General features: G+C 70.9%; 51 protein-coding genes and 1 pseudogene (1 of these 52 only partly in view). 34 read left to right on the top strand and 18 right to left on the bottom strand.

Annotated features, from left to right (window positions below; genetic code table 11):
- Positions 1-28: 28 nt before the first annotated feature.
- Together EL493_RS24780 and ypfJ are read right to left on the bottom strand one after the other, a co-directional pair.
- Positions 29-529: a hypothetical protein gene (locus EL493_RS24780; RefSeq protein ID WP_019047860.1), complete on the bottom strand. Its 501-nt coding sequence runs from the start codon at positions 527-529 to the stop codon at positions 29-31.
- 46 nt (positions 530-575) lie between these two features.
- Positions 576-1,502 (bottom strand): KPN_02809 family neutral zinc metallopeptidase, encoded by a 927-nt coding sequence (ypfJ, locus tag EL493_RS24775; RefSeq protein WP_019047859.1) that lies wholly within the window; start codon positions 1,500-1,502, stop codon positions 576-578.
- 198 nt (positions 1,503-1,700) lie between these two features.
- On the opposite strand from ypfJ, the gene aspS reads away from it, so the two are divergent.
- Both aspS and EL493_RS24765 read left to right on the top strand, forming a co-directional pair.
- Positions 1,701-3,515, top strand: a complete 1,815-nt coding sequence (aspS, locus tag EL493_RS24770) for an aspartate--tRNA ligase (protein WP_019047858.1) — start codon at positions 1,701-1,703, stop codon at positions 3,513-3,515.
- Between the two features lie 73 nt (positions 3,516-3,588).
- Entirely contained in the window at positions 3,589-4,557 is a 969-nt protein-coding gene (locus EL493_RS24765; RefSeq protein WP_051719575.1) for a DUF389 domain-containing protein, read from the top strand.
- A 7-nt stretch (positions 4,558-4,564) separates the two neighbouring features.
- Here EL493_RS24765 and EL493_RS24760 read toward each other — a convergent pair whose 3' ends face one another.
- Complete coding sequence (locus tag EL493_RS24760; RefSeq protein WP_019047856.1) at positions 4,565-5,584, bottom strand: hypothetical protein; 1,020 nt, start codon at positions 5,582-5,584, stop codon at positions 4,565-4,567.
- A 193-nt stretch (positions 5,585-5,777) separates the two neighbouring features.
- Here EL493_RS24760 and EL493_RS24755 point away from each other — a divergent pair, with 193 nt between their 5' ends.
- Together EL493_RS24755 and EL493_RS24750 are read left to right on the top strand one after the other, a co-directional pair.
- Positions 5,778-6,947 (top strand): phosphotransferase family protein, encoded by a 1,170-nt coding sequence (locus EL493_RS24755; protein WP_022566280.1) that lies wholly within the window; start codon positions 5,778-5,780, stop codon positions 6,945-6,947.
- Positions 6,948-7,021: 74 nt separating this feature from the next.
- Complete coding sequence (locus tag EL493_RS24750; protein ID WP_022566281.1) at positions 7,022-7,840, top strand: siderophore-interacting protein; 819 nt, start codon at positions 7,022-7,024, stop codon at positions 7,838-7,840.
- 5 nt (positions 7,841-7,845) lie between these two features.
- Here EL493_RS24750 and EL493_RS24745 read toward each other — a convergent pair whose 3' ends face one another.
- The 3 genes from EL493_RS24745 to EL493_RS24735 all read right to left on the bottom strand — a co-directional run bounded on the left by EL493_RS24745 (position 7,846) and on the right by EL493_RS24735 (position 11,246).
- Entirely contained in the window at positions 7,846-9,093 is a 1,248-nt protein-coding gene (locus EL493_RS24745; protein ID WP_019047853.1) for an RNA polymerase sigma factor, read from the bottom strand.
- Positions 9,090-9,443, bottom strand: a complete 354-nt coding sequence (locus EL493_RS24740) for a YciI family protein (protein WP_019047852.1) — start codon at positions 9,441-9,443, stop codon at positions 9,090-9,092. Before EL493_RS24740 ends, EL493_RS24745 begins: the two co-directional genes overlap by 4 nt.
- A gap of 123 nt (positions 9,444-9,566) precedes the next feature.
- Positions 9,567-11,246, bottom strand: a complete 1,680-nt coding sequence (locus EL493_RS24735; RefSeq protein WP_019047851.1) for an alkaline phosphatase D family protein — start codon at positions 11,244-11,246, stop codon at positions 9,567-9,569.
- Between the two features lie 75 nt (positions 11,247-11,321).
- Here EL493_RS24735 and EL493_RS24730 point away from each other — a divergent pair, with 75 nt between their 5' ends.
- The 6 genes from EL493_RS24730 (at position 11,322) to EL493_RS24700 (ending at position 19,169) form a co-directional block, all read left to right on the top strand.
- On the top strand, positions 11,322-12,698 hold the full coding sequence (locus EL493_RS24730; RefSeq protein WP_019047850.1) for a replication-associated recombination protein A: 1,377 nt from the start codon (positions 11,322-11,324) through the stop codon (positions 12,696-12,698).
- 70 nt (positions 12,699-12,768) lie between these two features.
- The gene (gene alaS / locus EL493_RS24725) at positions 12,769-15,435 is read left to right on the top strand and encodes an alanine--tRNA ligase (RefSeq protein ID WP_019047849.1); all 2,667 of its coding nucleotides are present in this window, start codon (positions 12,769-12,771) and stop codon (positions 15,433-15,435) included.
- The gene (gene ruvX, locus EL493_RS24720; protein WP_019047848.1) at positions 15,435-15,992 is read left to right on the top strand and encodes a Holliday junction resolvase RuvX; all 558 of its coding nucleotides are present in this window, start codon (positions 15,435-15,437) and stop codon (positions 15,990-15,992) included. The genes alaS and ruvX overlap by 1 nt, the downstream gene beginning before the upstream one ends.
- Positions 15,989-17,536 carry an endolytic transglycosylase MltG gene (mltG, locus tag EL493_RS24715; RefSeq protein ID WP_019047847.1) on the top strand — a complete coding sequence of 516 codons (1,548 nt, stop codon included), beginning with the start codon at positions 15,989-15,991 and terminating at the stop codon, positions 17,534-17,536. Before ruvX ends, mltG begins: the two co-directional genes overlap by 4 nt.
- A complete protein-coding gene (locus tag EL493_RS24710) occupies positions 17,529-18,335 on the top strand; it encodes a shikimate dehydrogenase (protein WP_019047846.1) in 807 nt (268 codons plus the stop codon). Before mltG ends, EL493_RS24710 begins: the two co-directional genes overlap by 8 nt.
- 387 nt (positions 18,336-18,722) lie before the next feature.
- Entirely contained in the window at positions 18,723-19,169 is a 447-nt protein-coding gene (locus EL493_RS24700; protein ID WP_030203515.1) for a B-4DMT family transporter, read from the top strand.
- A gap of 51 nt (positions 19,170-19,220) precedes the next feature.
- Here EL493_RS24700 and aroB read toward each other — a convergent pair whose 3' ends face one another.
- The 4 genes and pseudogenes from aroB to EL493_RS24680 all read right to left on the bottom strand — a co-directional run bounded on the left by aroB (position 19,221) and on the right by EL493_RS24680 (position 23,384).
- On the bottom strand, positions 19,221-20,336 hold the full coding sequence (aroB, locus tag EL493_RS24695) for a 3-dehydroquinate synthase (RefSeq protein WP_019047843.1): 1,116 nt from the start codon (positions 20,334-20,336) through the stop codon (positions 19,221-19,223).
- 599 nt (positions 20,337-20,935) lie between these two features.
- A pseudogene (locus EL493_RS33305) lies at positions 20,936-21,418 on the bottom strand (shikimate kinase); the annotation flags it as partial.
- Between the two features lie 98 nt (positions 21,419-21,516).
- Positions 21,517-22,725 carry a chorismate synthase gene (aroC, locus tag EL493_RS24685; protein WP_022566285.1) on the bottom strand — a complete coding sequence of 403 codons (1,209 nt, stop codon included), beginning with the start codon at positions 22,723-22,725 and terminating at the stop codon, positions 21,517-21,519.
- Positions 22,726-22,913: 188 nt separating this feature from the next.
- Entirely contained in the window at positions 22,914-23,384 is a 471-nt protein-coding gene (locus tag EL493_RS24680; protein ID WP_019047840.1) for a prepilin peptidase, read from the bottom strand.
- A gap of 178 nt (positions 23,385-23,562) precedes the next feature.
- On the opposite strand from EL493_RS24680, the gene EL493_RS24675 reads away from it, so the two are divergent.
- The 5 genes from EL493_RS24675 to EL493_RS24655 all read left to right on the top strand — a co-directional run bounded on the left by EL493_RS24675 (position 23,563) and on the right by EL493_RS24655 (position 27,145).
- A complete protein-coding gene (locus EL493_RS24675) occupies positions 23,563-24,684 on the top strand; it encodes an aminopeptidase P family protein (protein WP_019047839.1) in 1,122 nt (373 codons plus the stop codon).
- Between the two features lie 49 nt (positions 24,685-24,733).
- Positions 24,734-25,297, top strand: coding sequence for an elongation factor P (gene efp / locus EL493_RS24670; protein ID WP_019047838.1), 564 nt, complete (start codon positions 24,734-24,736; stop codon positions 25,295-25,297).
- A gap of 2 nt (positions 25,298-25,299) precedes the next feature.
- Positions 25,300-25,815 carry a transcription antitermination factor NusB gene (gene nusB, locus EL493_RS24665; protein WP_019047837.1) on the top strand — a complete coding sequence of 172 codons (516 nt, stop codon included), beginning with the start codon at positions 25,300-25,302 and terminating at the stop codon, positions 25,813-25,815.
- Positions 25,812-26,078 carry a YciI family protein gene (locus EL493_RS24660; RefSeq protein WP_019047836.1) on the top strand — a complete coding sequence of 89 codons (267 nt, stop codon included), beginning with the start codon at positions 25,812-25,814 and terminating at the stop codon, positions 26,076-26,078. The genes nusB and EL493_RS24660 overlap by 4 nt, the downstream gene beginning before the upstream one ends.
- Before the next feature lie 134 nt (positions 26,079-26,212).
- Positions 26,213-27,145, top strand: a complete 933-nt coding sequence (locus tag EL493_RS24655; RefSeq protein WP_019047835.1) for a hypothetical protein — start codon at positions 26,213-26,215, stop codon at positions 27,143-27,145.
- 158 nt (positions 27,146-27,303) lie between these two features.
- On the opposite strand, the gene EL493_RS33645 is transcribed toward EL493_RS24655, so the two are convergent.
- The 3 genes from EL493_RS33645 to EL493_RS24640 form a co-directional block, all read right to left on the bottom strand.
- The gene (locus EL493_RS33645; protein WP_162178113.1) at positions 27,304-30,342 is read right to left on the bottom strand and encodes an NERD domain-containing protein; all 3,039 of its coding nucleotides are present in this window, start codon (positions 30,340-30,342) and stop codon (positions 27,304-27,306) included.
- Positions 30,343-30,456: 114 nt separating this feature from the next.
- A complete protein-coding gene (locus tag EL493_RS24645; protein WP_019047834.1) occupies positions 30,457-31,626 on the bottom strand; it encodes a serpin family protein in 1,170 nt (389 codons plus the stop codon).
- Between the two features lie 461 nt (positions 31,627-32,087).
- Positions 32,088-33,053: a quinone oxidoreductase family protein gene (locus EL493_RS24640; RefSeq protein WP_022566288.1), complete on the bottom strand. Its 966-nt coding sequence runs from the start codon at positions 33,051-33,053 to the stop codon at positions 32,088-32,090.
- Positions 33,054-33,150: 97 nt separating this feature from the next.
- On the opposite strand from EL493_RS24640, the gene EL493_RS24635 reads away from it, so the two are divergent.
- Positions 33,151-33,726: a TetR/AcrR family transcriptional regulator gene (locus EL493_RS24635; protein ID WP_019047831.1), complete on the top strand. Its 576-nt coding sequence runs from the start codon at positions 33,151-33,153 to the stop codon at positions 33,724-33,726.
- Positions 33,727-33,750: 24 nt separating this feature from the next.
- Here the strand turns inward: EL493_RS24635 and EL493_RS24630 are convergent, their stop codons facing one another.
- Complete coding sequence (locus EL493_RS24630) at positions 33,751-34,374, bottom strand: alpha-ketoglutarate-dependent dioxygenase AlkB (RefSeq protein WP_019047830.1); 624 nt, start codon at positions 34,372-34,374, stop codon at positions 33,751-33,753.
- A gap of 493 nt (positions 34,375-34,867) precedes the next feature.
- On the opposite strand from EL493_RS24630, the gene EL493_RS24625 reads away from it, so the two are divergent.
- The gene (locus tag EL493_RS24625; protein WP_019047829.1) at positions 34,868-36,388 is read left to right on the top strand and encodes an FAD-dependent monooxygenase; all 1,521 of its coding nucleotides are present in this window, start codon (positions 34,868-34,870) and stop codon (positions 36,386-36,388) included.
- A gap of 15 nt (positions 36,389-36,403) precedes the next feature.
- Here the strand turns inward: EL493_RS24625 and EL493_RS24620 are convergent, their stop codons facing one another.
- Positions 36,404-37,294, bottom strand: coding sequence for an RNA polymerase sigma-70 factor (locus tag EL493_RS24620; RefSeq protein ID WP_019047828.1), 891 nt, complete (start codon positions 37,292-37,294; stop codon positions 36,404-36,406).
- 131 nt (positions 37,295-37,425) lie between these two features.
- Between EL493_RS24620 and EL493_RS24615 the strand changes: the two genes are divergently transcribed.
- The gene (locus tag EL493_RS24615) at positions 37,426-38,337 is read left to right on the top strand and encodes an EamA family transporter (protein ID WP_019047827.1); all 912 of its coding nucleotides are present in this window, start codon (positions 37,426-37,428) and stop codon (positions 38,335-38,337) included.
- Here the strand turns inward: EL493_RS24615 and EL493_RS24610 are convergent, their stop codons facing one another.
- Positions 38,338-38,895, bottom strand: coding sequence for a TetR/AcrR family transcriptional regulator (locus EL493_RS24610; protein ID WP_030203525.1), 558 nt, complete (start codon positions 38,893-38,895; stop codon positions 38,338-38,340).
- Positions 38,896-38,994: 99 nt separating this feature from the next.
- On the opposite strand from EL493_RS24610, the gene EL493_RS24605 reads away from it, so the two are divergent.
- A complete protein-coding gene (locus EL493_RS24605) occupies positions 38,995-39,855 on the top strand; it encodes an SAM-dependent methyltransferase (RefSeq protein WP_019047825.1) in 861 nt (286 codons plus the stop codon).
- A gap of 53 nt (positions 39,856-39,908) precedes the next feature.
- On the opposite strand, the gene EL493_RS24600 is transcribed toward EL493_RS24605, so the two are convergent.
- Positions 39,909-40,199 carry a hypothetical protein gene (locus EL493_RS24600; protein WP_019047824.1) on the bottom strand — a complete coding sequence of 97 codons (291 nt, stop codon included), beginning with the start codon at positions 40,197-40,199 and terminating at the stop codon, positions 39,909-39,911.
- A 355-nt stretch (positions 40,200-40,554) separates the two neighbouring features.
- Here EL493_RS24600 and pyrR point away from each other — a divergent pair, with 355 nt between their 5' ends.
- Genes pyrR through pyrF form a run of 7 tightly spaced genes read left to right on the top strand, consistent with a single transcriptional unit; the run spans position 40,555 to position 49,255 of the window.
- Positions 40,555-41,187 carry a bifunctional pyr operon transcriptional regulator/uracil phosphoribosyltransferase PyrR gene (gene pyrR, locus EL493_RS24595; RefSeq protein WP_019047823.1) on the top strand — a complete coding sequence of 211 codons (633 nt, stop codon included), beginning with the start codon at positions 40,555-40,557 and terminating at the stop codon, positions 41,185-41,187.
- Positions 41,184-42,140: an aspartate carbamoyltransferase catalytic subunit gene (locus EL493_RS24590; protein WP_019047822.1), complete on the top strand. Its 957-nt coding sequence runs from the start codon at positions 41,184-41,186 to the stop codon at positions 42,138-42,140. Before pyrR ends, EL493_RS24590 begins: the two co-directional genes overlap by 4 nt.
- Positions 42,137-43,435 carry a dihydroorotase gene (locus EL493_RS24585; protein WP_019047821.1) on the top strand — a complete coding sequence of 433 codons (1,299 nt, stop codon included), beginning with the start codon at positions 42,137-42,139 and terminating at the stop codon, positions 43,433-43,435. Before EL493_RS24590 ends, EL493_RS24585 begins: the two co-directional genes overlap by 4 nt.
- Positions 43,436-43,448: 13 nt before the next feature.
- Complete coding sequence (locus EL493_RS24580) at positions 43,449-43,955, top strand: PH-like domain-containing protein (protein ID WP_019047820.1); 507 nt, start codon at positions 43,449-43,451, stop codon at positions 43,953-43,955.
- Complete coding sequence (gene carA, locus EL493_RS24575; protein ID WP_019047819.1) at positions 43,952-45,067, top strand: glutamine-hydrolyzing carbamoyl-phosphate synthase small subunit; 1,116 nt, start codon at positions 43,952-43,954, stop codon at positions 45,065-45,067. Before EL493_RS24580 ends, carA begins: the two co-directional genes overlap by 4 nt.
- Positions 45,067-48,429, top strand: a complete 3,363-nt coding sequence (carB, locus tag EL493_RS24570; RefSeq protein ID WP_019047818.1) for a carbamoyl-phosphate synthase large subunit — start codon at positions 45,067-45,069, stop codon at positions 48,427-48,429. The genes carA and carB overlap by 1 nt, the downstream gene beginning before the upstream one ends.
- 1 nt (position 48,430) lies before the next feature.
- The gene (pyrF, locus tag EL493_RS24565; RefSeq protein ID WP_022566289.1) at positions 48,431-49,255 is read left to right on the top strand and encodes an orotidine-5'-phosphate decarboxylase; all 825 of its coding nucleotides are present in this window, start codon (positions 48,431-48,433) and stop codon (positions 49,253-49,255) included.
- A gap of 178 nt (positions 49,256-49,433) precedes the next feature.
- Here pyrF and EL493_RS24560 read toward each other — a convergent pair whose 3' ends face one another.
- Complete coding sequence (locus EL493_RS24560; RefSeq protein WP_022566290.1) at positions 49,434-49,787, bottom strand: DUF6463 family protein; 354 nt, start codon at positions 49,785-49,787, stop codon at positions 49,434-49,436.
- 30 nt (positions 49,788-49,817) lie between these two features.
- Here EL493_RS24560 and EL493_RS24555 point away from each other — a divergent pair, with 30 nt between their 5' ends.
- From EL493_RS24555 to EL493_RS24520, 8 genes are all read left to right on the top strand, one after another.
- Positions 49,818-50,408, top strand: a complete 591-nt coding sequence (locus EL493_RS24555) for a TetR/AcrR family transcriptional regulator (RefSeq protein WP_022566291.1) — start codon at positions 49,818-49,820, stop codon at positions 50,406-50,408.
- A gap of 348 nt (positions 50,409-50,756) precedes the next feature.
- A complete protein-coding gene (gene mihF / locus EL493_RS24550; RefSeq protein ID WP_030203531.1) occupies positions 50,757-51,077 on the top strand; it encodes an integration host factor, actinobacterial type in 321 nt (106 codons plus the stop codon).
- 5 nt (positions 51,078-51,082) lie between these two features.
- Positions 51,083-51,667: a guanylate kinase gene (gene gmk / locus EL493_RS24545; protein WP_019047813.1), complete on the top strand. Its 585-nt coding sequence runs from the start codon at positions 51,083-51,085 to the stop codon at positions 51,665-51,667.
- A gap of 28 nt (positions 51,668-51,695) precedes the next feature.
- The gene (gene rpoZ, locus EL493_RS24540) at positions 51,696-51,971 is read left to right on the top strand and encodes a DNA-directed RNA polymerase subunit omega (RefSeq protein WP_019047812.1); all 276 of its coding nucleotides are present in this window, start codon (positions 51,696-51,698) and stop codon (positions 51,969-51,971) included.
- A 28-nt stretch (positions 51,972-51,999) separates the two neighbouring features.
- A complete protein-coding gene (gene coaBC / locus EL493_RS24535; RefSeq protein WP_019047811.1) occupies positions 52,000-53,217 on the top strand; it encodes a bifunctional phosphopantothenoylcysteine decarboxylase/phosphopantothenate--cysteine ligase CoaBC in 1,218 nt (405 codons plus the stop codon).
- A 246-nt stretch (positions 53,218-53,463) separates the two neighbouring features.
- Positions 53,464-54,675, top strand: a complete 1,212-nt coding sequence (gene metK / locus EL493_RS24530; RefSeq protein ID WP_030203533.1) for a methionine adenosyltransferase — start codon at positions 53,464-53,466, stop codon at positions 54,673-54,675.
- Positions 54,676-54,737: 62 nt separating this feature from the next.
- On the top strand, positions 54,738-56,948 hold the full coding sequence (locus EL493_RS33295; protein WP_019047809.1) for a primosomal protein N': 2,211 nt from the start codon (positions 54,738-54,740) through the stop codon (positions 56,946-56,948).
- 163 nt (positions 56,949-57,111) lie between these two features.
- Positions 57,112-57,671, top strand: the 5' portion of a protein-coding gene (locus EL493_RS24520; protein WP_019047808.1) for an acyl-CoA thioesterase domain-containing protein. It continues 256 nt past the right edge of the window; only the first 560 of its 816 coding nucleotides appear in the window; it begins with the start codon at positions 57,112-57,114; its stop codon lies off the right edge, out of view.

The following is a 57,671-nucleotide window of genomic DNA, read 5'->3' as shown; positions in this document are numbered from 1 at the left end:
GCGGTACCGCCCCTTCTTCGCTACCGCGTCAGCGCTTTTCCTTGAACGCGTCCACCAGCTTCTTGTACAGATCGGTGAAACGCTTACGGGCGGCCTGCTGTTCGGGGTTGAGCCCGTCGCTCACCTCGGGGGAGTACACCACCAGGTGCGTCTCGCCCTCGAAATCCTCCGGCATCAGGTCGATGATGGTGGTGCCCTTGCCCTCACCGGCCGGGATGCCGAAATCGACCTCCTGCAGCGCGGTGATCTCCGCGCGCGCGGCCTCGAGCACGTCGTCGGGGACGGTGCCCACGATCTTCTTGGCCGCGGTCTCGGGCTTGCGGTCCTTGCTCACCGCGTCGGGGGAATGCACCGCCGTGCCGTCGGCGAAGACCTGCAGCACGGGTCGCAGATCGGTGCGCTGGCTCCAGCCGTCGGGGATGGAGGTCACGCTGACCAGGGGTAGCGGCGTCGGTTCGGCGTGGGCCACGGCGCTCACGCCGGGCAGTACGAGCGCGCAGACGAGCAGTCCGGTCATGGTCGGGCGCATGGGTTCCCCTCGATCGAAAGACGATGTCGCGGTATCGCGTCGGGGGTCAGCGTAGCCCGGGCGGGTTGTTCAGGTCACCGGCGGAATAGGTGTCGCACGACTGCACCGAGCCGGTCCGGTAGCCGGTGAGGAACCACTTCTGGCGCTGCTCGGACGAACCGTGCGTCCACGACTCGGGATTGACGCCGCGACCGGCCGCGCGCTGGATGCGATCGTCGCCGACCGCGTTGGCCGCCGACAGCGCGTCCCGGATGTCGGTGTCCGACAGCGGTTTCAGGAACGGCTGGCTGCTGCCCGGCGCGGGCTGCTTGTCGGCGTAGTGCGCCCAGATGCCCGCGTAGCAGTCGGCCTGCAGTTCGGTGCGGACCGCGCCCGACTGCGCGCCCTTCGGATCACGCTGCGCCTTGCCGATGTCGCCGAGCTGGTTCTGCAGGTGGTGGCCGACCTCGTGGGCCACCACGTACTCCTGGGCCAGCGGGCCGGCGCTGGCCCCGAAGCGGTCGGTGAGTTCCTGGAAGAAGCTGGTGTCGAAGTAGGCGGTCTGGTCGGCGGGGCAGTAGAACGGGCCCACGTCGCTGGTGGCGTTGCCGCAGCCGGTCGCCACGGCGCCGGAGAACAGCACGAGCTTCGGTTCGACGTAGCGCTTGCCGGTCTGCTTCGGCAGTTCCTGCGACCACACCCCGTCCAGGCTCTGCGCGGTCGCCACGACCCGGCAGTCGACGTACTTGTTCGCGTCGGCGCCGGTCTTGCAGTGCGCGGGCGTCCCCGCCGTGCCGGGCTGGCTCTGCTGCGGGTTCTGCGCGCCGGTGAAGTTGCCGAGGACCGACCCGGGGTCACCGCCCAGGAGCAGGGTGATCACCAGCAGGATCAGGCCACCGGCGCCGCCGCCGAGGGCGAGTTTGCCGCCCATGCCGGGTCCACCACCGGAGGAGGCCCGGTCGGGATCGATCTGCATACCTTCGTTGAAGGTCATCGCGGCACTCGCCTTCGCTCGGTTGTCCAGCTGTCCTGCAGCACGATTCGCCGCCCCGGACGCGGCGGAGGGCGGGCATGCGTCACAAGCTTGACACGGCGAGGCAGATATCGGTTTTCACTCGGGGATCGTGTCTCACTACGATGGCAGTGCACCCGGTCGTCTCCACCGGGGCGCCGAGTCGTCGAAAGGAATACCGTGCTGCGCACCCATTTGGCCGGTTCGCTGCGAAGCGAGCATGCCGGTCAGACCGTCACCCTCACCGGCTGGGTGGCCCGGCGTCGTGACCACGGTGGCGTGATCTTCATCGATCTGCGGGACGCCTCCGGTGTCGCCCAGGTGGTCTTCCGCGAGGGCGAGGCGGCCGAACAGGCCCACAAGCTGCGCGCGGAATACTGTGTGCAGGTCACCGGTGTGGTGGAGCAGCGTCCCGACGGCAACGAGAACCCGGACCTGCCCACCGGCCAGATCGAGGTCGACGCCAAGGACCTGGTCGTCCTCAACGAGAGCGCGCCGCTGCCGTTCCAGCTCGACGAGACCCCCGGCGACGAGGCCCGCCTCAAGTACCGCTACCTCGACCTGCGCCGCGAGGGCCCCGGCCACGCCATCCGGCTGCGCTCCAAGGTCAACGCCGCCGCGCGCGAGGTGCTGGCCCGCCACGAGTTCATCGAGGTGGAGACCCCCACGCTGACCCGCTCGACCCCCGAGGGCGCCCGCGACTTCCTGGTGCCCGCGCGCCTGCAGCCGGGCAGCTTCTACGCCCTGCCGCAGAGCCCGCAGCTGTTCAAGCAGCTGCTGATGGTCGGCGGCATCGAGCGCTACTTCCAGATCGCGCGCTGCTACCGCGACGAGGACTTCCGCGCCGACCGGCAGCCCGAGTTCACCCAGCTCGACATCGAGATGAGCTTCGTGCGCCAGGAGGACGTGATCCTGCTGGCCGAGGACATCCTGGTCGCGCTGTGGAAGCTGGTCGGCCACGACATCACCACCCCGATCGCGCACATGACCTACGCCGAGGCCATGCGCCGCTTCGGTTCGGACAAGCCGGACCTGCGCTTCGGCGTGGAGATCACCGAGCTCACCGACTACTTCGCCAACACCCCGTTCCGGGTGTTCCAGTCCGAGTACGTGGGCGCGGTCGTGATGCCCGGCGGCGCGAGCCAGCCGCGGCGTCAGCTCGACGCCTGGCAGGACTGGGCCAAGCAGCGCGGCGCCAAGGGCCTGGCCTACATCCTGATCAACGAGGACGGCACCCTGGGCGGCCCGGTCGCCAAGAACCTGTCCGACGCCGAGCGCGAGGGCCTGGCCAAGCAGGTCGGCGCCGAGCCGGGCGACTGCGTGTTCTTCGCCGCGGGCACGACCAAGTCGAGCCGGGCGCTGCTGGGCGCCGCGCGCGGCGAGATCGCCCGCAAGTGCGACCTCATCGACCCGAACGCCTGGGCCTTCGTCTGGATCGTCGACGCCCCGATGTTCGAGCCCACCGCCGACGCCACCGCCAGCGGCGACGTGGCCCTGGGCTACTCGGCCTGGACCGCGGTGCACCACGCGTTCACCTCGCCCAAGCCGGAGTCGATCGACACCTTCGACACCGACCCGGGTTCGGCGCTGGCCTACGCCTACGACATCGTCTGCAACGGCAACGAGATCGGCGGCGGTTCCATCCGTATCCACCGCCGTGACGTGCAGGAACGCGTGTTCAAGGTGATGGGTATCGGCCACGACGAGGCGCAGGAGAAGTTCGGCTTCCTGCTCGACGCCTTCGCCTACGGCGCCCCGCCGCACGGCGGCATCGCCTTCGGCTGGGACCGCATCACCGCGCTGCTGGCGGGCGAGGACTCGATCCGTGAGGTCATCGCGTTCCCGAAGACCGGCGGCGGCGTCGACCCGCTCACCGACGCGCCCGCGCCGATCACCGCGCAGCAGCGCAAGGAGGCGGGCATCGACGCCAAGCCCGAGGTGAAGGGCGACGGCAAGGCCGCCGACGCGCCGAAAGCCGTTGCCGCCGACAAATAGCGGTCATCGAGGGTAGCCCGGTACCTTCTGGTCAGTTCCGCCGCCTCGGCGGCACCGATCAGAAGGGCCACCGGTGCTACATCTGCGAGTGATCAGCCCGCCCCAGCAGACCGACGCACTGGTGCGGGCGCTGGAAGCCGACGCGGGCGTCACCCATCTCACGGTCGCGCGGGGGATCGCCCTGCAGCCGCAGGGCGATCTCGTGCAGGCCGATGTGGCCCGCGAGGCCGCGAACAAGGTCCTCGCCGATGTCAAGGCGCTCGGCATCGAGCAGACCGGCGGGATCACCCTCGGCCCGGTCGACTCGGTGCTGTCCGACGCCGCCGACCGGGCGGTGCGGGCCGCGCCCGGCGATCCGAGCGACGCCGTGGTCTGGGAGCAGCTGCTCCGGGAGACGCATGAGGAGTCCTCGCTCAACGTCACGTTCGTGGCGTTCCTGACCATCGCCTGCCTGCTGGCCTCGATCGGCGTGGCCACGAACTCGCCGGTGACCATCGTCGGCGCGATGGTGGTGGGTCCGGAGTTCGGTCCGCTGGCGGCGCTGTCGGTGGCGCTGGTGCGGCGCAACTGGCGGCTGGCCCGGCGCTCGGTGATCGCGCTCGCGGTGGCCTTCCCGGTGGCGATGGTGATCACCCTGTTCGCCACCCTGCTCTGGGGACAACTCGGCTGGATCACCACCGCGGGCGTCATCGACGCGCACAATGTGGACTTCATCTACGAAGTCGGACCGTTCTCCCTGGTCGTGGCCTTGCTGGCGGGCGCGGCGGGCATGCTGTCGCTGGTGACGTCGAAATCGGCCGCGCTGATCGGGGTGTTCATCTCGGTCACCACGGTGCCCGCCGCCGGGTACGCGGTGGTTGCGGCGACCATCGGGCAGTGGCATCGCGCGTTCGAGTCGGTCGGTCAGCTGGCGGTCAACCTGCTCGGCATCGTCGTCGCCGGGGTGATCGTGCTGCAGCTGCGCCCGCGCGCAGGCGACGAGGCGGGCCCGGTCGGCCGGTTCAAGCGCGCGATCGGGATGAGCACGCCGCTGCGGCACTGAGCCCGGATCAGATCCGGGCGACCGGTCCCGCGGTGAGCATCCGGTAGGAGTAGGTGACCGCGATCGCGCACACCGGACCGGCCACGAACAGGCCGAGCCCGCACAGTGCCGCGCCGACCAGGGTGACCAGCGTGACCGTCAGCGCCAGCAGCAGCGCCGCCCACAGGTTGGCCAGCACCAGCATCGCGCTGGCCTTGATCGCCTCCAGCGGACCGTAGTCCTGATCGATCACGAAGTGCAGCGAGAACATGCACAGGAAGCCGACGATCAGGCCGGGCAGCAGGCACAGCGAGGCCGCGAGCAGGGTGGCCGCGAAGGCGAGCAGCGCCGTCAGCAAGACATTGCCCGCGTTCACGAATCGGAAGAACGAGCCGAAAGCCGGTGGATATCCGTCGGTTTCGTAGAGCGCGCCGCGGATCATCACCGCCTGCAGCAGCCACAGCCCGACCATGACGATCAGGAACAGGAACAGCACCGTGAACAGCGAGGTGGGGTCGAAGATCTGGACCACCGCGAGGAACGTCAGGTAGATGAGCACGCCCACGCCGGTGACGCCGAGCCACGGACCCGGGTTGGTGCGGAACCGTTCCCAGCCGTAGCTCAGCGAGCGGCCGATGTCGAGGGCTTGTGCTCCCGAATGGTAGTAACCCGGCGTCTGCCCGCCGCCGGTGCCCGACACGCCGGGTGCGGGGGTGGCGGCATACCCGGGATTGTCCGGTTTGGCTTGCGGCGCGGCGTAACCGGGGCCGGTGCCCGCGGGCCCGTAGTGCGGCCCGACAGGCGGCGGGCCGGCAACCGGGGGCGCCGGCTCCAGCGGCTCCTCGCCGTACTGCGCGGCGCCGGGACCCTCGAATTGCGGATAGCCTGCGCCACCGGCCATTCCATGGCGGCTCGGGCCGCTGCCCGCGGCCGGGGGCGTGCCCGGGCCCTCGTGCCTGCCGGTGCCGCCGGCGAACTGTCCGCCACCGCCCGGAACCGGTGGTCCACCCGGCGAATCGCTCGATGCGGCGTACGGTGTGTCGGTCACTGTGGTAGACCTTTCGACTCAACCGGTTTGCGGTGTGGCGCACAGCAGTTGACGATGAGAAAACCCGACGAGCGTCGGGTGTGTCAAGCGAACAGTCACACTCGCGCAACCACGGTGCCAACACGCCGAGCGACGCGGAAAGGTTGTGTAACCGCTCGCTAGAAGTGACCAGGTACGAGTAGCTTGAGAGGCGATGACCGCACTATTGGCCGAACGCGCCGCCGACGTCGTGTCCGCAGCACAACAGTTGCTCACAAAGCGAATGGGTGCTCCGGTGAAGCTGAGCGATCCGATGGAGCTCAGTGGCAGTGGTAGGACGACAGTCCTACGCGTGCGTGTTGCGGAGAACGCATTTTCGTTGCCGCGCACGCTGATCGTGAAGCAGGTGCGCGGTGCCGCGCAGGACCGCGTCACCGGCGGCATGGCGCCCGGTGTCGCGAGCATCGATGCCGCCTTCCTGCGGGAGGCCGTGTCCTACCAGTTCACCACCGCGCTCAGCCGCGAGCAGCGTCCCGGCGCGTACCTCATCGCGCACAGCGTGCCCGACCGGTTGCTGGTGCTGTCGGACCTCGGCGACAACGCGCTGCTCACCTCGGTGCTGCAGGCCCGCGTCGAACCCGGCACCCGCAACGCGCTGATGGCCTTCGCGCAGGCGCTGGGCCGGATGCACGCCGCCACCGTGGGCCGCGAGCCCGACTTCGTCGCCCTGATGCGCCGGGTCGACTCGGTGCACCGGGTGGACGGGATCGCCCAGCAGGCCCAGGCCGCGATCGCCGATGTCCCCGGGCTGCTGCAGGCCGAACTCGGCATCGAGGTCCCCGGCGAGATCGCCGAGCGGATCGTGCACGGCAACCGCCTGTTCACCGGTGGCCGCTACCGCGCGTTCAGCCCGTCGGACCTGTGCCCGGACAACGTCATCCTGAACGACGAGGGCGCCCGTTTCCTCGACTACGAGTGGGGCGGCTTCCGCGACGCCACCCTCGACATCGCCTACGCCCTGGTCTCGTTCCCGGGCTGCCTGTGCGATTTCGAACTGTCGCGCAGCCGGGCCAGGGAGATGGTCGAGGCCTGGCGTTCGGCCGTGGTCGGGGTGTGGCCGTCGCTGGCCGACGACACCCTGCTGGCCGAGCGGATCCTCGAGGCCCGGCTCATCTGGGTGTGGCTGTCGACCTACTGGTTCCTGCCCGCCGACCACACCCGCATCGCCACCGCGCGCGAGCACGGGCTGTCGGTGCCGCGCTCCGAGGCGCTGATCAACCGCTGGTCGGCACTGGCCGAGGACGCGCGCGTCACCGGCGACGACGCGGTCGGCGACTTCGCCGAGCAGGTCTCGGCCATGCTCGAGGAGCGCTGGGCGGAGTAGCCCGCGGCGCAGCTCCCCACTTCGCGGCCCGAGCGGAGTACCGTCGGCGAGGGTCCGAGGAGTTGGGAGCAGTCGTGCCGAAACCGGTTTCCGTCACTGTCGTTCGCAAACACTGGTTGACTCCGCACCTGGTGCGGGTCGTCGGGGTCGCGGACGGATTCACACCGAACACCTTCACCGACGCCTACGTGAAGCTGATCTTCCCCCCGCCCGGGGTCGAGTATCCCGAGCCGTTCGATCTCGACACCGTGCGCGCGACGCTGGGGCCGGAGAGCCAGCCGGTGCTGCGCACCTACACCGTGCGGTCCTTCGATTCCGCGAGCCGCGAGATCGCCCTGGATTTCGTCGTGCACGGTGACGAGGGCGTCGCGGGCCCGTGGGCGCGCGACGTCGAGCCGGGCGCGCGGTTCCACCTGAACGGGCCCGGTGGCGCGTTCGCGCCGGACCCGGCGGCCCAGTGGTATCTGTTCGCCGGCGACGAGTCGGCGCTGCCCGCCATCGCGGCGGCACTGGAAGCCCTGCCCGCCGGCGCACCGGCGCAGGTCTTCGTCGAAGTGGGGGGCGCCGAGGACGAGATTCCGCTCACCTCGCCCGGCGACCTGCGGGTGCACTGGGTGCATCGCGGGGTGTCCTCGGATCTGATCCCCGACGAGCTCGCGGGCGAGCACGCGCCGCTGGTGGCGGCTGTGCGCGCGGCCGAGTGGCTGCCCGGTCAGGTGCAGGCGTTCGTGCACGGTGAGGCCGAGGCGGTGATGCGGCAGCTGCGTCCCTACCTGCGCAGGGAACGCGACGTGGCGCCGAAGTGGCTGTCGATCTCCGGGTACTGGCGGCGCGGCCGTACCGAGGAGGGCTTCCGCGAGTGGAAGCGCGCCTTGGCCGCCGAAGGCGCCTGAACCGCTCAGTGATCGAGCGCGGCCAGCTTGCCGCGCAGATGCGCGCGTTCCACCGCGTTGTCGGTGAGCAGCAGCGCCGCCTGGTAGGCGGCGACGGCCTCCGCGACGCGGCCCAGCTCGGCCAGGAAGGCCGCGCGGGCCGCGTCCAGGTAGCCGTAGGTCGCCAGCGCGGGTTCCGCGCCGAGCGGGCCCAATAGGTCCAGTGCCCGCGCGGGATCGCCGCCCAGACCCACCGCGATCGCGTGGTTGAGCCGGGCGACCGGTGACGGCCACACCCGCAGCAGCAGCTGGTAGAGGCCGATGATCTCGGTCCAGTCGGTCTCGGCCCACCTGGGCGCCTCGTCGTGGACGGCGGCGATCGCGGCCTGCAGGGTGTAGCGATCGGTGTGCGGCAGTGCCTGTTTCACCAGGGCGACGCCTTCGGCGACGGCCGCGTGGTCCCAGCGGGAGCGATCCTGGTGTTCGAGGGTGCACAGCTCGCCCGCGGCGTCCACCCGGGCGGCCCGGCGCGCGTCGGTGAGCACGACCAGGGCCAGCAGGCCGGTCACCGACGGATCGTCGGGCACCAGCGCGTGCATCATGCGCGCGAGCTGCAGGGCGCGCTCGACCAGGTCCGTTCGGACGAGATGGTCGCCCGCGGGAGCGGTGTGGCCGGTGGTGAAGAGCAGGTGGATCACCGCGCAGATCGCGTCGAGGCGCTGCGGCAGCTCCCGGACCGACGGGACGCGGTACGGGATGCCCGCGACGGCGATCTTCTTCTTCGCCCGGGTGATCCGGGCGGCCATGGTCGGCTCGGCGACCAGGAACGCGCGCGCCACCTCGGCGGTGGTGACACCGCAGACCAGCCGCAGCGTCAACGCGACCTGTGCCTGCGGGTCCAGGGCGGGATGGCAGCAGGTGCTGATCAGCCGGAGCCGGTCGTCGGGGATCGCCGGGTCGTCCAGTCCGTCCAGCGCCAGTTCGGCGGTGTCGGGGACCGGCTCGTCGACGACCAGGCGCGGCAGTGTGCGCCGGAAGGTGCCCTCGCGGCGCAGCAGGTCCAGGCCGCGGCGGCGGGCCACCGTCGTCAGCCAGGCGCCGGGCCGGGCGGGCACCCCGTCGGCCGCCCAGGACGTCAGCGCGGTCGCGTAGGCCTCCTGGACGCATTCCTCGGCCAGGTCGAAATCGCGGACCAGCCGCACCGTCGCGGCGAGCACGAAGGCCCACTCGCGACGATGCGCCCGGTCGACGGCCGCGGCCGCCGTGGTGGTCACGGCTGCGGGAAGACCTGCAGCGGCCGCACCTCGACGCCGCCGGTGGGCGCGGGAACCTGCGCGGCGAGCGCGATCGCGGCGTCGAGATCGGGCGCCTCGATCAGGTAGTAGCCGCCGAGGGCTTCCTTGGCCTCGGCGAACGGACCGTCGGTGACGACGACCTCGCCCGTGGCGTCGTGCCGGATCGCGGTGGCGGTGCCGGTGGGCTGCAGCGCGTTGCCGCCGAGATTGGCCGCGCCCGCGAGCTGCTGGAAGGCGCGGTGCGCGGCGAGCATGTCACCGCGCTCGGCGGGAGACATGGCGGCGTAGGTGGCTTCGTCGCCGTAGATCAGGACCAGGTACTGGCTCATCAGGGAGCTCCTTCGGATCTGGGCTGCCCGTTCGTCGGGTGGCCGTACTCACCCGACGAACGAGCGCTGCCGTGATCGACAGCCGGTCCGAAGAATTCTGCGCCGATTGTCGCGGCGCCGCGATCAGTGCACCGGAGCCGGTCGCGGTTCGAGGCGGCCACCGGCCGGGACCGCGAACGACGTGGCGTGCCGGACCTCACTCGCCGGGTCGATCACGTCGGCCACGTAGAACCAGTCCATCTGGGTCTGCGCCGGGGTCACCTCGAGCACCCCGAAACCGTGCGAGTCCAGTTCGACATAGCGCAGGTGATGGTTGGCCGCCTTGATGGCCTCCTCGGCGGGCACCGACGTGGTCCGCGGCGGCGTCTTCAGCAGGTCGCCGACGCTCGAGGAGGTGACCGACGGGACGACGAACTCCGCGCCGACAGTCGGGCCGCCCGGGTAGTTCGCGGCGTCCAGCGGCAGGTCGGCGGCCCAGGAGGTGTGGATGTCGCCGGTCAGGAACACGACGTCACCCACCTCGTTGTCGGCGATGGCCCGGAACAGGGTGCGCCGGTCGGCGGTGTAGCCGTCCCACTGGTCGCCGTTCACGGTGAGACCGCCCTGCGGGATCCCGATGGCCTCGGTAATGGCCTGGGTGGTCGCCGGTTCCAGCGGCGGGAACACCAGCGGCGCCACCATCACCGAGTTGCCGATCAGCTTCCACCGCGCGGGTGAGGAGGTGAGACCGGCGGTGAGCCAGTCCATCTGGGCGCGCCCGGTGATGGTGCGGGCCGGGTCGTCGGCCTGTCGCCAGCCGGCACCGGGGCCCGCCTCGTGGTCGCGGTAGCTGCGCAGGTCGAGCATGGACAGCTCGGCGAGGGTGCCGAAGCGGAGCCTGCGGTAGATCTGGACCTCGTCGCCGGTGCGGGTCGCCCGGACCGGCATCCATTCGAGGTAGGCCTGCGCGGAGGCGGCACGCCGGGCGCTCCACGGACCGTGCACGGCGGGGTCGTGATTCTCCGAGCCCTCGCGCCAGGAGTTGTCGGCCGACTCGTGGTCGTCCCAGGTGCAGATGAACGGCAGCGTGGCGTGCAGGGCCGTCAGGTCGGGATCGGTCTTGTACTGGCCGTGCCGGGTGCGGTAGTCGGCCAGGGTGACGATCTCGTGCGCGGGATCGTGGCCGCGCACCGCGCCGGTACGGCCGGTGTACTCGCCGCGGGCGTATTCGTAGAGGTAGTCGCCCAGGTGCACGATCGCGTCGAGGTCGGTGCGCGCGGCCAGATGCCGGTACGAGCCGAACCAGCCCGCCTCCCAGTTGGAGCAGGAGACCAGGCCGAGGCGCAGGCGGTCCAGGTCGGTGTCGGCGGCGGGCGCGGTGCGGGTGCGGCCGACCGGCGAGGTCGCGCCGAGCGCGGTGAAGCGGTACCAGTAGTCGGTCGCGGGAGCGAGTCCGGTCGCGTCGACCTTGACGGTGTGGTCGGCGCCCACGTCGGCGGTGACGGTGCCCGAGGCGGCGATGCCGGCGAAGGACTCGTCCGCCGAGATCTCCCAGCGCACCGGGGTCGCGGCGCCGATCCCGGAGCCGGGCGTCGCGTCGTCGGCCACGGTCACCCTGGTCCACAGGATCACCGCGCCGGGCAGTGGGTCACCGGAGGCGACACCGTGCCGGAAGACGGTCCCGGCCGCGTGCGCGGTCGCGGTGCTCAGCACCACGACCGCGGCCGCCGCCGTGCCGCCTTTGAACAGGGTGCGCCGGGCGAACTGCCCGGTGGGCGCAGAGGCGTTGCCGCCGTTGATTTCGACCACGATCAGCGATCTCATCCCAGGTACCGGGTGGGGCGCAAGTCCGGCGCACAAAATTGGTCAATCGTTCAACTGTGTGCCGGTCAGGCAAGCATGTCCGAGGGCGTCGGTACCCTGCTCGACGTGAGTGACAGCCTGTTCGACGTGCCCGGCGACGACCCCGCACCCGCGCAGGGCCTCGACGCGGTGGTCCGGCGCGATGCCGGTGCGCCGCTGGCGGTCCGGATGCGGCCGCAGTCGCTCGACGAGGTGATCGGCCAGCAGCATCTGCTCGGGACCGGTTCGCCGCTGCGGCGTCTGGTCGAGGGGTCCGGCGCGGCCTCGGTGCTGCTCTACGGTCCGCCCGGGACCGGCAAGACGACGCTGGCCTCACTGCTGTCGCAGGCCACCGGGCGCCGGTTCGAGGCGCTGTCGGCGCTGTCGGCCGGGGTCAAGGAGGTCCGCGCGGTCATCGACGTGGCCCGGCGCAGGCTCACGGCGGGGGAGCAGACCGTCCTGTTCATCGACGAGGTGCACCGCTTCTCCAAGACCCAGCAGGACGCGCTGCTGGCCGCGGTCGAGAACCGGATCGTGCTGCTCGTCGGCGCGACCACCGAGAACCCGTCGTTCTCGGTGGTGTCCCCGCTGCTGTCGCGCTCGTTGGTGCTGCAGCTGCAGTCGCTCACCCCCGACGACATCCGCCAGGTGCTCACCCGGGCCGTCGCCGATCCCCGCGGGCTGGCGGGGGAGTACACCGTCTCCGACGAGGCGCTCGACCACATCGTGCGGATCGCCGGCGGCGACGCGCGACGCGCGCTGACCGCGCTGGAGGCCTCGGCCGAGTCCTCGCTCGACGGTGTGGTCGACGTGGAGCTGGTGGAGGCCAGCGTCGACAAGGCCGCCGTCCGCTACGACCGCGCCGGTGATCAGCACTACGACGTGATCAGCGCGTTCATCAAGTCCATCCGCGGCTCCGACGTCGACGCCGCCCTGCACTACCTGGCCCGCATGCTCACCGCGGGCGAGGACCCCCGCTTCATCGCCCGCCGCCTGATGATCCACGCCAGCGAGGACATCGGCATGGCCGACCCGATGGCCCTGCAGACCGCCACCGCCGCCGCCCAGGTGGTGCAGTTGGTGGGTCTGCCCGAAGCCAAGCTCGCGCTGGCCCAGGCCACCATCCACCTGGCCACCGCGCCCAAGTCCGGCGCGGTCACCTCGGCGCTGGGCGCGGCCATGGCCGACATCGCCGCGGGCAAGGCCGGCGCGGTGCCCCCACATCTGCGCGACGGCCACTACGCGGGCGCCGCCGCGCTCGGCAACGCCAAGGGCTACAAGTTCCCGCACAACGCGCGCGAAGGCGTGCTCGCCCAGCAGTACCCGCCCGACGAACTGGTCGGTACCGACTACTACGAACCCACCGATCACGGGTTCGAGCGCGAAGTCGGCGGCCGGCTCGGCAAGCTGCGCCGGATCATCCGCGGGAAGTAGTAGCCGGTGTCGCCCAGACCACCCGGTCCGGCGGAAAACCGGTGGATTGCAGGCGGTAGGCTGGACTGCTGTGCAGACCCACGAGATTAGACGGCGTTTCCTGGACCATTTCGTCCGTGCCGGACACACCGAGGTGCCCAGTGCCTCGCTGATCCTGGCCGACCCCAACCTGCTGTTCGTCAACGCAGGTATGGTCCAGTTCAAGCCGTATTTCCTGGGGCAGGAGGCGCCGCCGTACTCGCGCGCGACGAGCGTGCAGAAGTGCGTGCGCACCGGTGACATCGACGAGGTCGGCGTCACGACCCGGCACAACACGTTCTTCCAGATGGCGGGCAACTTCTCCTTCGGCGACTACTTCAAGGAGGGTGCCATCACCCTCGCCTGGGAGCTGATCTCCAAGTCCCAGGAGGAAGGCGGCTTCGGGTTCGATCCCGAACGCATCTGGGTGACCGCCTACGAGTCGGACCCGGAGGCCGCCGAGATCTGGCACCGCGTCGCCGGCATCCCGAAGGAGCGGATCCAGTTCCGCGACGGCAAGGACAACTACTGGGACATGGGCGTGCCCGGTCCCGGTGGCCCCTGCTCGGAGATCTACTACGACCGCGGCCCCGCCTACGGCAAGGAAGGCGGCCCGGTCGCCGACGAGGACCGCTACCTCGAGATCTGGAATCTCGTGTTCATGCAGGACATCCGCGGTGAGCTGAGCCCCAAGCAGGGCCACCCGCCGGTCGGCTCGCTGCCTCGCAAGAACATCGACACCGGTATGGGCGTCGAGCGCGTCGCCATGCTCCTGCAGGGCGTGGAGAACGTCTACGAGACCGACCTGCTGCGCCCGATCATCGACAAGGCCGAGCAGCTCACCGGCCGCTCCTACGGTGTCGAACACGCCGACGACGTGCGCTTCCGCGTGATCGCCGACCACGTCCGCAGCTCCGCGATGCTCATCGCCGACGGCGTGAACCCCGGCAACGACGGCCGCGGCTACGTGCTGCGCCGCCTGCTGCGCCGCATCGTGCGCTCGGCTCGCCTGCTGGGCGCCGAGAAGCCGGTGATGGCCGAGCTGATGAAGGTCGTGTCCGATCTGATGTCGCCGTCCTACCCCGAACTGGCCACCGACTTCTCGCGCATCGAGACTGTCGCGGTCGGTGAGGAGACCGCCTTCCTCAAGACCCTGAACACCGGTGAGACCCTCTTCGACAACGCCGCCACCGCGGTGAAGTCCAAGGGCGGCAAGCAGATCGCCGGTTCGGACGCCTTCGCGCTGCACGACACCTACGGCTTCCCGATCGACCTCACCCTCGAGATGGCCGCCGAGGCGGGCCTGTCGGTGGACGAGGACGGCTTCCGCTCGCTCATGGCCGAGCAGCGCAAGCGCGCCAAGGACGACGCCCAGGCCCGCAAGCACGCGCACGCCGACCTCACCGTCTACAAGGAGCTGGTCGACCGCGGCGCCACCGAGTTCACCGGTTTCGACGAACTCACCTCCGAGGCGCACGTGCTGGCCCTGATCGCCGACGGCGTGCGGGTGCCCGCCGCCCAGGCCGGGTCCGACGTCGAGGTCATCCTCGACCGCAGCCCGCTCTACGCGGAGTCCGGCGGCCAGATCGCCGACCGTGGCACCATCACCGCCTCGGGCCTGAAGCTGCGCATCAACGACGTGCAGAAGATCGCCAAGAAGCTGTGGGTGCACAAGGCCACCGTCGAGCAGGGTCAGATCACCGAGGGCGATGTCGTGCTCGCGCAGGCCGATCCCGCCTGGCGTCGCGGTGCCACCCAGGGCCACTCCGGCACGCACATGGTGCACGCCGCGCTGCGCCAGGTGCTCGGCCCCAACGCGGTGCAGGCCGGCTCGCTGAACAAGCCCGGCTACCTGCGCTTCGACTTCAACTGGCAGGGCGCGCTGAGCGAGCAGCAGAAGGCCGACATCGAGGCCGTCTCCAACGATGCCGTCGGTGCCGACTTCCCGGTGAACACCTTCGTCACCGACTTGCCCAAGGCCAAGGAGATGGGCGCGATGGCCCTCTTCGGCGAGAACTACGGCGACGAGGTGCGCGTCGTGGAGATCGGCGGCCCGTTCTCGATGGAGCTGTGCGGTGGCACCCACGTCGAGCACTCCTCGCAGATCGGCCCGATCACCGTGCTCGGCGAGTCCTCGGTCGGCTCGGGTGTGCGCCGCGTCGAGGCGTTCGTCGGCCTGGACTCCTACAAGTACCTGGCCAAGGAGCGCGCGCTGCTGGCCGGTGTGGCGTCCTCGCTGAAGGTGCCCTCGGAGGAGGTGCCCGGGCGCGTCGAGCAGCTCGTGGAGCGCCTCAAGGTGGCCGAGAAGGAACTCGAGCGCACCAAGATCGCCGCGGTGCTGTCCTCGGCGGGCACGTTCGTGGACCAGGCCGAGCGTGTCGGCTCGCTGCTGCTGGTCGCGGCCGCCGCGCCCGAGGGCGTCGCCGCCGGTGATCTGCGCACCCTGGCCACCGACATCCGTGGCCGCTTCGGCACCGACCCCGCCGTGGTCGTGCTGCTCGGCAACGCCGACGGCAAGGCGCCGTTCGTGGTGTCGGTGAACAAGGCCGCCCAGGATCTCGGAATCAAGGCGGGTGACCTGGTCGCCAGCTTCGGCCCCAGCATCGCCGGCCGCGGCGGTGGCAAGCCGGAGATGGCGCAGGGGTCGGGTTCGGATCCGGCGGGCATCCCGGCCGGTCTGGCCGCGGTCCGCGCCCGGGTGGCCGAACTCGCCGGTTGATGACCGCCACCGCAGGTTCAGCCGACCAGGAACCGGCAGACCGACCGGATCCGGCGACCGACCCCGGTCGGGGCCGCCGGATCGCGATCGATGTCGGCAGTGTCCGGATCGGGGTCGCCTCGAGCGACCCCGACGGAATCCTCGCTACGCCCGTGGAGACGGTGCCGCGCGCCAAACCGGCGAAAGCCGGTGGGCGCGCGGCCGGTCCGCCGGCCGACATCGGCAGAATTGCCGACATTGTGCGGGAATACGAAGCGGTCGAGGTGATCATCGGACTGCCGCGCACATTGCGCGGCGAAAACGGCACCGCGGCGACCATCGCGCGCAGGTTTGCCCGGGAGTTGCGCCGAGTGATCGACCCGATTCCGATACGCCTTTCCGACGAACGTTTGACTACGGTGTCTGCTGCACGTGCGCTGCGCGACAGCGGGGTTCGCGCACGTGGCCAGCGGCAGGTGATCGATCAGGCGGCAGCCGTGTCGATTCTGCAAGGATGGTTGGACGAGCGGAGTTCGGTGTTGAAGGACGCAGCAGGCACGGTCGGAGACGATGCATGACCGACCGATGGGCCAGGGCCGAGGAACGCTACCGGGCGCGGGAAGCTGATCGGCGCTACCCCCGGCGCGACGACTGGGGTCTCGATCCCCGCACCGCGCGCGAGGAGCCGCAGCAGCAGCCCGGCTGGGACGACGATGACGACACCAACGTCATCCCGCGCTACGAGGACGAGCTCTACGACGACGAGCCCGAGCCCGAGCCGGAACCGGTCGAGCCGCCGCGCCGGGTGGGTCAGCGGGCCGCTCCCGCCGGCCGCAGCGCGGGCGCGCGGACCGCGGCCGAGCGTGGGCGTGGCAAGCGGCCCGCCGAGCGCGACCGGCCGCAGCCGGGGCGTGGCAAGGCGGGCGCGGGCCGCAAGCGATCGCGCATCGCCTCGCGCAAGGCGGCCGAGCGTAAACGGCGCAGGCGCAATCTGTGGGTGGTCGGCGCGCTGCTGGCCGTCCTGATCGTCTCGGCGGCCGGGTTCGCCGGCTACAAGCTGATGGATCGGTTCGCCCCGGCCGAGGACTTCGCGGGACCGGCGGGCGCGCCCGTGGTCGTCCAGGTGCATTCCGGCGACACCGCCTCGCAGATCGCCGAGGCCATGCGCGAGAAGGGCATCGTCGCCAGTTCCGAGGCGTTCTACGAAGCGGCAGTGCGGAACTCGGGGATGAACAGTGTGCAGCCCGGGTTCTATGCCATCGGCGTGAACAGCCCCGCCGCCGAGGCCGTCGCGACCCTGGTCGGCGGCAAGTCGCGGGTCGGCAAACTGACCGTCTCCGAGGGCCGGTTGCTGCACGACAAGCACGACGCCAACACCGGTGGCCGCTACGACGGCATCTATCGCAAGATCGCCGATGCCAGCTGCTACGGCATCGAGAAGAAGTGCGTGACCTACGAACAGCTCGACGCCGCGGGCGCGAGCCCGGATCTGGCCGGTCTCGGCGTGCCCGACTGGGCGATGCAGGGCGTGCGGGAATCACCCGACCGCGCCCGGCAGCTCGAAGGTCTGATCGCCGCGGGCACCTGGGATTTCGATCCGAGCGGCACGCCGCAGCAGATCCTGCGGCAACTGGTGACCACCAGCGTGCAGCGCTACGAGTCGACCGGACTGCTCCAGTCCGGCGCCACCACCAACCTGACGCCGTACCAGACCCTGGTCGCGGCCTCGCTCGTCGAGCGGGAGGCGAAGCCGCAGGACATGAGCAAGGTGGCCCGGGTGATCGTGAACCGGCTCAAGGTCGACCAGATGCTGCAGTTCGACTCGACGGTCAACTACACCCTCGACACCACCGAGGTGGCGACCACCGACGCCGACCGCGCCCGCGAAACCGCGTGGAACACCTACGCGATGCGCGGCCTGCCGGTGACCCCGATCTCGGCGCCGTCGCTGGAAGCGTTGCAGGCCATGGAGAATCCGGCCCCGGGCGCGTGGCTGTACTTCGTGACCGTTGACAAGGAGGGCACCACCCTGTTCACCGACAGCTACTCCGAGCACCTGCGCCTGGTCACCCAGGCACAGCGCAGCGGCATCCTCGACAGCTCCAAGCCCTACGGTGGCTGAGGCGCGCAAGGCCGCGGTGCTCGGCAAGCCGATCGCGCACTCGCGCTCGCCGCAACTGCATCTGGCCGCCTACCGCGCGCTCGGGCTCGACTGGAGCTATGAGCGCGTCGAATGCTCGGCCGAGGAACTGCCCGGCTTCGTCGACGGACTCGGACCCGAGTGGGTCGGGCTCTCGGTGACCATGCCGGGCAAGGAAGCCGCCCTGGCGCACGCCGACACGCGCACCGATCGTGCCGTGCTGGTCGGCTCGGCCAACACCCTGGTGCGCACCGAGACGGGCTGGCTGGCCGACTGCACCGACGTGGACGGCGTGCTCGGCGCACTGCGCGGCGGCGGCGTCGACGGGCTGACCGAGGCGGTGGTGCTGGGCGCGGGCGGCACCGCCCGCCCCGCGCTGCTCGCGCTGTCCGAACTGGGCGCGCGGTCGGTCACCGTGGTCGCCCGCGACGCGGGCCGCGCCCGCAGCGCCCTGGAGCTCGCCGAGCGACTCGGCATGGCGGTCTCGACCATCGGCTTCGACGACGACTCCCTCGTGCCCGTGTGCGCACGGGCCGGCGCCGTGGTGAGCACGATCCCCGCCACGGCCGGCGCGGCCGTGGCAGCGCAGGTGGCCGGTGCCCCGGTGGTGCTCGACGCGATCTACAACCCGTGGCCGACCCCGCTGGCCGAGGCGGTCGCCGCGGCCGGGCACACGGTGGTGAGCGGTCTGCAGATGCTGCTGAACCAGGCCTACGGGCAGGTCGAGCTCTTCACCGGCCGGCCCGCCCCGCGCGCGGCGATGGCGGCCGCGCTCGACTGACTCTTTCCCGGGCCCGATCGCCCGATTACCATGGTGCCCAACGCAATCTACGGGGAGGTCGACTGTGTTGGTTCGAATCGGGGTAGTCGTGTTGTCGGTCGCCGCATCGGCGATCGTGGTCGGAGGGCCCGCCGCGGCGCGGGCGGGTGGGTGTTCGTCGGCGCAGCCCAAATGGGGGTTCACCTGCGTGTCCACGGCGTCGAATGTGACGCTGGCCAGCTGTCTGAAGGATGCTCCGCTGTGGAGCGACCGCGCCGAATGCGTCCCGCGGAACGACGGCAGCGGCCGGTACGACCTCTGGGTGCCGTAACGCCGGTCGCGGCGGCGGGAACATCCGATCGGCGGAATTGATACCTGTTCTAGTTTTGGCGGGTTAAGGTAGTGCTCATGACCGCTTGGGTGTTACGAGCCGCCGTGCTGGGTGGGCTGGTCGTCGGGCTTCGGCTGCTGCTCGGCTTCGCGATGGCGTCCTGGCCGACCTACGGCGTGATCTGGCGGGTGGCCTGCCTCATCGTGATCGTCGGCGTCGCCGTGGCCTGGGGCATGCGGGACGGCCGGTCGGGTGCGGGCGCCGATCTCACCGTGCGCTGGCTGGCCGCGGGTGCGGTGGCCGGGATCGGCAGCGGCGCGCTGTGCTGGGCCCTCGATCACGTCCCCGGCATCGAACTCGGTGATTCCGGGGCACTGTTCGAGCTCACCTCGTCGGCGTCGTTCATCCTGCTGCTGATCTTCCTGCCCGCGCTGGCCGGGGTCGCGCTCGGCCGTCGGCAGGCCCGGCGTACGCCCGCCGCGCCCGCGCCCGCCACGGCCTCGGAGTTCGCTCCGGCCGTCTGAGCCGCACCGATCCTGTGCCCGGCGAGTCCGCTCGCCGGGCACAGTCGCGTGTCAGAGCAGGATCGGACCGCCGGTGGAACCCTCGCGGGCGATCGCGGAGTAGGCCGCGGCCAGCAGCGACGGGTCGGGACCTTCGAGCCGGCCGGGCTTGGCCAGGCCGTCGAGCACCACGAACCGCAGCACACCCGAGCGGGTCTTCTTGTCGGTCTGCATGGCGTCCATCAGCTGCGGCAGCGCGTCACTGTCGTAGCTCACCGGCAGGCCGACGCTCTCCAGGATGGTGCGGTGCCGGTCGGCGGTCGCGTCGTCGAGGCGACCGGCCAGCCTGCCCAGCTCGGCGGCGAACACCAGGCCGACGGACACCGCCGCGCCGTGGCGCCAGCGGTAGCGCTCGCGGCGTTCCACGGCGTGGCCCAGGGTGTGGCCGTAGTTGAGGATCTCGCGCAGGCTCGATTCCTTGAGGTCGGCGGCCACGACATCGGCCTTGACCTGGATGGCGCGCCGGATCAGCTCGGGCAGCACCTCGCCGGTGGGGTCGAGCGCGACCTCCGGATCGGCCTCGATCAGGTCGAGGATCACCGGGTCTGCGATGAAGCCGGCCTTGATGATCTCGGCCATGCCCGCCACGATCTCGTTGCGGGGGACCGTCTCCAGGGTGGCCAGGTCCACCAGTACGGCGCTGGGCTCGTGGAAGCTGCCGACGAGGTTCTTGCCCGCCTCGGTGTTGATGCCGGTCTTGCCGCCGACCGCCGCGTCGACCATCGCCAGCAGCGTGGTGGGCACGTGCACGATGCGCACCCCGCGCATCCAGGTGGCGGCGACGAAGCCGGCCAGGTCGGTGGCCGCACCGCCGCCGAGGCTCACCACGGCGTCGTTGCGGGTCAGCCCGATGCGGCCGAGCACCTCCCAGCAGAACCCGGCCACGGCCAGGTCCTTGCCGTCCTCGGCGTCGGGGATCTCGATGCGGTGTGCGTCGATCCCGGTGTCGGCCAGCGCTTTCCGGACCGCCTCGGCGGTCTCGGCCAGCGGCGGCTGATGGAAGATCGCCACGGTCCGCACGGCATTGCCCGCGGAGACCGCTTCGACGAGATCGCCGAGCAGCCCGCGGCCGATGATCACCGGGTACGGGTCGGCGGTGCGGACCTGGATGGTGGTCGGCTCTGTCACGTGCGCTGCTCCGATTCTTTCTGGTCGTTGTTCTTGCGTCGGCCGCCGCGTCGCCGCGGCCTGTTGCGCCGCGCGCGTTCGCCCGGTGCGGCGGCGCGGTCCGCGTCGCCGGATTGCCCCGGTCCGCCTCGCCTGCCCGCCGGGTCCGGGGTGCCCGCGCGGCCGGTTGCCGGCGTGCTCTCACCGGGCGTGGCGCGTTCGGTGCCGGCTGCGCGGAAGGTGCCGTCGGCCGCGCGGTTCGCGGTGGCCGCCGAGCGGATCCGGGCACCGCCACGGCGTGATCTGGACCGCCGGGAGCGGCGCGTTCCGGTGGTGCGGGCCCCGGCCGTTTCGCCCTGGCCGGTGCCTGTCCGCGTGCCCCCGGCCCCGCCGGTCTGGGGCGCGGAGTCGGCGGAACGCGCTGTCGCCGAACCGGTTCGGTCCAGTGTGCTCTGCTCGGCATTCGCCCGGCGAGCGGCGGCCGCGCGCGCTCTGGCGCGGCGCCGGGCCCGGGAACGATTGCTGCCGATGCCCGGCCTGCTGGTGACCGAACCCGATGCGGCGGAACCGGTTCCGGCGCCGCGCTGCGTGTCCAGGTCGGTGCGCACGGACTCCAGGCCCAGTTTGGTCAGGATCATCCGCACCACGCGCCCGGGGCTGCGCCCGTCGGTGCGGACCCGGACCGTGGCCACCTCACGGTAGAGCGGTCGCCGGGTGCGCATCAGCTCCCGGTACTTGGCCCCGGGATCGGCGCCGTTGAGCAGCGGCCTGGCATTGCTCGACCCGGTCCGCCGCAGTCCTTCGGCCACACTGATCTCCAGGTAGACCACGGTCGCGCCACGCAACACCGCCCTGGTCTTGGCCGACAGCACCGAACCGCCACCGAGCGAGACGACACCGTCGTGCTCGAGCACCGCCCGGCGCACCACCTCTTCCTCGATCCGGCGGAACTCCGGTTCCCCATCGGTCGCGAAGATGTCGGGAATGCTGCGCCCGGTATCGGACTCGATCCCGGCGTCGGTGTCGTACAGCTCGACTCCGAGCTCCCTGGCCAGCTTTCGCCCGATCGTCGACTTGCCCGAGCCCGGCGGCCCGACCAGCACAACTCGTGCCCGCGCGACGAACTCGTCGCTGTCGGCGCCGACACTCGGTGGGGGGCCCGCGTCGTTGTCCTCCGCGGCCCCCTCCTGCCCCGGCCCGGTCACGACGTGCGGCTGTCCGCGGGCACGTGCGGGCGGTTGCCGATCCGGTCGAGGTACCTGGTGATGTTGTCGAGCGTCTCGGTGAGCGAGTCACCACCGAACTTGTCCAGCGCGGCCTGGGCCACGACCAGCGCCACCATCGACTCGGCGACCACGCCGGCCGCGGGCACGGCGCACACGTCCGAGCGCTGGTGGATCGCGACGGCTTCCTCGCCGGTGGACATGTCGACGGTCGACAGCGCGCGCGGCACGGTCGAGATCGGCTTCATCGCGGCGCGCACCCGCAGCGCCTCGCCATTGGTCATGCCGCCCTCGAGACCACCGGCACGGTTGGTCGAGCGCAGAACGCCGTCGGGGCCGGGACGCATCTCGTCGTGAGCCTGGCTGCCGCGCCGGCGCGCGGTCTCGAAACCGTCACCCACCTCGACACCCTTGATCGCCTGGATGCCCATGAGGGCCGCGGCCAGCCGCGAATCCAGGCGCTGCTCACCGCTGATGAACGAGCCGAGCCCGATCGGCAGACCGTCGACGATCACCTCGACGACACCGCCCAGGGTGTCGCCGTCCTTCTTGGCGGCCTCGATCTCGGCGATCATCGCCGCCTCGGCCTCGGCGTCGAAGGCGCGCACCGGGCTGGCGTCGATCGCCTCGAGATCACCCGCACCCGGGATGACACCGGTGGTGTTGGCGGCGGTGCCGATCGACACCACATGCGAGATCACCTCGACGCCGAAGGCCTGGCGCAGGAAGTTACGGGCGACCGTACCCGCCGCGACGCGGGCCGCGGTCTCCCGGGCACTGGCCCGCTCGAGCACCGGACGCGCGTCGTCGAAGTTGTACTTGAGCATGCCGGAGAAGTCGGCGTGACCGGGGCGCGGGCGGGTCAGCGGCGCGTTGCGCGCCATCCCGGCGAGGGCTTCCTCGTCGACCGGGTCGGCCGACATCACCTCGGTCCACTTGGGCCACTCGGAGTTGGCGACCTCGATCGCGACCGGACCACCCATGGTCCGGCCATGGCGAACGCCGCCGACCAGGGTGACCTTGTCGGCCTCGAACTTCATCCGGGCGCCGCGCCCGTACCCGAGCCGTCGGCGCGCGAGCTGTGCGGAGACGTCGTCCGATGTCACCTCGACTCCGGCGACCATCCCTTCCAGGAGGGCGACGAGAGCGGGACCATGGGATTCTCCGGCAGTTATCCAGCGCAACACGCCGACCATCTTCCCATGTCGGCGCGCGTGGTCGGGCACGTGGTCCGACGTGACGAGCAGCACGTCGGCGGTGTGCCGGGGCGCGCGGTGGCGGCCGCCGCCCCGATCTTGCTGCGTCGACCCCGTCCGGCGGACTTCCGGGACACGCCAACCAGGTCCGGGAACCGTCCGGCGCGTCGTGGTGGCGGTCATGCCAGTGCCATCGCGGTGACGGTGGCCAGGCACATGGCGGGCCCGTGCGGCACGGTCCGGCGGTCGGGGATCCTGGCACCGCGCGCGGTGCGGCCCAGTGCCGCGCGGATCCGGTCACCGCCGAGCACCGCGACGGCCACCGCGGCGGTGAGGACGGGCGCGGCGAGGGCCGCCCACACCCAGGCCGGTGGTCCGGCGAGTGCGGCGGCCGCGCCCAGCGCCACGGCCAGTTTGACATCGCCGGCGCCCAGCGCGGCCGGAGAGATCAGATGCGTGACCAGATACGGCATGGTCAGCAGGGCGGCGCCGGCGAGTGCGGTGGGCAGCTGTCCGGCGCAGTAGGCGTAGCCGAACACCGCCGCCGCCCCGGTGCCGGTGAGGGCGTTGGGCAGGCGGCGCGCATGGATGTCGATGACGCCCAGCAGCAGGCACCAGGCGATGAGCAGGCAGAACGCGGCAGTGGTCATGCCATCGATCGTGCGGCGCGCCGAGCGCCCGATCGAGGCCGCGAATGCGAATGTGGACAACTCCGGGTCATGTGGACAACGCGGTGTCCAGTTGCCGCCGGGACGCCGCGCCGCGGCCCGGACACGGACCGCCGCGTTCGGTGCCGACGTGTCGGACGTCGAGCGGTAGCGTTGACCCATGTGTGCTGACTACACGGGTCCCGATCACGCGGCACGGCGTGGCGCCCTGCGGAGCCTGCTGGTGGAGAACGGGGTCGACGCGCTGCTGGTGACCGACCTGGTCAACATCCGCTATCTGACCGGCTTCACCGGATCCAACGCGGTCCTGCTGGTGCACTCCTGGGATATGCGCGGTGCCGAGGACCGCACCGTCATCGGCACCGACGGCCGCTACTCCGCGCAGGTCGGCGAGCAGGTGCCGGATCTGCAGGCCGAGATCTCCCGGGCCACCGCGCGCCGCATCATCGAGCTGGCGGGGGAGTGGCAGCTGGGCCGGATCGGGTTCGAGAGCCACGTGGTGACCGTCGCGGAGCACACCGCCTTCCAAGCGCTGCGGACCGGACTGCAGCTGGTGCCGACCAACGGGCTGGTCGAGCAGCTGCGCATGGTGAAGGACGACTACGAGATCGCGCAGCTGCGCGCGGCCTGCGCGGCCGCCGACGCCGCCCTGGCGGGCCTGCTCGAGCGCGGCCTGATCCGGCCGGGCCGGACCGAACGCCAGGTGGCCCGCGATCTCGAGTGGGCGATGTTCGAGCACGGCGCCGACGCGGTGTCGTTCGAGACCATCGTCGCCGCCGGGCCGAATTCGGCCGTACCGCACCACCGGCCCACCGGCGCCGTGCTCGGCGCGGGCGACTTCGTCAAACTCGATTTCGGCGCGGTCGTCGACGGCTACCACTCCGACATGACCCGCACCCTGGTGCTCGGCGCCCCCGCGGACTGGCAGCGCGAGATCTACGAACTGGTCGCCCGCTCCCAGCAGGCGGGCCGGGAGGCGCTGAAGCCGGGCGCCGGGACCGCCGAGGTCGACGCGGCGGCGCGGGTGGTGATCGAGGAGGCGGGGTACGGCGCGCAGTTCGTGCACGGTCTCGGACACGGGGTCGGACTGCAGATCCACGAAGCGCCGGGAGTGGCGAAAACGAGTACCGGTACACTTCTTGCTGGCGTGGCGGTGACCGTCGAACCAGGTGTGTACCTTCCCGGCCGCGGCGGGGTCCGGATCGAGGACACGCTCGTGGTGCGCGAAGGGGGCCCGGACCTGCTCACCCTCACCAGCAAGGACCTGACCGTCGTCGAATGACGCCGGTCCCCCAGAGACCGCAGTAAACGAACGAGGAGATCCGAGGACAGTGGCGGACACCAGCGACTTCAAGAACGGCCTTGTGCTGAAGATCGACGGTCAGCTCCAGCAGATCGTCGAATTCCAGCACGTGAAGCCGGGTAAGGGCCCCGCCTTCGTGCGGACCAAGCTGAAGAACGTCGTGTCCGGCAAGGTCGTCGACAAGACCTTCAACGCGGGCGTCAAGGTCGAGACCGCGACCGTCGACCGTCGCGACATGACCTACCTGTACCACGACGGCACCGACTACATCTTCATGGACGGCGACACCTACGACCAGATCTCCATCCCGGAGGCCACCATCGGTCAGGGCGCGCGCTTCCTGCTGGAGAACATGGGCGTGCAGGTCGCGGTGCACGAGGACGCGCCGCTGTTCGTCGAGCTCCCCGTCACGATCGAGCTCCTCGTCCAGCACACCGACATCGGCCTGCAGGGCGACCGCTCGACCGGCGGCACCAAGCCCGCCACCCTGGAAACCGGCGCCGAGGTGCAGGTCCCGCTGTTCATCAACACCGGTGACAAGCTGAAGATCGACTCGCGCGACGGCAGCTACCTCGGCCGCGTCAACGCCTGATCGTGACGGACTCTCCGGCCGACAAGAAGGGCTCGTTCAAGAAGCTGGGCGCGCGCCACAAGGCGCGCCGCCGGGCGGTGGACCTGCTGTTCGAAGCCGAGGCGCGCGATGTCGACGTCTCGGACCTGCTCGCCGAACGCGCCGAACTGGCCACCAGTGACCAGAGCGTGGCGCCCGTGCACGCCTACACCTCGGTACTGGTGGAAGGCGTCGCCGACGACCTCGACCGGGTCGACGGCACCATCGAGGGCTACCTGCAGGACTGGACCCTGTCCCGGCTGCCCGCCGTGGACCGGGCGATCCTGCGGATCGCGGTGTGGGAGCTGTTCCACGCCACCGACGTACCGCCGGTGGTCGCGGTGGACGAGGCCGTCGAACTGGCCAAGGAACTGTCCACCGACGACTCCCCGTCGTTCGTGAACGGGGTGCTCGGCCAGGTCGTGCAGGTGGCGCCGCAGGTGCGTGCCGCGGCCGCGGCCACCCGCGCCGCACGTCCCGCGCCGGAGGACCGGTCGTGACGAACAAGTACCTCGTGATGGTCATGCGCACACCGCGTTTCGACCCGTCCGTGGTGGAGCCGCACCGCGAGTTCCTGCGGGAGCTGCTCGCGAAGGGTCAGCTGCAGGAGAGCGGCCGCTTCACCGACGGCAGCGGTGGCGCCTACGTGATCCTGGCCGACAGCCTCGAGGCCGCGACGGCCATCGCGCACGCCGACCCGGTCCACACGAGCGGCGTCTCGGAGCTGACGATCTACGAATGGGAGATCGCCGTCTCGGCGTGAAAACCGTTCCACCACAGCCGCACATCCGCGCAGGATGTGCGGCTGTCGTCGTTCCGGGGTCCCGGCGTTCCGCTGCGCGTGGTCGTGAGGTGCAGGAGAATGCAACCAGTATCGAACGCCGTGGGGGGAAGACCGTGAACGCGCAACCATCGCTGAGCAGCTGGCACATGACCCGGGCGCAATACCTGTGGGCCGCACTGGGTATGGCCGTGGTCTTCGCCATCCTCATCATGGCGCGCGGCAGTGTGCGCGAGATCTTCAAGGTGCAGCCGGATTTCGTGCTCGGCCTGTCGCTGTCGATCAGCACGATCTTCTTCACCAAGGCGTTCTCCCGCTCGGCCGTCGCCTCGGCCGTGCACCACATCCACGAGCCGCACGAGCCGAATGTCGTTGCGGCCCTGGACGCCGCGGTCGCCCGGCGGTTGCACGAGATGGGGTTGCACGAGAACGTCGCCCTGCTCGGCCGGGATGTGGCGGTGGCGAGCAAACGGATCAACGAGTTCTACGACCTGCAGGCGATGGAGCCGCGCTTCCACACGACCGCGCCGCTGCTGCGGGTGGCGCTGACCGACCTCGACGACGCGCTGGCCATTCTGAGCCGGGTGGCCGAACGGATCGGCACCACCGAAACCGTTCCGGTGTACCGCATTCCGGACGCGATCAAGTCCCATCTCAACGACGCGCTGCGCGATGTCGTCGAGGCCTCGGCCCGGCGCAACGAAACCTACGAGGCGCTGCGATCCCAGGTGGCGGGGGACCCGGTCGACGATCTGTGGGGCCTGTTCGCGGTGCTCACCTCGGACACGCTCAAGGCGCAGCGTGACCTGGAGTCTCTGGTGTGCAAGACGATCCAGTCGGTGCCCGCCGACCGTATCGCCGTCCTCCAGGGGTATCTCGCGGCATCGCTGAGCAGGCTGGACACCGTGGGTGAGCTGATCCGGGCGCGGGGGCTGGCCGCACCGCCCGCCATGCAGATCATCGCCGAGGACCTGCTCCGAGCACAGGCCAAGCTGACGCGTGCCCAGGAGGCCGGCGAGCAGCCCGGCGTGCCCGCCACCGCGGCCTGAACGGCCCTGCGCCGACGGGGAATCCCGACGGCCTCCGCCGGTGGGTGTACGGGAAACCGGCGGAGGCGCGACCAGCCCTGGGTGGCGCGGGCTGTCGGGGGTGTGCGCGAGGCACGTGGCGATCCTGCTACCTCGAGTGCGCTCGAGGTCAAGCGGTGTCAGCGATCGGCGTGCACCAGCGGGGCGAGGAACCCGGTGACCTGCGCGGTCGACGGCTGACCCAGGCGGCGGCCGAGCACGTCCGGGGCGTCCGCGGCGGCGCGGCACCGGTCGGGGTCGGTGTTCGCCGGATCGGCCGAATAGCGTTCGCCGATCATGATGGCCCGGCCCGCTTCCCGTCCGGTACGCAGCTCGTACACGGTGATCTCGTAGGTCGCCCGGAACAGGTTGACGGTGCGGCCGATGGGGGAGCCGGGCGCGGCCGGGTACTGACAGGTCTGGACCAGCTCGCCCAGGCTCTCCTGCCGCAGACAGGCGATGAGCTGCACCGTCGAGGTGTCGCTCGGCCTCCAGGCCGGCGAACCGCTGGTGGCGACCATCTGTGCGAGATCACCCGAGAGATACGTCGGCCGCGCGCCGTCACGCTGGAATTCCGCGGCGTTCGGGAAAGGCTTGCGGTCGGTGCACATCCGGTCGTAGTCGGCCATCTCGAACCGGCTCGCCTGCACCGCGGTGATGGCGAAGAATCCCGCGCCGAACAGCGCGATGAACAGCAGCAGGCCGATACCGGGCCCGATCCGCGGCAGCCGCCGTTTCCGCTCGGGCCGCTCGCGCACGGGGGTATTGCGCCACCGCTCCAGCAGCGATGACGGGCTGCGCGAGCCACGCTGTTCCCGGTTCGCCGACGGCGCCCGGACGGGGGTGGTGTCGCGGTCCACCCACTCGGACCAGTGTTCGGCACTGTCGAACTGTTCCGCGTCGTCGTGGTGCGGCGCGGGCCCGGCCGGCTGCCGCGACGACCATGCCGCCGCACCGGCGATGCCCGCGGCCCCGGTGGTGGCTCCGGCGGCGTACGCGGCATCGGACGGGTGGTAGTCCGCGTAGTCGTCGTCATCCCAGTCGTCGTCCGAATCATCGTCGTAGTCCGACGATTCGTAGGTGGTGGGCGGCGAGGCGCCGATCGGGGCACCGCTCGCATCGCCTGCGGCACTAGCCGAGTCGCCGGTGGGACCGCTTGCGTCGCCTGTGTCGCTACTCGTGCCGCCGGTGGGACCGCTGGCGTCGCCCGCGGGACCGCTCGTGTCGCCCGCGGGACCGCTCGCGTCGCCTGCGGGACCGCTGGCGTCGCCCGTAGCACCTACCGCGTCGCCCGTAGCGCCACTGGCAGCGACTGCGGCACCACTGGCAGCGACTGCGGCACCGCTCGCGGCGGTCCCAGGGCTGCTAGTGGACGCCGCAGAAGAGTTCGCCGACGGCTCCGGCGAACCCACGGAAGGTGACTTGGTCAGGGAGACAACGCCCGCCTCGGCACCACCGGTCTGCGGAATGGGTGGGCTCTCGTCGCCGACGAGGTCGCGGTCGCCGCCCCGGGCTCCACCGTAGGCGGATGCGGGAAGATCAGCGGATCCCTGCGTGACAGATCCGCCGTCGCCGACCGACCCCGATTCCGACGGTGTCTGCGCATTCTCGGCACGGGCCAGGTCCGTCGCCGCCGAATCCGTTTGTCCGGAAACGGTGGTAGGCCCGAGCGCCGGTGAGCTCGCGGGGCGGGGCGATGTGGGATCAGCCGCGACGATATCGCCAGGCTCCACGTTGTTTCCGCGGGAGTCGTCGGGTGTCGGGCGCGACGACTCGTTCGAGTCGGACCCCGGCACAACGGTGTCGATGGCATCCGGCGCATGGCCACGGCCGTCCGAGTCGACCGGCGCCGCACCGCGGGTGTCGGGGCCCACCGGGTTCGCGCGGGTACCTTCGGAAGCACCGACTGTCGAGCCGGCAGTGTCGTTGCCGGCAGCATCGCGGGCGTTGCCCGGGACCGCGGCGACGTCGGAGCTGAGTGGAGTGGTGTCGGCGCTATCCGAGACGGGCGGCGCCGAGGCGAAGGTGGCTGAGTTGCCAAGTGTTGTCGCGGCCGCACCAGTGCCAGCCGGCGTCCCGGTGGGCGAGGTGGCCGTGTCGGTGTTGTCCTGTGCGGCATCAGGACTGATGGAGGCCGAGTCGGCGGCGGTGAGGCTGTCGGCGCCGGGTTCTCGGGTGGGTTCCTGTGTGGGTGCCGTGTCCATCTCAGCCTCCACGTGTGTATCCGAGTTCGATTCCGCCGGGGGCTCGGTGCTGTCCTGCGCGGGTTCGCGTCCCGGCATCAGCGGGGATCCCGCCGACAACGCACTCGCACCGGAGGATTCGCCCTCCGGTAAGGAACCGGTGGTGTCCGCGGCCTCGCGGGTTCCCGTGGATTCCGGTGCGACGGCGTGCTGGCGGTGGGCCAGACGGTCGATCGCGGCGAGGAATCCGGGAGTGCTGGTCTGCGCGACCCGTGTGCCGGTGCGGGTGGCGCCGCGTGCCCGGGACGGGGCGGCTTCGGCGTCGGCGGTGGCCGGCGTGGTGGTCTTGCCGCCGGTCGGCGGGTCGAGGCGGGCGGGGAAACCCTGGTCGGCCAGGTCGACTCGGCTGGGCAGCAGGTGGGTGAGGTTCAGGGCCGCGAATACCCGGCGGACGTCGTTGACACTGAGCCGGACCGTGCGCCCGGTCTCGGCGTGGAAGTAGTCGCGCAGTGCGGTGGCGTCGTCCCGGTCGACGAGGACGGCGCGGTAGCCGTCGGCGATCCGGGATTCCTCCAGGGTGATCTGGGAACCCGGCTGGGGAACCAGCACCACCACCGCGTTCACCCACCCGAAGATGCCGGACTGCTGCAGCAGGTTCTTCGCCGCGAACACCTGCCTGCGGACCTGGACGAACGGATTCGGCACCCGCACGGCGTGGTAGAGCGCGGCCTCGGCGCCGTCGACCGTCCACGGCCCGTTGGGCGGGGTGGCGAGGACGCCGTCCTGGCGGGCGGTGAAGCCCTTCACCTCGAGCACGGTGGCGCCCTGCGGAGTGCATACCAGCGCGTCGACCTCGACCGATCCGCCCCGGCTCTCCGGTACGTGACAGCGGAACACGGCGACGCCGCCCGCCTCCGACGCCCAGTCCCGGATCGCCGCGGCGACGATCTGTTCCGCGCCTTCGAGTTCGGTCTCGTCCGCGACAACGACGATCACCACGACCCCCTGGGCACCCGACTGCGGACTCGTATCAGGATACGACCTCCGCCGGTCACTTCACTACCGAATCTTGTTGCCGAGCAAGGTAATCGGCAATGCCGATTACCGCTCTCACCGCGGTCTGCCGGGGAACCGCCCCGGCGCCGGATCGGCACCGGCGGACCGGACCCATCCGGTCGCGGGCCTGGTCACCTGTCCCGCCACCAGGACCAGGCCCGACCGACGATGCACCGCGAGGAATCCGAAGGGCCGCTCCACGGTCACCGAGGTGATCGTCGACCATTGTTCCACCGGAGCGCTCCCGGCGCGCAGGGAGATGGCGGTGACGGCGGCGGCCTCGAAGCCGGCCGCGTCGAACCGGGCCAGCACTCGCTGCCGCGCGTCGCTCACCGCCAGCGGCTGGTCCGACAGGCCCGGAAAGTGCCCGCTCGACGAACCCAGGGCCGTGACCAGACCGAACAGGGACGCGTGTTGGGTGAGGTCATGGTCGTCGTTCACCTCGAACGGCGGCAGCTGCACCTCGATGCTGTCGCCGACGCCGCGGGTCTTGCGCCGGGTGACGGTCAGCCCGGGGGCCGTGGTGTCGACGGGGAGGTCCGTTCGCACGGGGATCGCGTCGTCGAGGGCGGCCAGGCCGGCGGCGAGGGCCGAGTTGGGGTCGGCGCCGATCAGCAGATGGACGTCGAGATCGTCGGTGCCCGTGACGATCACCCGCGTCACCGCATCCCCGAGGACGGCGACGCTACCGTCGGGGTGGGTGCGCCGGCACAGGCCGGGGCCCTGATGTCCTTGCCACGGACCGGTTTCCGGAGCATAGGTGACCTCGGTGAACGGGGTCACCCAGCGCGTCCGCGCGACCAGCGCCGACGCCAGCGCGAACAGTGTGGACGGGCCGACAGGCACCGGGAACTTCTCGATCAGGCCGCCGGTGTGCTCGCGCGCCCAGTCGTCGAGGGCCGTCTGATCCGTCAGCGTTCCTGTCGAACCGGGCGGCATGGTGCGCACCCAGCCGTCACGGAACGTCATGCCGGGCCTGATCCAGGCGCCGATCGCCGCGGCGACGGCGGGTGAGGAGTCGAACACCCGCAGCAGCTCGAGTCCGGCCGCGTGCGCGGTGCCGGCCGAAACCCCCACGGCGGCGGCCAGTTCCTCGCGCGCCGGGCCGTGCGCCGCACCGGCAAGGATCGCCAGCAACGGCCACAGTCCCGCCCCGGAGACCACGGCATCGTCATCGGCGAAGGTCGTAGTCCATCGTGCGGTCAGCGCATTCGACGAACGCACGGGCAACGCCAATCGACTCCCCATGCCCCGAATCCTACGACCCGGTCGGCGGCACCGGCCCGCGGCCGTACCTCCGTCGCCCGCCCCGGGGGCCGATTCGGCGGGCGAGTCCGTCGCCGACGATGCTCAGCGACACGTCATCCCTGCCCTGCGGCCGTCCGCGGTGGTCGGGAGTCTCGGCGGCGGCACGAAGACCAGTCCGACCGTCTCGCGGACCAATTCGTTGCGGTACGGGCCGATCACGATCCCGGTGAACAACTGCTCGGCCTGTGCCCGCAACCTGCGGATCTGTGCTTCGCCGGCAGTTCGTCGACGATATCGAAACCAGTGCCCCGCCGGGCCCGAGCAAGATCCCGTCGCAGCGGCCCGCCGCTGCGGGCAGGTGCGATGCGGCAGCCTTTGACCATGGGCGAATCGACAAGCGGCAGGCGGTGTTCCGACCAGCAGTCGCCGAGGTCGCGTCAGGGGCGCAACAGGATGGCGCCGAGCGCTGATCGCTGCTCGAGCGCGTGATGGGCGGTGGCGGCATCGGACAGTGGCAGGACGGCATCGATGGCGACGTTCAATCTGCCCTGCGCGGCGGCCGCCAGCGCCGCGCCCTGATGCCGGGCGACTTCGGTCAGCCAGGCCGGGCCCGCGCAGCCGGTGAGCGTGAGGCCGCGCAGGATCAGGTCGACGGCTGTGAGCTGGGCGGGTGCACCTGAAAGCCAGCCGTAGCTGAGGATGCGGCCGGTGCGCGGGGTGATCAGGTCGAGCAGCGGGGTCACCGAGTCGCCGCCGATCGAATCGAAGACCACGTCGGCCGTCGTTCCGGCCAGGACCGTGCGGAGCTGATCGGCCCAGCCGGGCGCGGTGTGGTCGACGACCTCGGCGGCACCGTGCTCGCGCGCCAGCGCGGCCTTCGCCGGACCGCCCGCCGTCGCGATCACCCGCGCGCCCGCCGCGGCGCACAGCTGGGTGAGGCAGCTGCCGACGCCGGTCGCGGCCGCTTCGACCAGCACCGTCGCGTCGGGGCTCAGGTGTGCGGTGGCGAACAGGGCCTGCGCGACCGAGCCCGGCATCTGGGTCGCCGCGGCGAAATCGGTGGCCAGCCCGTCGGGGATCACCGTCACCGATTCGGCTGTGGTGGCCACGAATTCGGCATAGGCGCCGAAGCCGGCGGTGGTGGCGACCACCCGCGCGCCCAGCAGCGCGGGTTCCGCGCCCGCGCCGAGTTCCACGATCGTGCCCGCGGCCTGGAAACCGAACACCGCGGGCAGTGGCGCCGGGAAGGGGAAGGCCCCCGAGCGGATCAGGGTCTCGGGATAGAGCACCGGGATCGCCTCGGTGCGTACCAGTACCTGCCCGTCGCCGGGGCGCGGCGCGGGGACGTCGCGGGGCACCAGCACCTCGGGGGCGCCGGTCTCGGTCATTACGATTGCCTGCATCAGAACTCCATAAGTTGACTGCCGGTCCAGATGTTCGAACGATATGGACCGTCGGTCAACTTGTCAACGGATCGGCGCGAGCCGAGGAAGCGATGCGATGACCGACCGACGCCCCGCCGAACGCGCCGACGCCGCGCGCAACCGTCGAGCGATCCTCGAGGCCACCGCCGCGCTGCTGGCCGAGCACGGCGCGGCGGGGGTCACGATGGACCGGGTCGCGGCGGCCGCGGGAGTGGGCAAGGGGACGATCTTCCACCGTTTCGGCAGCCGCGCCGGGCTGCTCTACGAGCTGGTGGCGGAGGGGGCGATCGCGCTGATGGCCGCGATCGAGTCCGGGCCGCCGCCGCTGGGGCCCGGCGCGCCGGCGACCGATCGGCTACTGGCCTTCTTCGACGCCATGACGAGCATGGTCACCCATGATGTCGAATTGATCGCCGCCTATCAGGCCATGCCGCCCCATCCGCGCAGCGCCGAATTCCATGCCTTCTGGGCCGATCATGTGACCGCGCTGCTGCGCGAGGTGCGACCGGACATCGATGCGGAGACGGTGGGCGCGCTGCTGCTGTCGACCCTCGGCGGTGAGCTCGCGCAGCGGCTGGCCAGGGCGGGTGAGGTCGACCGGCTGCGCGCGGGGGTGCGGGAGCTGGTGCACTCCGTCCTGAGCGCGAAGTAGCCGAGCGCGGACCTCGGGGATCGGTCAGCGCACGTTGCGCGGCCGGAACTGGATGCTGATGCGGGGGCCCACGGGCCGTGCCGTCTTGGGTACCGCGTGCTCCCAGGTGCGCTGACACGCACCGCCCATCACGAGCAGATCGCCGTGGCCCGCGGTGAAGCGGATGCTGGCGCCGCCGCCGCGTGGTCGCAGCAGGAGGGCGCGGGGTGCGCCGACCGAGACGATCGCGACCATGGTGTCGTGGGTGGCGCCGCGGCCGATGGTGTCGCCGTGCCAGGCGACGCTGTCGCGGCCGTCGCGGTAGAAACACAGGCCGGCGGTGCGGAACGGCTCGCCGAGTTCGGTGGCGTAGTGGCCGGTGAGGGCGTCGCGCGCCTCGACGAGGATGCGGTCGGGGAGTGGGTCGTGCTCGCCGAAGAACGAGACGAGCCGGGGGACGTCGACCACCCGGTCGTACATGGGCCTGCGTTCGGCGTGCCAGGGCACGCGTTCGGCCAGCCGGTCGAACAGGACGCTCGCGCCGTCGAGCCAGCCGGGGCGGATGTCCACCCAGGCGGTGGCGTCGAGCTGGACGCGCCGGATCGTCTCGATCGAACCCAGCGCAACCGCCTCACCGTCGAACAGTGAACCTTGCAGGGGCAGCGACATGGGCGCCAGTCTACCGCGAGTTCGAACATATGTTCGCACAGCGTGGCCGAGCGGCAATCTTGCTCACGGCATGTCGGCCCACCGCCCGTGAACCGCCTGGTGACCACGCCGGCTCTGCACACCGCCACCGCTGACCCCGGAACTCGTGACCAGCAGGTGAATTCGGACCGAGCGAAACTGGCCGATCTGCTGGTGGTGGGGCGGCGTGGCGGGAAATTCCGGGATTTCGATCCGGATCTGATGGCAGAGTGCATGCTCTCGCTCCGCAACGGCGTGAGCGGGCGCGCGACCGCCGAGCCGGCTTTCGACCTGGCCACCTGCACTCGTGAATTGCGCACCGCGGTCGAACTCGCGACCGGCTTCCCCCGGGCTGACGTTGTCTGCCCTTTACAAGGTATAGCCGACCCGGGGGCTTGCGGCAAGACCCCGGTGATGCCGCACAATCGCTCCTCGACGTTCCGACCGGCGACTTGTGGGAGACAGTGTGCGAGAAATGAACACCGACGTGATCGTGGTCGGCGCCGGTCCGGCCGGGCTGATGCTCGCCGGTGAACTGGCGCTGACCGGTGTCCGGCCGGTGGTGCTGGAACGGCGCGTGGAACCGGGAACGGCGCACAAGGCCAGCGGCCTGGGCGGCCGGATTCTGGATGTGCTGCGCTACCGGGGCCTGCTCGACCGTTTCGCCGCGGCGGGCAGCCCGATCGCGGCGCCGATCTTCCCGTTCGGCGGCCTGCACGTCGACTTCACCCCGCTCGGCGACGTGCCGATGGACGCGATGGGGATCCCCCAGGCCGAGGTCGAGCGGTTGCTGGCCGAGCGCGCCGTGGAACTCGGCGCACAGATCCGGCGCGGTCACGAGGTGCTGACTGTCGACCAGGACGACACCGGGGTCACCGCCGAGGTGCACGGCCCGGACGGGCCGTACCGGGTGACCGCCCGGTACCTGGCCGGTTGCGACGGCGGCCGCAGCCGGATCCGGGAACTGGCCGGAATCGCCTTCCCCGGCAACACCTTTCCCGAGGTCAACCGTCTCGGCTTGGTCACCGTGCCCGAGCAGGTCACGGTCCTCGACGACGGCGGTCTGGAGATTCCCGGCCACGGACCGGTTCGTCCCGGCTTCACCCGCACCGATCGTGGCGTCTTCGCGATGGGCCCGGTCGACCCGGCCGTGCGGACGATGTTCTTCCAGGTCACCGAGGAAGACCTCACCGAATACGACAACGACGAACCCCTGACCCTGGCCGAACTCGGCGACAGCGCGCGCCGGGTGCTCGGCGCCGACCTGCCGCTGGGCGACCCGATCCGGTTGTCGCGCTACCAGTTCCAGGCCCGTCGCGCCGACCGCTACCGCGACGGCCGGATCCTGCTCGCCGGCGACGCCGCGCACCTGCTGCCCGCCACCGGCACCGCGCTCAATGTCGGCATGCTCGACGCGGTCAACCTGGCGTGGAAGCTCGCGGCCACCCTCGGCGGTGGGGCGCCGGACGGGCTGCTCGACAGCTATCACGAGGAACGGCACGCCGCGGCGGGCCGGGCGCTGCAGCAGACCCGCGCGCAGGCGGCCCTGCGGCGCGGCCAGGACGAGGCGGCCGACGCTCTGCGCGCGGTGTTCCAGGAACTGTTCGCCGACGAACCGGCCCTGCGCCGCCTCGCCGGCATGATCTCGGCCGGCGACGTCCGCTACCCGATGCCGGGCGACCACCCGCTGACCGGCACGTTCGCCCCCGACCTCGCCCTGCTCACCGACGGCGGCGAGACCAGCGTCGCCGAACTCCTGCACGCCGCCCGGCCGGTCTTCCTCGACCTGGCCGACCGCGCGGACCTGCGCGAGCTCGCCGTGGCGCGGGAGCCGCGGCTGGTGATCGTCACCGCCAAGACCGCCGACCGGCCCGCCGACGCGCTGCTGCTGCGGCCCGACGCGTTCGTCGGCTGGGCCGCCACCGTCGACGAACCCGCCGACACCGCGGGGCCCGCGCTGACAGCGGCGCTCGATCGCTGGGTCGGACAACCCTGACGCGGCCGTCGCGGATCAGCGGGCGACCACGGTGGTCCGCTCGATCCGCGACAGCTTGGCGGGATTGCGCACCACGTACAGGCCGGTGATCGCCCCGTCGTCGAGCCGGATCGCGAGCACGCTGTCGAGCCTGCCGTCGATCCGGAACAGCAGCGCGGGCGCGCCGTTGATCTGGACCGGATCGGTCGACACCGTCCCCCCGGCCCGTGGCAGTCCGGCCGACATGAGCCGGGCGACCTTGTCGGCGCCGACGATCGGCCGGACCACCGCCTTGACCACCCCGCCGCCGTCGGCCAGCAGCACCACCTCCGGCGCCAGCAGGTCGAGCAGCCCTTGCAGATCACCGGTTTCCACCGCCCGGCCGAATGCCGCGATCGCCTCCCTGCTCTGCGCGGTGGTCACCGCGCCGCGCGGTTTGCGGGCGGCGACATGGGCCCGGGCGCGGTGGGCGATCTGGCGCACCGCGGCCGGGGACTTGTCCACCGCCGCGGCGATCTCGTCGTAGGACAGATCGAACACCTCACGCAGCACGAACACCGCGCGCTCGACCGGCGCCAGCGTCTCCAGGACCAGCAACATCGCCATCGACACGCTGTCGGCCAGCTCCACGTCCTCGGCGACATCGGGCACGGTGAGCAGCGGCTCGGGCAGCCACGGGCCGACGTAGGTCTCCCGGCGGCGGCCCAGCGTGCGCAGCCGGGTCAGTGACTGACGGGTGGTGATGCGGACCAGGTAGGCGCGCTGATCGCGGACCTCGGACAGGTCGACGTCGACCCAGCGCAACCAGGTCTCCTGCAGGACGTCCTCGGCGTCGGCCGCCGAGCCCAGCATCTCGTAGGCCACGGTGAACAGCAGGTTGCGGTGCGTCACGAACGCCTCGGTGGCGGGATCCGTGTCGTCGCTCATGATGGGTGGTCCTCCAGGGTCGCGGGCGGCTCACCCATGAGACGCCGGAGGCCGTCGCCGTGTGACAGTGGGTTCGGTCACGCTGGCTGGGCGCGCTGAAATCGGCGGGCCGCTGTGGATTACTCCCGGGGGTGGATGCGATCTCGACGACCGGGCGGCCGCGCCGCGCCACCCTGCCCGGCTGGTCGGTGCCGCTGGTGTTCGTCGTCGGGGCGACCTCACAGTATCTGGGTGCGGCACTGGGCGTGTTCCTGTTCGACACCACCGAACCGGCGACCGTGGCCTGGCTGCGTGCCGCCGCGGCCGGGGTGGCGCTGCTGGCCTGGCGGCGACCGTGGCGCACGCGGTGGACCCGGCGCGGCCTGGCCGTGGCGGCCTGCTTCGGCATCGTCACCGTCGCGATGAACATCGTGTTCTACGAGGCGATCGCGCGGATCCCGCTCGGAACCGCGGTCGCCATCGAATTCCTCGGGCCGGTCGCGGTGGCCACTCTCGGCTCGCGGCGTGCCAGGGACGTGGTCGCGGTGGTACTGGTCGCGGCCGGGGTCGTGCTGCTGGCGGGGGTGCGGTTCGACGTCGAGCCGGTGGGAGTGGGATTCGCGATCGCGTCGGCGGTGCTGTGGGCCGGGTACATCCTGGTCGGCAAGCGGGTCGCCGACGCGGGCGAGGGCCAGGACTCGCTCGCCGTCGGCATGGCCGCCGCCGCGCTGCTGCTCGCGCCGTTCGTGCTGATCCCGCAGCTGGCGATCGACGCCGCCGTCTTCGTCGACCCCCGCACCTGGCTGTTCGGCCTCGGCGTCGGCGTGCTGTCGAGCGCGCTGCCGTACGCCCTGGACCAGGTGGTGCTCACCGCCGTCGGCCGCGCCCGCTTCGCCCTCCTCCTCGCACTGCTCCCCGCCACCGCCGCCGTAGTCGGCGCGCTGGCGCTGAACCAGCGCCTCACCCCATCCGAACTCACCGGCATCGCCCTGGTCATGCTCGCCCTGACCCTCACCGCCCTGCCCACCCGGCCCTCGGCCCCGGAACCCCCTGCCCCGCTGTAACTAGGGAATGCGCGCGAGGATGTCGAGCGCGACGGCGGTGGCCGCGGCCTGCATCCGGTCGTCGGTGAGGTCGAGATCGCCCATCATCGACACGCTCCAGCTGATCGCCAGCAGTGCCTGCCGGGCGTGATAGACCGCCAGCGGGTCCCGGTCGGGTGCGGTCATCAGGTCGGCCAGCACCCGGAATTGGTAGCGCAGCCCGGCCCCGAAACCGAGATCGCGGAACGCGGGCTGGTTCTCGTGCCAGAAGCGCACCATGTCGCGGCCGAGACTGTGCAGCAGCGTGCTGTAGCGCAGCAGGATCTGCTCGGCACGCGCTCTGCCGGGCGGTGCCTGCTCGGCCCATTCGACGATGTCGTCGATCCCGCGCCGGAGGTCGTCGGACAGGCTGACGACGATGTCCTCTTTGGTCCGGAAGTGGTAGTACAAGGCCGCTTTCGTGACCCCGAGCCGTTCCGCGATCTCCCGCAGCGACGTCTTCTCGTAGCCGCGTTCGGAGAACAATTCCATCGCGACCGTCCGAATGCGCTCTCGGGTGTCGCTACGACGTCCGTCCACGGGGGTTTCCTTTGCTTGACGACCGGCTAGGGGAAGCCTACCGTCGAACCCGTGACCGAGATCACTAGCCGGTCGGCAAGTTAGTTTTTGGAGGGGTAGATGACGAAGATCCAGGCACCCACGGAAGGCGTCGCACTGACCGCCCTGGGCGTGGCGCTGATCCGGGAGCGGGAGACGCGCAGGCCGGACCGGCTGTACGAGGACCCCCTGGCTTCCGCCTTCGTCGACGCCGCGCGCCGGGATTTCGGCCGCACCGCCGCCGGCGCGGCCCGCTGGGCGCGCGTCGAGGCGCTGGCCGAGCGGTTCTTCGAAGGCCGTTCGGTGGGGGTGCGGCTGGTCGACGACCAGGTGGCGGCGGCGGTGGCGGCCGGCTGCCGCCAGGTCGTGTTCCTCGGCGCAGGCCTCGACACCCGCGCCTATCGGTTGGCGCTGCCCGCCGACAGCGCCGTGTTCGAGATCGACCTTCCGGAACTGTTCGCGTTCAAGGAACCTGTGCTGCGCGCGGCGGGCGCCCGGCCGGCCACGCGGCGGCACGTCCTGCCGATCGACCTGCGTACCGACTGGGCGACGCCGTTGCGCGCCTGCGGTTTCCGTGCCGACCTGCCGACACACTGGATCGACGAGGGCGCGCTCCCGTACCTGCCCGCCGCCGATCATGCCCGTGTCCTGCGAACGCTCACCGCGCTGTCGGCCCCCGGCAGCCGATTCGGGCTCAGCAGGTTCGCCGTCGACCACGACTCGCCGGACTACGCCGAACTGCGCCGGCTGGTGGCGGGCGACGGGCCGGTCGCGGCGGTACCCGGCGACGCGGAACGGCCAGGGGAGCGGTGGCTGACCGACCACGGATGGCACGCCGAGTTCCGCGCGTGGGACGACCTGATCGCGCCGCTCGGACGCGCGGTCGCGGTCGGTGATCCCCGGGTCGGCGTCGTGCTCGCCGAGCGTTCGACCCGCACGTGACGTGCCCGCGCCCGCGTGCCGATCCGGAGACCGCCACCTGGGTTCGACCCGGGTCAGCCGCCCTGGCTCAGATGGTTGTAGGCCTCGTGGACGGTCACCTCGGGCTGGCTGGTCATGCCGACCTCGGCGCTGAGTGGGGCGAGGGTGGTGCGCGCGAATTCCTGGAACTGGTCGGCTGATTCCCAGACGTCGGTGACGTGGAATCCCTCGTCGGTGCGCCGGGCCACGTGGAACAGCAGGCCCGGCCCGCCGGTGCCGCCATGGGTGTAGCCCATCTTCTGCAGCACCTGGTCGTACTGGTCGAGAGTCGCGTCGCGGAAATCGAGTTCGACGACAACGGTCATGAGGCCATCTCCTCGCGGAGTGGGGAATGGAGTGACTTGCCGAGATCGCCGTGACCCGGCGCTCCGATCGGGCCACGCGTGCGCTGAGCGGCGGCCCCGCCCGCCGGATGTGGTGCGCATCACAGTCTATGTGGCGGCCCGGAGTGCGACAAGATCGCCGACCGGAAACCGCCGCGATCACACGACTTTCGGCGCGGCTGTGATCACCACCGCAACACGCCGCCGCGACGGCGCTCCGTGGCCGCGCTCACAGGCGGGCTCAGCTGGTCAGAGGCCGGTCGAGACGCTGATAGGGTAGGGCGGAAGTGAGACATCCTTTAACGGACCGTCCGGTGAGGCGGGGAAGGAGGTCGGCATGGCTGTGCCCGAACGGGCGGCCAGAACCGGCGCGGGTGAAACGTCGCAGCGGCACACTCCGGAGTGGGTGGCGGCCGGCCGCGAACTGTTGTCGCCGTCGGACGTGCAACGCACCGTCGCGCGCATCGCGCATCAGATCATCGAGAAGACCGCCCTGGATTCCGGCGACGCCGACGCTCCGCGGGTGGTTCTCATGGGCATCCCGACCCGCGGCACTACGCTGGCGAACCGGCTGGCCGCCAAGATCGAGGAATTCTCCGGCGTGCGCCCCGCGCTGGGCTCGCTCGACATCACCCTCTACCGCGACGACCTGCGCAGCCGTCCGCACCGCCCGCTCGAGCGCACCTCGGTGCCCGACGGCGGCATCGAGAACGCGCTGGTCGTCCTCGTCGACGATGTGCTGTTCTCCGGCCGCACCGTCCGCTCGGCCCTCGACGGCCTGCGCGACCTCGGCCGCCCGCGCGCCGTCCAGCTGGCCGTCCTGATCGACCGCGGTCACCGCGAACTGCCGATCCGCGCCGACTACGTGGGCAAGAACGTCCCGACCTCGCGCGCCGAGGACATCTCGGTCCTGCTGACCGAACACGACGGACACGACGGTGTGTACCTGCACCAGGAGGCGCAGCAGTGAAGCACTTGTTGACGGTCGCCGATCTGGATCGCGGCACCGCCACCGAACTCCTCGACGAGGCCGAGCGCTTCGAACAGGCCCTGCTCGGCCGCGAGGTGAAGAAGCTGCCGACGCTGCGCGGCCGCACCGTGATGACGGTGTTCTACGAGAACTCCACCCGCACCCGGGTCTCGTTCGAGGTCGCGGGCAAGTGGATGAGCGCCGACGTGATCAACGTGAGCGCCTCCAGTTCCTCGGTCTCCAAGGGCGAATCGCTGCGCGACACCGCGCTCACCCTGCACGCGGCGGGCGCCGACGCGCTGATCGTGCGACACCCGGCCTCCGGCGCCGCGCACCAGATCGCGCGCTGGATGGAACAGTGGGCGCGCGAGGAGAACCGCGCCGCGCCCTCGATCATCAACGCGGGCGACGGCACCCACCAGCACCCCACCCAGGCGCTGCTCGACGCGCTGACCCTGCGTCAGCGCCTCGGCGACATCGAGGGCAAGCGGATCGTGCTGGTCGGCGACATCCTGCACAGCCGGGTCGCCCGCTCCAACGTGCTGCTGCTGAACACCCTCGGCGCCGAGGTGGTGCTGGTGGCGCCGCGCACCCTGCTGCCGGTGGGCGTGGACAGCTGGCCCTGCCGGGTCGCGACCTCGCTGGACGCGGAACTGCCCGGCGCCGACGCGGTGATGATGCTGCGCGTGCAGGCCGAGCGGATGAACGGCGGCTTCTTCCCGTCGGCCCGCGAGTACTCGATCAACTACGGACTGTCCGAGCGGCGGATGGGTCTGCTCGACGACGACGCGGTGGTGCTGCACCCCGGTCCGATGCTGCGCGGCATGGAGATCGCGTCGGCGGTCGCCGATTCCCCGAAAGCGGCAGTCCTGCAACAGGTGACGAACGGAGTGCACATGCGGATGGCCGTGTTGTTCCGGCTGCTCGTCGGTACTCAGGAGGTAGTGGCGTGAGTGAGCTGCTGATCAAGAATGTGCGGCCCTATGGTGAGGGCGAGCCGGTCGACGTGCTGGTGCGCGACACCGTCATCGCCGAGATCGGTACCGGCATCGAGGCTCCGGCCGGCGCCGAGGTGATCGAGGGCGACGGCCAGATCCTGCTGCCCGGCTTCGTCGACCTGCACACCCACCTGCGCGAGCCCGGCCGCGAGGACACCGAGACCATCGAAACCGGTTCGGCCGCGGCCGCACTGGGTGGTTACACCGCGGTGTTCGCGATGGCCAACACCAGCCCGGTCGCCGACTCGCACGTCATCACCGATCACGTGTGGCGGCGCGGCCAGGAGGTCGGCCTGGTCGACGTGTTCCCGGTCGGCGCGGTCACCGTCGGGCTCGAGGGCAAGCAGCTCGCCGAGATGGGCACCATGGCGGCGGGCGTCGGCCAGGTGCGGATGTTCTCCGACGACGGCCACTGCGTCTACGACCCGCTGATCATGCGCCGCGCTCTCGAATACGCGAACTCCCTGGGCGTGCTCATCGCCCAGCACGCCGAAGAGCCGCGTCTGACCAAGGGCGCCGTCGCGCACGAGGGCCCCAACGCCGCCCGCCTGGGCCTGGCCGGCTGGCCGCGCGCCGCCGAGGAGTCGATCGTCGCCCGCGACGCGCTGCTGGCCCGCGACGCCGGCGCCCGCGTGCACATCTGCCACGCGTCGACCGCAGGCACCGTCGAGCTGGTGAAATGGGCCAAGTCCCAGGGCATCTCGATCACCGCCGAGGTCACCCCGCACCATCTGCTGCTCGACGACTCGCGCCTGGAGACCTACGACGCGGTCAACAAGGTGAACCCGCCGCTGCGCGAGTCCGCCGACGTCGCCGCCCTGCGCCAGGCGCTGGCCGAGGGTGTCATCGACTGCGTCGCCACCGACCACGCCCCGCACGCCGAACAGGACAAGTGCTGCGAGTTCGCCGCCGCCCGTCCGGGCATGCTGGGGCTGGAGACCGCGCTGTCGATCATCGTGCAGACGATGGTCGCGCCCGGCCTGCTGGACTGGCGCGGCGTCGCGCGGGTGATGAGCGAGAAGCCCGCCGCGATCGTCGGCCTCGACGACCACGGCCGCCCGATCGCGGTCGGCGAACCGGCCAACCTGACCCTGATCGACCCCGACGCCGAGTGGACGGTGCGCGGCGCCGAACTGGCGAGCATCTCGAACAACACCCCGTTCGAGGACATGACGTTCCCGGCGCAGGTGTCAGCCACCGTGCTGCGCGGCCGGGTCACTGCCCGCGAGGGCAAGGCGGTCGGGATCTAGGGAGGCCAGGAACGTGGAGAGAATTCTGTGGGTGCTGGGGTGTCTGGTCTTCTTCCTGGTGTGCCTGTGGCTGATGTACCGGGCCTGGCAGAAGAAGGCCGCGCGCCAGGCGGGGCGGATCGGCGAACTGCCGACGGTGCCCGCCGAACTGGGCGCTCAACTGCTGGAACCGACCACCGGCCTCTACCTGGGCAGCACCCTCGCGCCCAGCTGGCAGGACCGGATCGCGGTCGGTGACCTGGGGTTCCGGGCGACCGCGGAATTGACGCGGTTCGAACGCGGAATCCTGCTCGAACGCGACGGGACGACGCCGATCTGGATTCCGCAGGAATCCGTGTCGGCCGTGCGTACCGAACGCGGACACGCGGGCAAAGTGATGACAGAGAATGGTGTGCTGGTCATTCGCTGGACGCTGCCGACCGGAACCGAGATCGACACCGGATTCCGGGGCGACGACAAGACGGTGTACCCGGCGTGGACAGCGGACGCGACCAGGGCGACGACGGGAGACGACGAATGAGCAAAGTGAAGGCAGCCCTGGTGCTGGAGGACGGCCGCGTGTTCCGCGGTACCGCCTTCGGCGCCGAGGGCCAGACCCTGGGCGAGGCGGTGTTCTGCACCGCGATGACCGGGTACCAGGAGACCCTCACCGACCCCAGCTACGCCCGTCAGATCGTGGTGGCCACCGCCCCGCAGATCGGCAACACGGGCTGGAACGACGAGGACGACGAGTCCGGCAAGATCTGGGTCTCCGGCTACGCCGTGCGCGACCCCTCGCCGATCTCCTCCAACTGGCGCGCCACCGGCACGCTGCAGGATCAGCTGGACAAGCAGGACGTGGTCGGGATCGCCGGCATCGACACCCGCGCGGTGGTGCGTCACCTGCGCACCCGGGGGTCGATGAAGGCCGGCATCTTCTCCGGCGCCGCGCTCGCCGGTGACGACGAGCTGCTGGCCCGGGTCAACGGCCAGCCCTCCATGCTCGGCGCGGATCTGGCCGAAGAGGTCAGCACCGACGGCATGTACACCATCGAGCCGGTCGGCGACCACCGCTTCACCGTCGTCGCGGTCGACCTCGGCATCAAGACCAACACCCCGCGCATGTTCGCCGAGCGCGGCGTGCGCACCCACGTGGTGCCGTCGAACACCTCCCTCGACGACATCCTGGCGCTGAACCCGAACGGCGTGTTCCTCTCGAACGGCCCCGGCGACCCGGCCACCCAGACCGGCGCGATCGCGCTGACCCAGGGTGTGCTCGAGCGCGGAATCCCGCTGTTCGGCATCTGCTTCGGCAACCAGATCCTGGGCCGGGCGCTGGGCCGCGACACCTACAAGATGAAGTTCGGCCACCGCGGCATCAACATCCCGGTGGTCGAAGCGGGCACCGGCCGCATCTCCATCACCGCGCAGAACCACGGCTTCGCCCTCGAGGGTGAGAAGGGCGAGTTGTTCGACACCCCCTTCGGCAAGGCCGAGGTCTCCCACATCTGCGCCAACGACGGCACCGTCGAGGGCGTGCGGCTGATCGACGGCCGCGCCTTCTCGGTGCAGTACCACCCCGAGGCCGCCGCAGGCCCGCACGACGCCGCATACCTGTTCGACCGTTTCGCCGGTCTCATGGAAGGAGCCTGATGCCTCGCCGCGAGGATCTGAAGCACATCCTGGTGATCGGTTCCGGACCGATCGTCATCGGCCAGGCGTGCGAGTTCGACTATTCCGGTACCCAGGCGTGCCGGGTGCTGCGGTCCGAGGGACTGCGCGTGTCGCTGGTGAACTCCAACCCGGCGACCATCATGACCGACCCCGAGTTCGCCGACTCCACCTACGTGGAGCCGATCACCCCGGAGTTCGTCGAGAAGGTCATCGAGAAGGAGCGTCCCGACGCCATTCTCGCGACCCTCGGCGGGCAGACCGCGCTGAACACCGCGGTCGCGCTGCACGAGCGCGGGGTGCTGGAGAAGTACAACGTCGAGCTGATCGGCGCCGACTTCGACGCCATCCAGCGCGGTGAGGACCGGCAGAAGTTCAAGGACATCGTCGCCAAGGTCGGCGGCGAGAGCGCTCGCTCCAAGGTCTGTTTCACCATGGCCGAGGTCCGCGAGACGGTCGAAGAACTCGGCTTCCCGGTCGTCGTGCGCCCGTCGTTCACCATGGGCGGCCTCGGCTCGGGCATGGCCTACAACCACGAGGACCTCGACCGCATCGCCGGCGGCGGCCTGGCCGCCTCGCCCACCGCGAACGTCCTGATCGAGGAGTCCATCCTCGGCTGGAAGGAATACGAGCTCGAGCTCATGCGCGACGGCCGCGACAACGTGGTCATCGTCTGCTCCATCGAGAACGTCGACCCGATGGGCGTGCACACCGGCGACTCGATGACCGTGGCCCCGGCCATGACCCTCACCGACCGCGAGTACCAGAAGATGCGCGACCTGGGCATCGCCATCCTGCGCGAGGTCGGCGTCGACACCGGTGGCTGCAACATCCAGTTCGCGGTCGACCCGAAGGACGGTCGCCTGATCGTCATCGAGATGAACCCGCGCGTGTCGCGCTCCTCGGCGCTGGCGTCCAAGGCCACCGGCTTCCCGATCGCCAAGATCGCCGCCAAGCTGGCCATCGGCTACACCCTCGACGAGATCGTCAACGACATCACCAAGGAAACCCCGGCCTGCTTCGAGCCGACGCTCGACTACGTCGTGGTGAAGGCGCCGCGGTTCGCCTTCGAGAAGTTCCCCGGCGCCGACGGCACCCTCACCACCACCATGAAGTCCGTGGGTGAGGCCATGTCGCTGGGCCGCAACTTCACCGAGGCCCTCGGCAAGGTGCTGCGCTCGCTCGAGACCAAGGCCGCCAGCTTCTGGACCGCCGAGGACGGCAAGTGGGCCCCGGCCGACGCGAACGACCCGGCGTCGGTGCGCGAGGCGATCGAGGCCATCCTCGCCGACCTGCGCGTGCCGATCGAAGGCCGCATCTACCAGGTCGAGCGGGCGCTGCGCTTCGGCGCGAGCATCGAGGAGACGGCCGCCGCCTCCGGCATCGACCCCTGGTTCGTCGCCGAGGTCGCCGGTCTGGTCGCGCTGCGCCAGGAGATCCTCGACGCGCCGGTCCTCGACGAGGACCTGCTGCGCCAGGCCAAGCACTACGGCCTGTCCGACCGCCAGCTCGCGGCCCTGCGCCCCGAACTCGCCGGCGAGGCCGGGGTCCGCGCGCTGCGCCACCGCCTCGGCGTGCGGCCGGTCTACAAGACCGTCGACACCTGTGCCGCCGAGTTCGAGGCCAAGACGCCGTACCACTACAGCTCCTACGAGCTGGACCCCGGCGCCGAGTCCGAGGTCGCGCCGCAGACCGAACGCGACAAGGTGATCATCCTGGGCTCGGGCCCCAACCGCATCGGTCAGGGCATCGAGTTCGACTACTCGTGTGTGCACGCCGCGCAGACGCTGTCGGCCGCGGGCTACGAGACCGTCATGGTCAACTGCAACCCCGAGACCGTGTCGACCGACTACGACACCGCCGATCGCCTCTACTTCGAGCCGCTCACCTTCGAGGACGTCCTCGAGGTGTACCACGCGGAATCGGAGTCGGGCACCGTCGCGGGCGTGATCGTGCAGCTCGGCGGCCAGACCCCGCTGAGCCTGGCGCAGCGGCTCACCGACGCCGGCGTGCCGGTGGTCGGCACCTCCGCGGCCGCCATCGACCTGGCCGAGGACCGTGGCGAGTTCGGTGACGTGCTGGTCGCGGCCGGCCTGCCCGCGCCCAAGTACGGCACCGCCACCACCGTCGAGCAGGCGAAGAAGATCGCCGCCGAGATCGGCTACCCGGTGCTGGTCCGCCCGTCCTACGTGCTGGGCGGGCGCGGCATGGAGATCGTCTACGACGAGACCTCGCTCGAGGGCTACATCTCCCGCGCGACCGAGCTCAACCCGGACCACCCGGTGCTGGTCGACCGCTTCCTGGAAGACGCCATCGAGATCGACGTCGACGCGCTGTGCGACGGCGAGGAGGTCTTCCTCGGCGGCGTCATGGAACACATCGAGGAAGCAGGCATCCACTCCGGTGACTCCGCCTGCGCGCTGCCCCCGATCACCCTGGGCCGCAGCGACATCGAGGCCGTGCGCCGCTCCACCATCGCACTGGCCAAGGGCATCGGCGTGAAGGGCCTGCTCAACGTGCAGTACGCCCTCAAGGACGACGTGCTCTACGTGCTCGAGGCCAACCCGCGCGCCAGCCGCACGGTCCCGTTCGTCTCCAAGGCGACCGCGGTGCCGCTGGCCAAGGCCTGCGCCCGGGTGATGCTCGGTGCCTCCATCGCCGACCTGCGCAAGGAAGGCATGCTGCCGCCCGAGGGCGACGGCGGCCACGTCCCGCTGGACGCGCCGGTCGCGGTGAAGGAAGCCGTGCTGCCCTTCCACCGGTTCCGTCGCGCCGACGGCTCCGGTATCGACTCGCTGCTCTCGCCGGAGATGAAGTCCACCGGTGAGGTCATGGGCATCGACGCCGACTTCGGCACCGCCTTCGCCAAGAGCCAGGCCGCCGCCTACGGTTCGCTGCCCACCGAGGGTACGGTGTTCGTCTCGGTCGCCAACCGCGACAAGCGCGCCATGGTGTTCCCGATCAAGCGCCTGCACGACCTGGGCTTCCGCATCCTCGCCACCGAGGGCACCGCGGAAACCCTGCGCCGCAACGGCATCCCGTGCGAGCAGGTCCGCAAGCACTCCGACCCGGAGGCCACCGATCCGGCCACCGGCATGCCGGAGGCCTCGATCGTCGAGCAGATCCGCGACGGCGAGATCGACATCGTGTTCAACACCCCCTACGGCAACTCGGGCCCCCGCGTGGACGGCTACGAGATCCGCACCGCCGCGGTGGGCGCGAACATCCCGTGCATCACCACGGTGCAGGGCGCGGCCGCGGCCGTGCAGGGCATCGAAGCCGGCATCAACGGCGGCATCGGGGTGCGGTCCCTGCAGGAACTGCACTCGGTGCTGCGGGGCTGACATGCACAGTTTCGGTCATCGGTTGCGGCACGCGATGCGGCAGTTCGGGCCGCTGTGCGTCGGCATCGACCCCCACCCCGGGCTGCTCCGGGCGTGGGGGCTGTCCGAGGACGTCGACGGGCTAGAGGCGTTCGCCGAGATCTGCGTCGAGGCCTTCGACGGCCGGGTCGCCCTGGTCAAGCCGCAGGTCGCGTTCTTCGAGACCTATGGTTCGGGCGGCCTCGCGGTGCTCGAGCGCACCATCGAGGTGCTGCGCGCCTCGGGCACCCTGGTGCTGGCCGACGCCAAGCGCGGCGACATCGGCTCCACCATGGACGCCTACGCGCACGCCTGGCTCGGTGACGGCCCGCTGGGCTCGGACGCGGTGACGGTCTCGCCGTACCTCGGTTTCGGGTCCCTGGACCCGGCGCTGAGCCTGGCGCAGGCCAATCATCGCGGTGTGTTCGTCCTCGCGGCGACATCGAATCCCGAAGGGGCGCAACTGCAGCGGATCACCGCGGCGGACGGCCGCACGATCGCCCAGACGATGGTCGACGAGGCGGCGGCGCGCAACGCGGGCCACGGCTTCGGCTCGGTCGGCGTGGTCGTCGGCGCGACGCTCACCGAGGCGCCGGACCTGTCGAACCTCAACGGGCCCATCCTGATGCCCGGTGTCGGCGCGCAGGGCGGGGGAGCGGACTCCATCCGCGCCCTGGTCCCCGCGGCGAACCTGGCTGCCGTGGTGCCCAACGTGTCGCGCGAGGTGCTCAACGCGGGCCCGTCGGTGACGGCGCTGTGCGACAAGACGGCTCAGCTGCAGGAGGAGTTCGCTTTCCTGCAGGGCTGAGGACATCGCGACGGGGCCGGGCCCGGTGTGACACCGGCCCGGCCCCCTTTCCCTCGGTGCCGTCACGCGCACTGTACCGGCCACCGGCATGGCCGCCGGGCTGGTCCCCAGAACAACCGCACAGGCACGAAAAAGCTTCTGTCGCATGGTTGTTCGGCGCTGGGTGGATGAAACGCCGTCAGCGCGGGTGTGCGGCCGCGGCGGGGGCGCGGCCACGCCACCAGCCCACCGTGCCGACCCCGAGCGGCACCAGCAGCGTGACGAAACCCGACAGCGGCATGTACACCAGCCCGGCGACGGTCGTCACCGCGAGGGCGGCCAGAACCGTTCCCGGCACGAAACCACGCAGACGTTCCAGCTCGATCATGGCCAGACCGAGCCCGATGCCGACCACCCCGAACAGGGTGAACCAGAACGACAGCTCGGTGTCCTGATCGCCGGCCGCGAGCACCACCAGGCCCATGATCGTGTGAACCGCCGCGATGACCACCAGCGCCGCGCCGGCCAGCGGGAACCTAGTTTTTGAATGCATATTCATAAACTGTGCCACTAGGCTGGGCCGGTGGCAAGACCCCGGCTCTTCACCGACGACCAGGTGCTCGACGCGGCCCGCGAGCTGCTGGCGGATCCGGCGATCACCCGGCCCGCCATCTCCGCGATCGGCACGGCCGCGGGCGTGCACACGGGGTCGATCTATGTGCGTTTCGCCTCACGTGACGAACTGCTCGCCCGGCTGTGGCTGCGCTCCATCCGGCGCTTCCACGAGGGCCTGCTCGCCGCGCTCGCCGGGCCGTCGCCGCTGCTGGCCGCGGCCACCTACCTCCCGCGCTACTGCCGCGAGCACCCGACCGAGGCCAGGGCGATGAAGATGTTCCATCGCGACGAACTGCGCACGGTCGGCCCCGAGGCACTGCGGCACGAGATCGCCACCGTCAACGACGCCATGAACGCCGCCCTGCTGGCCGCTGTGGTCACCGAATTCGGCACCGCCGACGCGCGGACCACCGCCGTTGCCGAGGCCGCGGTGAAGGCGATTCCGTACGGCCTGGTGCGTGACTACATCGCGCGCGCGGCGCCGATTCCGGAGTGGATCGACGAGGTCGTCGCCACCGCCACCGGCGCGGTTCTGGACCGTTTCCGTTCCCGATCTTGACGACACGCTGTGCGAAATCGTGCGACACGCGGGGATTTTCCGGAAACCCGCTGGTCGCGCGCCACCGGGTTTGCGGGACCTGTGACCGCCCCGGGCGCAACCGAATGGCTAACCTCGCCAATTTCGGTATAACCGCAGGTGGGAATGCTTTTTCTGAATTCGGCGGTACGATCGGGACGAGAGAATCACCGGTCACCGCATCGGGCCCGCGCGCGCCATACGTCATCCGTAATCCGGCCCTGACCTGGGGGTCGGGTTCGCAATCGGCGCGCACCGTGGGTACGGTCGCACAGACCGTCCGGGTAACCGGCGGTAGATCTAGCAATGAACGATGAGACGGAGGAACCCGTGGCCCTTCCCCAGCTGACTGACGAGCAGCGCGCCGCTGCTTTGGAGAAGGCGGCTGCCGCTCGCCGCGCTCGGGCAGAGCTCAAGGAGCGCCTGAAGCGTGGTGGCACCAACCTGAAGCAGGTCCTCACCGATGCCGAGTCCGACGAGATTCTCGGCAAGATGAAGGTGTCGGCGCTGCTCGAGGCTCTGCCGAAGGTGGGCAAGGTCAAGGCTGCCGAGATCATGACCGAGCTGGAGATCGCCCCCACCCGGCGTCTCCGTGGCCTGGGCGACCGTCAGCGCAAGGCGCTGCTGGCTCGCTTCGACTTCGACTCCTGATTCAGGTGGTCGAACACACGCGGAAGGGTCGACTGGTTGTACTGGTCGGCCCCTCGGCCGTGGGTAAGTCCACGGTCGTGCGGTGCGTGCGGGAACGCCTGCCCGAGCTGGTCTTCAGTGTGTCGGCGACGACCCGGGCCCCGCGGCCCGGGGAGGTCGACGGCCGTGACTACCGCTTCGTGTCCCGAGCCGAGTTCGACGCCATGATCGCGGCGGACGAGCTGCTCGAATGGGCAGACATCCACGGGGGGCTGCAGCGTTCGGGCACCCCCGCGGCCCCGGTGCGGGAAGCACTGGCGGCCGGACATCACGTTCTGCTCGAGGTCGATCTGGCCGGCGCGCGGTCGGTCCGGCGCGCGATGCCCGAGGCACTGCTGGTGTTCCTCGCGCCGCCGAGCTGGGACGAACTGGTCTCGCGCCTGCGCTCGCGCGGCACCGAGACACCCGAGGTGATCGAGCGCAGGCTCGAGACCGCCCGGGTGGAATTGGCGGCCTGTGACGAGTTCGACACGGTGATCGTGAACGCCGAGGTGACGACGGCCTGCGAGCAGTTGGTATCGTTATTCGTTAGCACAAATTCGAGTTCTTGACCCACTGACCCCGCAGGAGCCTCCCCTAGTGAGCACGGACACCGCAGCACCCGCGTACGACACCCCGATCGGCCTGACCAACCCGCCGATCGACGAACTGCTCGAGCGCACCTCGTCCAAGTACGCCCTGGTGATCTACGCGGCCAAGCGGGCGCGCCAGATCAACGACTACTACAACCAGCTCGGCGACGGCATCCTCGAGTACGTCGGCCCGCTGGTCGAGCCCGGCCTGCAGGAGAAGCCGCTGTCGGTCGCCATGCGTGAAATCCACTCCGACCTGCTCGAGCACACCGAGGGCGAGTGACAATCTCTTTTCCGGAGGCGTAGAGACCATGCGGATCGTCGTCGGGGTCGGCGGGGGCATCGCCGCCTACAAGGCGTGTGCCCTCGTTCGCCGGTTCACCGAGACCGGCCATCAGGTGCGGGTGATTCCCACCGAGTCGGCCCTGCAGTTCGTCGGTAAGGCGACCTTCGAGGCGCTGTCGGGCCAGCCGGTGCACACCGGTGTGTTCGCCGACGTGCCCGAGGTGCCGCATGTCCGGATCGGCCAGGAGGCCGATCTGGTCGTCATCGCCCCCGCCACCGCGGATCTGATGGCGCGCGCCGCACAGGGGCGCGCCGACGATCTGCTCACCGCCACCTTGCTGACGGCCCGATGTCCGGTGCTCTTCGCGCCCGCGATGCACACCGAGATGTGGGAGCATCCGGCCACGGTGGCCAATGTCGCGACGCTGCGAGCGCACGGCGCCAATGTCATGGAACCCGCGTCGGGCCGGCTCACCGGCACCGACACCGGTCCGGGCAGGCTGCCCGAGCCGGAGGAGATCTTCGGCCTGGCCTCGCTGCTGCTGGAGCGCCCCGACGCGCTGCCCCGCGACCTCGCCGGTCGCCGCGTGGTGATCACCGCCGGTGGCACGAGGGAGCCACTGGACCCGGTGCGCTTCCTCGGCAACCGCAGCTCGGGCAAGCAGGGCTACGCCCTGGCCCGGGTCGCCGCCCAGCGCGGCGCCCAGGTGACCCTGATCGCGGGCAACACCATCGAACTCGCGCCGCCGGCGGCCGTGGAACTGGTGCACATCACCACCGCCGACCAGCTCAAGACCGCGGTCGACAAGCACGCGCTCGGCGCCGACGCGGTCATCATGGCCGCGGCGGTGGCCGATTTCCGTCCGACCCATGTGGCCGCTGCGAAGATCAAGAAGGGCGTCGACGAGCCCGACGTGATCCCGCTGACCAAGAACGAGGACATCCTCGCCGGACTGGTCGACGCGCGCACCGACGGCAGGTTGGCCGGCACCGCGATCGTCGGCTTCGCCGCCGAGACCGGGGACGAGAACGGTGACGTGCTCACCCACGCCCGCGCGAAGCTGGCCAGGAAGGGCTGCGACCTGCTCGTGGTCAACGCGGTCGGTGAGGGCAAGGCGTTCGAGGTCGACACCAACGACGGCTGGCTGCTCGGCGCCGACGGCACCGAGCAGGCGCTCGACCACGGCTCCAAGGCGCTGCTGGCCAGCCGGGTGCTCGACGCGCTCGTCCCGCTGTTGCGCTGACCGGGGTACGGTCGGACATACTTCGCGAGATCTGTTGCGCTGCAAGGATCGTCGCGCAGTGTACTGCGTACGGATCTTGTCCGTGGGGGAGTTCGCCGGTTCGGTGAACAGTCCGGGACAGTCTGTGTGCACTGCGCCACCTCGTCGGTGGTTTGGAATAGTCTGAGAAGAAGGGTTGTGCGGTAGCGCCGAGAAGTTACCGTCACTGCCCGATACGAGTAACCCGTTGAGGGAGAGGGAATAACTGTGCGTACGACAGGTAGTCGGCTATTCACCAGTGAGTCCGTGACCGAGGGGCATCCGGACAAGATCTGTGACGCGATCAGCGATTCCATCCTCGACGCGCTGCTCGCGGCCGACCCGCGCAGCCGGGTCGCGGTGGAGACCCTGGTGACCACGGGTCAGGTTCATGTCGCGGGCGAGGTCACCACCTCCGCCTACGCCGACATCCCGCGGATCGTCCGCGAGAAGGTCCTCGAGATCGGATACGACTCCTCCGCAAAGGGTTTCGACGGAAACTCCTGCGGTGTGAACATCGCGATCGGCGCCCAGTCGCCCGACATCGCGCAGGGTGTCGACACCTCGCACGAGGCGCGGGTGGGCGGCTCCGACGACGAGATCGAGCGCCAGGGCGCCGGTGACCAGGGCCTGATGTTCGGCTACGCCACCACCGACACCCCCGAGCTGATGCCGCTGCCGATCGCGCTCGCGCACCGGCTCTCGCGCAAGCTCACCGAGGTCCGCAAGTCCGGCGTGCTGCCGTACCTGCGTCCCGACGGCAAGACCCAGGTCACCATCGAATACGACGGTGACAAGCCGGTCCGCCTGGACACCGTGGTCATCTCCACCCAGCACGCGGCCGATATCGACCTGGACAACCTGCTGGCCCCCGACATCCGGTCCAAGGTCGTCGACGCGGTCGTCGGTGACCTGAACCTGCCCACCCTGGACACCTCCGACATCCGCCTGCTGGTCAACCCGACCGGCAAGTTCGTCCTCGGTGGCCCGATGGGCGACGCCGGCCTGACCGGCCGCAAGATCATCGTCGACACCTACGGCGGCATGGCCCGCCACGGTGGTGGCGCGTTCTCCGGCAAGGACCCGTCGAAGGTGGACCGTTCGGCCGCCTACGCCATGCGCTGGGTCGCCAAGAACGTCGTGGCCGCCGAGCTGGCCGAGCGCGTCGAGGTGCAGGTCGCGTACGCGATCGGCAAGTCGGCACCGGTCGGCCTGTTCGTCGAGACCTTCGGCACGGAGAAGGTCGACCCGGCCCGCATCTCCGCCGCCATCTCCGAGGTCTTCGACCTGCGTCCGGGCGCGATCATCCGCGACCTGGACCTGCTGCGCCCGATCTACGCGCCGACCGCGGCCTACGGTCACTTCGGCCGCACCGATGTCGACCTGCCCTGGGAGCACACGGACCGCGCCGACAAGCTGCGCGCGGCCGTCGGCCTGTAAGACCCACCGCCCGCGTGGCAGCGGACGAAACACAGACAGCAGCGGGACACCCGATCGCTCGGGTGCTCCCGCTGCTGTCGCCTGCGCACCTGGACCGCGACTTCGACTACCTGGTGCCGCCGGAACTGGACGAGATCGCCCAGCCGGGGGTTCGGGTCCGGGTGCGCTTCGCCGGCCGGCTCGTCGACGGGTACCTCCTCGAGCGCCTGCCGCGCACCGACCACACCGGCAAGATGATGCCCCTCGAAAAGGTCGTCTCGGCCGAACGCGTCCTCACCCCCGAGGTCCTGCGACTGGCCACCGCCGTCGCCGCCCGTTACGCGGGCACGCGCGCCGACGTCCTGCGCCTGGCCATCCCACCCCGGCACGCCCGCACCGAGACCGGTGGCACGAAGAAGTCCGCCGCGGCCCCGGACCGTCACGTGACCGAGGCGGCGTCTTCCGATGTCGTGCCGGAAGGAAGTGCCGACCGGTCGGAGGCGTCGGCCAGCACTGCCGTGGATGGCTCGCGGCCGGCGCCTGAGGCTGCCGCGGTACCCGTCGGTCCCGACGGCGACAGGACGGCTGGGCCGGTGATCGACCGTGACCGGCGGACGTCCGCCAGCGTGTCCCCGGCGGCTGTCGATGCGGAAATCACCGCTGCTGCAACGGAATCCGCTGCTGATCCGGGGTCTGGCATCGACACGTCGGCCTGGTCCCGATACACCCACGGCGCCGCTTTCGTCACCGCGCTGACCGACGGCCGCGCGCCGCGCGCGGCCTGGCAGGCGCTGCCGGGGGAGGACTGGGCGGCGCGGTTGGCAGAGCTCGCGGCGGCGGTGGTGGCCGGGGGCCGCAGCGCGGTGCTGATGGTGCCGGATCAGCGGGATCTGGATCGGCTGCTCGCCGAATGTCTTCGGCTGGTGGGGGATTCGGCGGTCGGGTTGTCGGCCGGACTCGGGCCCGCGGCGCGGTACCGGCGGTGGCTGTCGGTCCTGCGCGGGCAGGCACGCGTGGTGGTGGGCACCAGGGCCGCGGTGTTCGCCCCCGTCCGTGATCTCGGGTTGATCGCCCTCTGGGACGACGGCGACGACACCTATGCCGAGCCGCGCGCACCGTATCCGCACGCTCGCGAGGTCGCGATGCTGCGCGCGCACGAGAGCGGCGCGGCCTTCGTCGCCGCGGGGTTCGCGCGGACCGCCGAGATCCAGGCGGTGGTCGAATCCGGCTGGGCACGTGACCTTCTCGCCGACCGGCAGGTGCTGCGCGCGGCGATGCCCCGGATCAGCGCGCCCGGCGACACCGACTTCGCGTTGGAGCGCGACGCACTGGCCCGCCAGGTCCGGATGCCCGGGGTGGCGTTCGCCGCGGCCCGCGCCGCCCTGCGTGAAGACGCCGCCGTGCTGGTGCAGGTACCGCGTCGCGGCTACGTGCCCTCGCTGGCCTGTGCGAAGTGCCGTACCCCGGCGCGGTGCAGGCACTGCAACGGCCCACTGGCGCTGCCGCAGTCGAGCACGGGGGAGGCGGCCAGTCCGCAGTGCCGGTGGTGCGGCATCACCGAGGCCGCGTTCCGCTGCCAGGCCTGCGGCGCCCGCGCCCTGCGCGCCATGGTGATCGGGGCGGCCCGCACCGCCGAGGAACTCGGCCGGGCGTTTCCCGGCGTGCCGATCCGCGGGTCCGGCGGCGGCGAGGTCGTCGACAGCGTCGAACCGGGCGCCCAGGTCGTGGTCGCCACCGTCGGCGCGGAACCGCTGGTGCGCGGTGGGTACGGGGTCGCGCTGCTGCTCGACGGGTGGGCCCTGCTCGGGCGCGCCGACCTGCGCGCCACCGAGGACACCTTGCGCCGCTGGATGGGCGCCGCCGCCCTGGTCCGCCCACGCGGCCAGGTGATCGTCATGGCCGAGCCCTCCCTTCCCACTGTGCAGGCCCTGGTCCGCTGGGACCCGGTCAACCACGCCGCCGCCGAACTCGAGGCCAGAGCCGAGGTCGGCTTCCCGCCCGCGGTCCGCCTCGCCGCGATCGACGGCACCTCCGCGTCGATCGCCGAGCTGCTCGACGTGACCCAGCTACCCCCGCACGTCGAGGTTCTCGGCCCGGTACCCCTGCCGCCCACGGCCCGCAAACCCTTCTCCGGCGCCGAGGAACCGGCCGAGGTCGAACGGATGCTGTTGCGCGTGGGCCGCACCGAAGGCGCCCCCCTCGCCCGCGCCCTGACCGCGGCCCGCGCGGTCCGCAGCTCCCACCGCTCCGACGCGCCCCTGCGCATCCAGATCGACCCCGTCGACATCGGCTGATCTGTTAGTCCGCCGGCTCTCGCCAGCGGCCGGTCCGCAGCTCCCACCGGCGACCGCATGGAGCGGCACCGCGGCTCAGGCCCGCCCGTGTCCGTGCGCCGGGGCGCAGGTGCCTGAGACGGCTGTGCTTACCATGTGCAACGGGTGAGTAGAGAGGATCGTGGTGGAGTTCTTCACGGTGCGCGACGGGATGTATGTGGCGAGCGACCTGGCGGTGAGCCGGTGGTCGCCGAATCAGCTGCACGGAGTCGGGGTGTGCGGACTGCTCGCCGTGGAGGCCGAGAAGCACAGTCCCGGAGACGGTTTCATTCCGGCGCGGATCTCGGTGGATCTGTTCCAGCAGGTCACCAGGGACCCGATCGCGCTGGAGAGCACGGTGGTCCGGGCGGGCAACCGGATCAAGGTCGTGGACTCGCGGCTCATGCAGCAGGGGCAGACCCGGGCGCGGGCGACGGTGACATTCCTGGCCGCCACCGACGACCCGCCGGGCACCGTCTGGCAGCCGTCGCGGCAGTTACCGGTGCCCGACCTGCGCAACGACGATCCGCAGGGCGCACCGCCGCTGTTCAAATCCGGCGACGCCGACTGGATCACCGACTTCACCACCGCCCGCGACGCCGAGCGCAAGGTCGCCTGGCAGAACCTGCCCCCGCTGGTGGCGGGGGAGCCGTTCACGCCGTTCCAGCGGGCCGCCGCCACCGGTGACCTCACCAACCTCGTCTG

It is taken from the genome of Nocardia asteroides (genome assembly GCF_900637185.1).
GTDB lineage: Bacteria > Actinomycetota > Actinomycetes > Mycobacteriales > Mycobacteriaceae > Nocardia > Nocardia asteroides.
Note: the sequence above shows the minus strand (reverse complement) of the source record. Positions and strands in the feature narration are given on the sequence as shown.

What these genes read in the sequence shown, in the direction of transcription:
- EL493_RS24640 (WP_022566288.1), bottom strand. Translation starts at nt 33,053, where the DNA reads ATGCAGGCAATCGTAATGACCGAGACCGGCGCCCCCGAGGTGCTGGTG.
- EL493_RS24625 (WP_019047829.1), top strand. Translation starts at nt 34,868, where the DNA reads ATGAACACCGACGTGATCGTGGTCGGCGCCGGTCCGGCCGGGCTGATG.
- mltG (WP_019047847.1), top strand. Translation starts at nt 15,989, where the DNA reads ATGACCGACCGATGGGCCAGGGCCGAGGAACGCTACCGGGCGCGGGAA.
- ruvX (WP_019047848.1), top strand. Translation starts at nt 15,435, where the DNA reads ATGACCGCCACCGCAGGTTCAGCCGACCAGGAACCGGCAGACCGACCG.
- EL493_RS24620 (WP_019047828.1), bottom strand. Translation starts at nt 37,294, where the DNA reads ATGAGCGACGACACGGATCCCGCCACCGAGGCGTTCGTGACGCACCGC.
- EL493_RS24780 (WP_019047860.1), bottom strand. Translation starts at nt 529, where the DNA reads ATGCGCCCGACCATGACCGGACTGCTCGTCTGCGCGCTCGTACTGCCC.
- EL493_RS24740 (WP_019047852.1), bottom strand. Translation starts at nt 9,443, where the DNA reads ATGAGCCAGTACCTGGTCCTGATCTACGGCGACGAAGCCACCTACGCC.
- EL493_RS24635 (WP_019047831.1), top strand. Translation starts at nt 33,151, where the DNA reads ATGACCGACCGACGCCCCGCCGAACGCGCCGACGCCGCGCGCAACCGT.
- EL493_RS24730 (WP_019047850.1), top strand. Translation starts at nt 11,322, where the DNA reads ATGTCCGAGGGCGTCGGTACCCTGCTCGACGTGAGTGACAGCCTGTTC.
- EL493_RS24675 (WP_019047839.1), top strand. Translation starts at nt 23,563, where the DNA reads ATGTGTGCTGACTACACGGGTCCCGATCACGCGGCACGGCGTGGCGCC.
- carB (WP_019047818.1), top strand. Translation starts at nt 45,067, where the DNA reads ATGCCTCGCCGCGAGGATCTGAAGCACATCCTGGTGATCGGTTCCGGA.
- EL493_RS24605 (WP_019047825.1), top strand. Translation starts at nt 38,995, where the DNA reads ATGACGAAGATCCAGGCACCCACGGAAGGCGTCGCACTGACCGCCCTG.
- EL493_RS24755 (WP_022566280.1), top strand. Translation starts at nt 5,778, where the DNA reads ATGACCGCACTATTGGCCGAACGCGCCGCCGACGTCGTGTCCGCAGCA.
- ypfJ (WP_019047859.1), bottom strand. Translation starts at nt 1,502, where the DNA reads ATGACCTTCAACGAAGGTATGCAGATCGATCCCGACCGGGCCTCCTCC.
- EL493_RS24680 (WP_019047840.1), bottom strand. Translation starts at nt 23,384, where the DNA reads ATGACCACTGCCGCGTTCTGCCTGCTCATCGCCTGGTGCCTGCTGCTG.
- EL493_RS24630 (WP_019047830.1), bottom strand. Translation starts at nt 34,374, where the DNA reads ATGTCGCTGCCCCTGCAAGGTTCACTGTTCGACGGTGAGGCGGTTGCG.
- EL493_RS24735 (WP_019047851.1), bottom strand. Translation starts at nt 11,246, where the DNA reads ATGAGATCGCTGATCGTGGTCGAAATCAACGGCGGCAACGCCTCTGCG.
- pyrR (WP_019047823.1), top strand. Translation starts at nt 40,555, where the DNA reads ATGGCTGTGCCCGAACGGGCGGCCAGAACCGGCGCGGGTGAAACGTCG.
- EL493_RS24700 (WP_030203515.1), top strand. Translation starts at nt 18,723, where the DNA reads ATGACCGCTTGGGTGTTACGAGCCGCCGTGCTGGGTGGGCTGGTCGTC.
- EL493_RS24600 (WP_019047824.1), bottom strand. Translation starts at nt 40,199, where the DNA reads ATGACCGTTGTCGTCGAACTCGATTTCCGCGACGCGACTCTCGACCAG.
- coaBC (WP_019047811.1), top strand. Translation starts at nt 52,000, where the DNA reads ATGCGGATCGTCGTCGGGGTCGGCGGGGGCATCGCCGCCTACAAGGCG.
- EL493_RS24560 (WP_022566290.1), bottom strand. Translation starts at nt 49,787, where the DNA reads ATGCATTCAAAAACTAGGTTCCCGCTGGCCGGCGCGGCGCTGGTGGTC.
- pyrF (WP_022566289.1), top strand. Translation starts at nt 48,431, where the DNA reads ATGCACAGTTTCGGTCATCGGTTGCGGCACGCGATGCGGCAGTTCGGG.
- carA (WP_019047819.1), top strand. Translation starts at nt 43,952, where the DNA reads ATGAGCAAAGTGAAGGCAGCCCTGGTGCTGGAGGACGGCCGCGTGTTC.